This window comes from Streptomyces hoynatensis, from assembly GCF_003626535.1.
Lineage (GTDB): Bacteria > Actinomycetota > Actinomycetes > Streptomycetales > Streptomycetaceae > Streptomyces > Streptomyces hoynatensis.
Genome location: NZ_RBAL01000003.1, coordinates 398,424 through 453,484, shown reverse-complemented (window position 1 = coordinate 453,484; position 55,061 = coordinate 398,424). Strand labels below are relative to the sequence as shown.

Annotated in this window: 54 protein-coding genes and 1 pseudogene (2 of these 55 cut by a window edge); 28 read left to right on the top strand and 27 right to left on the bottom strand. The window is 76.3% G+C overall.

Annotation, left to right across the window (positions count from 1 at the left end; all coding sequences use genetic code 11):
- Positions 1–546: the 3' portion of an MFS transporter gene (locus tag D7294_RS07810; protein WP_120676948.1), read on the top strand. It extends 174 nt beyond the left edge of the window; the window shows 546 of its 720 coding nt (coding positions 175–720); its start codon lies beyond the left edge, outside the window; the stop codon is at positions 544–546.
- 33 nt (positions 547–579) lie between these two features.
- Here D7294_RS07810 and D7294_RS07805 read toward each other — a convergent pair whose 3' ends face one another.
- The 4 genes from D7294_RS07805 to D7294_RS07790 form a co-directional block, all read right to left on the bottom strand.
- Positions 580–906: a hypothetical protein gene (locus D7294_RS07805; protein ID WP_241562176.1), complete on the bottom strand. Its 327-nt coding sequence runs from the start codon at positions 904–906 to the stop codon at positions 580–582.
- A 110-nt stretch (positions 907–1,016) separates the two neighbouring features.
- The gene (gene tpg / locus D7294_RS07800) at positions 1,017–1,583 is read right to left on the bottom strand and encodes a telomere-protecting terminal protein Tpg (RefSeq protein ID WP_120676944.1); all 567 of its coding nucleotides are present in this window, start codon (positions 1,581–1,583) and stop codon (positions 1,017–1,019) included.
- A 156-nt stretch (positions 1,584–1,739) separates the two neighbouring features.
- Positions 1,740–2,150, bottom strand: a complete 411-nt coding sequence (locus D7294_RS07795) for a RidA family protein (RefSeq protein WP_120676942.1) — start codon at positions 2,148–2,150, stop codon at positions 1,740–1,742.
- A 68-nt stretch (positions 2,151–2,218) separates the two neighbouring features.
- Complete coding sequence (locus D7294_RS07790; RefSeq protein WP_120676940.1) at positions 2,219–2,569, bottom strand: Orn/Lys/Arg family decarboxylase; 351 nt, start codon at positions 2,567–2,569, stop codon at positions 2,219–2,221.
- Positions 2,570–2,774: 205 nt separating this feature from the next.
- On the opposite strand from D7294_RS07790, the gene D7294_RS07785 reads away from it, so the two are divergent.
- On the top strand, positions 2,775–4,079 hold the full coding sequence (locus tag D7294_RS07785) for an MFS transporter (RefSeq protein ID WP_120676938.1): 1,305 nt from the start codon (positions 2,775–2,777) through the stop codon (positions 4,077–4,079).
- A 21-nt stretch (positions 4,080–4,100) separates the two neighbouring features.
- Here D7294_RS07785 and D7294_RS07780 read toward each other — a convergent pair whose 3' ends face one another.
- Positions 4,101–4,970, bottom strand: a complete 870-nt coding sequence (locus D7294_RS07780; protein ID WP_338325625.1) for a LysR family transcriptional regulator — start codon at positions 4,968–4,970, stop codon at positions 4,101–4,103.
- Between the two features lie 149 nt (positions 4,971–5,119).
- Between D7294_RS07780 and D7294_RS07775 the strand changes: the two genes are divergently transcribed.
- Positions 5,120–6,079: an NADP-dependent oxidoreductase gene (locus tag D7294_RS07775; RefSeq protein WP_120676936.1), complete on the top strand. Its 960-nt coding sequence runs from the start codon at positions 5,120–5,122 to the stop codon at positions 6,077–6,079.
- Positions 6,080–6,235: 156 nt separating this feature from the next.
- On the opposite strand, the gene D7294_RS07770 is transcribed toward D7294_RS07775, so the two are convergent.
- A complete protein-coding gene (locus D7294_RS07770; RefSeq protein WP_120677147.1) occupies positions 6,236–7,132 on the bottom strand; it encodes an RNA polymerase sigma-70 factor in 897 nt (298 codons plus the stop codon).
- Positions 7,133–7,453: 321 nt separating this feature from the next.
- On the opposite strand from D7294_RS07770, the gene D7294_RS07765 reads away from it, so the two are divergent.
- On the top strand, positions 7,454–7,939 hold the full coding sequence (locus tag D7294_RS07765) for a carboxymuconolactone decarboxylase family protein (protein ID WP_120676934.1): 486 nt from the start codon (positions 7,454–7,456) through the stop codon (positions 7,937–7,939).
- Positions 7,940–8,004: 65 nt separating this feature from the next.
- On the opposite strand, the gene D7294_RS07760 is transcribed toward D7294_RS07765, so the two are convergent.
- Positions 8,005–8,910 (bottom strand): helix-turn-helix transcriptional regulator, encoded by a 906-nt coding sequence (locus D7294_RS07760; RefSeq protein WP_120676932.1) that lies wholly within the window; start codon positions 8,908–8,910, stop codon positions 8,005–8,007.
- Positions 8,911–9,129: 219 nt separating this feature from the next.
- On the opposite strand from D7294_RS07760, the gene D7294_RS07755 reads away from it, so the two are divergent.
- A complete protein-coding gene (locus D7294_RS07755) occupies positions 9,130–10,170 on the top strand; it encodes a zinc-binding dehydrogenase (protein ID WP_120676930.1) in 1,041 nt (346 codons plus the stop codon).
- Positions 10,171–10,334: 164 nt separating this feature from the next.
- Entirely contained in the window at positions 10,335–10,808 is a 474-nt protein-coding gene (locus tag D7294_RS07750; protein WP_120676928.1) for a carboxymuconolactone decarboxylase family protein, read from the top strand.
- A gap of 63 nt (positions 10,809–10,871) precedes the next feature.
- Here D7294_RS07750 and D7294_RS07745 read toward each other — a convergent pair whose 3' ends face one another.
- The 6 genes from D7294_RS07745 to D7294_RS32950 all read right to left on the bottom strand — a co-directional run bounded on the left by D7294_RS07745 (position 10,872) and on the right by D7294_RS32950 (position 15,958).
- Entirely contained in the window at positions 10,872–11,810 is a 939-nt protein-coding gene (locus tag D7294_RS07745) for a hypothetical protein (RefSeq protein WP_120676926.1), read from the bottom strand.
- Between the two features lie 94 nt (positions 11,811–11,904).
- Complete coding sequence (locus D7294_RS07740; RefSeq protein WP_120676925.1) at positions 11,905–12,441, bottom strand: hypothetical protein; 537 nt, start codon at positions 12,439–12,441, stop codon at positions 11,905–11,907.
- Positions 12,441–12,713, bottom strand: coding sequence for a helix-turn-helix transcriptional regulator (locus tag D7294_RS07735; protein ID WP_120676923.1), 273 nt, complete (start codon positions 12,711–12,713; stop codon positions 12,441–12,443). The genes D7294_RS07740 and D7294_RS07735 overlap by 1 nt, the downstream gene beginning before the upstream one ends.
- A 64-nt stretch (positions 12,714–12,777) precedes the next feature.
- Entirely contained in the window at positions 12,778–13,656 is an 879-nt protein-coding gene (locus D7294_RS07730; protein ID WP_120676920.1) for a class I SAM-dependent methyltransferase, read from the bottom strand.
- 24 nt (positions 13,657–13,680) lie between these two features.
- Positions 13,681–15,324 (bottom strand): DUF6297 family protein, encoded by a 1,644-nt coding sequence (locus D7294_RS07725; RefSeq protein WP_120676918.1) that lies wholly within the window; start codon positions 15,322–15,324, stop codon positions 13,681–13,683.
- On the bottom strand, positions 15,311–15,958 hold the full coding sequence (locus D7294_RS32950) for an ABC transporter ATP-binding protein (RefSeq protein ID WP_241562175.1): 648 nt from the start codon (positions 15,956–15,958) through the stop codon (positions 15,311–15,313). The genes D7294_RS07725 and D7294_RS32950 overlap by 14 nt, the downstream gene beginning before the upstream one ends.
- Before the next feature lie 483 nt (positions 15,959–16,441).
- Between D7294_RS32950 and D7294_RS07715 the strand changes: the two genes are divergently transcribed.
- Positions 16,442–17,293, top strand: coding sequence for a DeoR/GlpR family DNA-binding transcription regulator (locus D7294_RS07715; protein WP_120676916.1), 852 nt, complete (start codon positions 16,442–16,444; stop codon positions 17,291–17,293).
- A 96-nt stretch (positions 17,294–17,389) separates the two neighbouring features.
- On the opposite strand, the gene D7294_RS07710 is transcribed toward D7294_RS07715, so the two are convergent.
- The 3 genes from D7294_RS07710 to D7294_RS07700 form a co-directional block, all read right to left on the bottom strand.
- Entirely contained in the window at positions 17,390–18,586 is a 1,197-nt protein-coding gene (locus D7294_RS07710) for a serine hydrolase domain-containing protein (RefSeq protein ID WP_174248288.1), read from the bottom strand.
- Positions 18,587–18,816: 230 nt separating this feature from the next.
- The gene (locus D7294_RS07705) at positions 18,817–19,572 is read right to left on the bottom strand and encodes a maleylpyruvate isomerase family mycothiol-dependent enzyme (RefSeq protein WP_120676912.1); all 756 of its coding nucleotides are present in this window, start codon (positions 19,570–19,572) and stop codon (positions 18,817–18,819) included.
- The gene (locus D7294_RS07700; protein ID WP_120676910.1) at positions 19,563–20,228 is read right to left on the bottom strand and encodes a pyridoxine/pyridoxamine 5'-phosphate oxidase; all 666 of its coding nucleotides are present in this window, start codon (positions 20,226–20,228) and stop codon (positions 19,563–19,565) included. Before D7294_RS07700 ends, D7294_RS07705 begins: the two co-directional genes overlap by 10 nt.
- A 48-nt stretch (positions 20,229–20,276) precedes the next feature.
- Here D7294_RS07700 and D7294_RS07695 point away from each other — a divergent pair, with 48 nt between their 5' ends.
- From D7294_RS07695 to D7294_RS07680, 4 genes and pseudogenes are all read left to right on the top strand, one after another.
- Positions 20,277–20,909, top strand: a complete 633-nt coding sequence (locus tag D7294_RS07695) for a CGNR zinc finger domain-containing protein (RefSeq protein WP_120676908.1) — start codon at positions 20,277–20,279, stop codon at positions 20,907–20,909.
- Positions 20,910–21,074: 165 nt separating this feature from the next.
- Complete coding sequence (locus D7294_RS07690; RefSeq protein ID WP_120677143.1) at positions 21,075–22,169, top strand: LLM class flavin-dependent oxidoreductase; 1,095 nt, start codon at positions 21,075–21,077, stop codon at positions 22,167–22,169.
- Positions 22,166–22,843: pseudogene (locus D7294_RS32945) on the top strand (CE1759 family FMN reductase); the annotation flags it as partial. The gene D7294_RS07690 and the pseudogene D7294_RS32945, both read left to right, overlap by 4 nt.
- Before the next feature lie 428 nt (positions 22,844–23,271).
- Complete coding sequence (locus tag D7294_RS07680) at positions 23,272–24,312, top strand: SGNH/GDSL hydrolase family protein (RefSeq protein ID WP_120676904.1); 1,041 nt, start codon at positions 23,272–23,274, stop codon at positions 24,310–24,312.
- Between the two features lie 259 nt (positions 24,313–24,571).
- Here the strand turns inward: D7294_RS07680 and D7294_RS07675 are convergent, their stop codons facing one another.
- Complete coding sequence (locus tag D7294_RS07675) at positions 24,572–24,949, bottom strand: winged helix-turn-helix transcriptional regulator (protein WP_120676902.1); 378 nt, start codon at positions 24,947–24,949, stop codon at positions 24,572–24,574.
- A 150-nt stretch (positions 24,950–25,099) separates the two neighbouring features.
- On the opposite strand from D7294_RS07675, the gene D7294_RS07670 reads away from it, so the two are divergent.
- On the top strand, positions 25,100–26,068 hold the full coding sequence (locus D7294_RS07670) for an NADP-dependent oxidoreductase (RefSeq protein WP_120676900.1): 969 nt from the start codon (positions 25,100–25,102) through the stop codon (positions 26,066–26,068).
- On the opposite strand, the gene D7294_RS07665 is transcribed toward D7294_RS07670, so the two are convergent.
- Entirely contained in the window at positions 26,058–26,549 is a 492-nt protein-coding gene (locus tag D7294_RS07665) for a MarR family winged helix-turn-helix transcriptional regulator (protein WP_241562174.1), read from the bottom strand. The two genes, D7294_RS07670 and D7294_RS07665, sit on opposite strands and share 11 nt — an antisense overlap.
- Positions 26,550–26,733: 184 nt before the next feature.
- On the opposite strand from D7294_RS07665, the gene D7294_RS07660 reads away from it, so the two are divergent.
- Entirely contained in the window at positions 26,734–27,378 is a 645-nt protein-coding gene (locus D7294_RS07660) for an MBL fold metallo-hydrolase (protein ID WP_120676897.1), read from the top strand.
- A 62-nt stretch (positions 27,379–27,440) separates the two neighbouring features.
- On the opposite strand, the gene D7294_RS07655 is transcribed toward D7294_RS07660, so the two are convergent.
- From D7294_RS07655 to D7294_RS33665, 3 genes are all read right to left on the bottom strand, one after another.
- The gene (locus D7294_RS07655) at positions 27,441–28,067 is read right to left on the bottom strand and encodes a LysE family translocator (protein ID WP_120677139.1); all 627 of its coding nucleotides are present in this window, start codon (positions 28,065–28,067) and stop codon (positions 27,441–27,443) included.
- Between the two features lie 103 nt (positions 28,068–28,170).
- Positions 28,171–29,682, bottom strand: coding sequence for an MFS transporter (locus D7294_RS07650; RefSeq protein WP_241562173.1), 1,512 nt, complete (start codon positions 29,680–29,682; stop codon positions 28,171–28,173).
- A gap of 20 nt (positions 29,683–29,702) precedes the next feature.
- Entirely contained in the window at positions 29,703–29,828 is a 126-nt protein-coding gene (locus D7294_RS33665; protein ID WP_277751073.1) for a hypothetical protein, read from the bottom strand.
- A 165-nt stretch (positions 29,829–29,993) separates the two neighbouring features.
- On the opposite strand from D7294_RS33665, the gene D7294_RS07640 reads away from it, so the two are divergent.
- Both D7294_RS07640 and D7294_RS07635 read left to right on the top strand, forming a co-directional pair.
- Positions 29,994–30,392: a DUF4190 domain-containing protein gene (locus tag D7294_RS07640; protein ID WP_120676894.1), complete on the top strand. Its 399-nt coding sequence runs from the start codon at positions 29,994–29,996 to the stop codon at positions 30,390–30,392.
- A gap of 122 nt (positions 30,393–30,514) precedes the next feature.
- Positions 30,515–31,849, top strand: a complete 1,335-nt coding sequence (locus tag D7294_RS07635; RefSeq protein WP_120676892.1) for a TerD family protein — start codon at positions 30,515–30,517, stop codon at positions 31,847–31,849.
- A gap of 135 nt (positions 31,850–31,984) precedes the next feature.
- Here D7294_RS07635 and D7294_RS07630 read toward each other — a convergent pair whose 3' ends face one another.
- The gene (locus D7294_RS07630; RefSeq protein ID WP_120676890.1) at positions 31,985–32,431 is read right to left on the bottom strand and encodes a MarR family transcriptional regulator; all 447 of its coding nucleotides are present in this window, start codon (positions 32,429–32,431) and stop codon (positions 31,985–31,987) included.
- A gap of 90 nt (positions 32,432–32,521) precedes the next feature.
- On the opposite strand from D7294_RS07630, the gene D7294_RS07625 reads away from it, so the two are divergent.
- Positions 32,522–33,001: a MarR family winged helix-turn-helix transcriptional regulator gene (locus D7294_RS07625; RefSeq protein ID WP_120676888.1), complete on the top strand. Its 480-nt coding sequence runs from the start codon at positions 32,522–32,524 to the stop codon at positions 32,999–33,001.
- Positions 33,002–33,023: 22 nt separating this feature from the next.
- Here D7294_RS07625 and D7294_RS07620 read toward each other — a convergent pair whose 3' ends face one another.
- Entirely contained in the window at positions 33,024–34,241 is a 1,218-nt protein-coding gene (locus D7294_RS07620) for an erythromycin esterase family protein (RefSeq protein WP_120677135.1), read from the bottom strand.
- A gap of 58 nt (positions 34,242–34,299) precedes the next feature.
- Here D7294_RS07620 and D7294_RS07615 point away from each other — a divergent pair, with 58 nt between their 5' ends.
- Together D7294_RS07615 and D7294_RS07610 are read left to right on the top strand one after the other, a co-directional pair.
- A complete protein-coding gene (locus D7294_RS07615; protein ID WP_120676886.1) occupies positions 34,300–35,046 on the top strand; it encodes a TioE family transcriptional regulator in 747 nt (248 codons plus the stop codon).
- A gap of 203 nt (positions 35,047–35,249) precedes the next feature.
- Complete coding sequence (locus tag D7294_RS07610) at positions 35,250–36,839, top strand: phosphodiester glycosidase family protein (RefSeq protein ID WP_158674583.1); 1,590 nt, start codon at positions 35,250–35,252, stop codon at positions 36,837–36,839.
- A 90-nt stretch (positions 36,840–36,929) separates the two neighbouring features.
- On the opposite strand, the gene D7294_RS07605 is transcribed toward D7294_RS07610, so the two are convergent.
- Positions 36,930–37,511, bottom strand: coding sequence for a CGNR zinc finger domain-containing protein (locus D7294_RS07605; protein WP_120676866.1), 582 nt, complete (start codon positions 37,509–37,511; stop codon positions 36,930–36,932).
- Positions 37,512–37,601: 90 nt separating this feature from the next.
- Here D7294_RS07605 and D7294_RS07600 point away from each other — a divergent pair, with 90 nt between their 5' ends.
- Positions 37,602–38,069 (top strand): carboxymuconolactone decarboxylase family protein, encoded by a 468-nt coding sequence (locus D7294_RS07600; protein WP_120676864.1) that lies wholly within the window; start codon positions 37,602–37,604, stop codon positions 38,067–38,069.
- Positions 38,066–39,022 carry a phosphotriesterase family protein gene (locus tag D7294_RS07595; protein WP_120676862.1) on the top strand — a complete coding sequence of 319 codons (957 nt, stop codon included), beginning with the start codon at positions 38,066–38,068 and terminating at the stop codon, positions 39,020–39,022. Before D7294_RS07600 ends, D7294_RS07595 begins: the two co-directional genes overlap by 4 nt.
- 440 nt (positions 39,023–39,462) lie before the next feature.
- Here D7294_RS07595 and D7294_RS07590 read toward each other — a convergent pair whose 3' ends face one another.
- Complete coding sequence (locus D7294_RS07590; protein WP_120676860.1) at positions 39,463–40,113, bottom strand: HXXEE domain-containing protein; 651 nt, start codon at positions 40,111–40,113, stop codon at positions 39,463–39,465.
- Between the two features lie 150 nt (positions 40,114–40,263).
- On the opposite strand from D7294_RS07590, the gene D7294_RS07585 reads away from it, so the two are divergent.
- From D7294_RS07585 to D7294_RS07570, 4 genes are all read left to right on the top strand, one after another.
- A complete protein-coding gene (locus tag D7294_RS07585) occupies positions 40,264–41,343 on the top strand; it encodes a sensor histidine kinase (protein ID WP_120676858.1) in 1,080 nt (359 codons plus the stop codon).
- On the top strand, positions 41,340–42,017 hold the full coding sequence (locus tag D7294_RS07580) for a response regulator (RefSeq protein ID WP_120676856.1): 678 nt from the start codon (positions 41,340–41,342) through the stop codon (positions 42,015–42,017). Before D7294_RS07585 ends, D7294_RS07580 begins: the two co-directional genes overlap by 4 nt.
- 121 nt (positions 42,018–42,138) lie before the next feature.
- Positions 42,139–43,050: an ATP-binding cassette domain-containing protein gene (locus D7294_RS07575; protein ID WP_120676854.1), complete on the top strand. Its 912-nt coding sequence runs from the start codon at positions 42,139–42,141 to the stop codon at positions 43,048–43,050.
- Positions 43,047–43,796: an ABC transporter permease subunit gene (locus tag D7294_RS07570; RefSeq protein ID WP_241562172.1), complete on the top strand. Its 750-nt coding sequence runs from the start codon at positions 43,047–43,049 to the stop codon at positions 43,794–43,796. Before D7294_RS07575 ends, D7294_RS07570 begins: the two co-directional genes overlap by 4 nt.
- Positions 43,797–43,891: 95 nt before the next feature.
- On the opposite strand, the gene D7294_RS07565 is transcribed toward D7294_RS07570, so the two are convergent.
- Positions 43,892–45,400 (bottom strand): alpha-L-fucosidase, encoded by a 1,509-nt coding sequence (locus D7294_RS07565; RefSeq protein WP_120676852.1) that lies wholly within the window; start codon positions 45,398–45,400, stop codon positions 43,892–43,894.
- A 361-nt stretch (positions 45,401–45,761) separates the two neighbouring features.
- Between D7294_RS07565 and D7294_RS07560 the strand changes: the two genes are divergently transcribed.
- The 3 genes from D7294_RS07560 to D7294_RS07550 all read left to right on the top strand — a co-directional run bounded on the left by D7294_RS07560 (position 45,762) and on the right by D7294_RS07550 (position 50,786).
- Positions 45,762–46,715 (top strand): sugar-binding transcriptional regulator, encoded by a 954-nt coding sequence (locus D7294_RS07560; protein ID WP_120676850.1) that lies wholly within the window; start codon positions 45,762–45,764, stop codon positions 46,713–46,715.
- Positions 46,716–47,064: 349 nt separating this feature from the next.
- On the top strand, positions 47,065–49,674 hold the full coding sequence (locus tag D7294_RS07555) for a glycoside hydrolase family 78 protein (RefSeq protein WP_120677131.1): 2,610 nt from the start codon (positions 47,065–47,067) through the stop codon (positions 49,672–49,674).
- 269 nt (positions 49,675–49,943) lie between these two features.
- Positions 49,944–50,786, top strand: a complete 843-nt coding sequence (locus D7294_RS07550; RefSeq protein WP_147450788.1) for an alpha/beta fold hydrolase — start codon at positions 49,944–49,946, stop codon at positions 50,784–50,786.
- A gap of 93 nt (positions 50,787–50,879) precedes the next feature.
- Here the strand turns inward: D7294_RS07550 and D7294_RS07545 are convergent, their stop codons facing one another.
- Positions 50,880–53,774: a glycoside hydrolase family 2 TIM barrel-domain containing protein gene (locus tag D7294_RS07545; protein WP_120676846.1), complete on the bottom strand. Its 2,895-nt coding sequence runs from the start codon at positions 53,772–53,774 to the stop codon at positions 50,880–50,882.
- A gap of 65 nt (positions 53,775–53,839) precedes the next feature.
- On the opposite strand from D7294_RS07545, the gene D7294_RS07540 reads away from it, so the two are divergent.
- Positions 53,840–55,061: the 5' portion of a beta-L-arabinofuranosidase domain-containing protein gene (locus tag D7294_RS07540; protein ID WP_120676844.1), read on the top strand. 635 nt of this gene lie beyond the right edge of the window; 1,222 of the gene's 1,857 nt are visible here — the first part of the coding sequence; it begins with the start codon at positions 53,840–53,842; its stop codon lies beyond the right edge, outside the window.

Below are 55,061 nucleotides of genomic sequence, written 5' to 3'. Positions count from 1 at the left end.
TCCCAGCTCCAGTGGATCGTGGACGGCTACGCCCTGACCTTCGCCGCGATGCAGCCGGCCGGCGGCTCGCTCAGCGACCGGCTCGGCGCGCGGTCCGCCTTCACGCTGGGCCTCGGCCTGTTCGTCCTGGCCTCCCTGGCCTGCGGGCTGGCGCCCTCGCCCGCGCTGCTGATCGCCGCCAGGTTCGTCCAGGGCGCCGGCGCGGCCGTGCAGTTGCCGGCCTCCCTGGCGATGATCCGGCACGCCTACCCCGACGGCGCCGCCCGCAACCGGGCCGTGGGCGTGTGGGCGGCCGCAGGCGGCGGCGCGGTGGTCCCCGCCATGTCGAGCGCGGTGCTCGAGGCGGTGGAGCCGGCGTACGCCGGGGTGGCGTCCGCGGAGCTGAACACGGCACGCCAGGTGGGCGGCGCCGTGGGGGTCGCCCTCTTCGGCACCCTGATCGCCGGAGGCTTCGTGCCCGGCCTGCGGCTTTCCCTGCTGATCGGCGCCGCGGCGCTGCTCTGCGGCTGCGCGGTGGCGGCCCGCTGGGTGCGGGTGCGCGGCTGAGGCGGGGGCGGGCGCCGGCCGCCGCCCCCCGGGTCACTCCGGGGCGACGCGCCGGCGCATCGGCGGCCGGAACAGGATCTCGACGTACACGATGCGCTCGTCGACCACGTCCAGGATCAGCATCCCTTCCGCGGGCGAGAGCGAGACGTTGCGGTGGCCGGAGCCGTACGGCTGCCCCCGGGGTTGGTCCGACGTGCGGATGCTCTGGCAGAAGTCGTCGCGGCAGCCGCACTCCCCCACCAGCCGCAGGTCGTGGACGCTCGCGGCCAGTTCGGGCTCTCCCTCCGCTTCCAGCAGGAAGATCAGCTCGGCGGCCGGCTCGGGGAAGACCTCGCGCACTCGCGGCAAGTCCCGTGCCATCCCGGCATGGTAGCCGCAACGGGTACGTCCCGCCCGGAGACGGGATCCGGGGGGCCGCGGTGGACCGGAGGATGCCGTGCCCCGCGCCGCCGGGGCGCCCCGGCGAGCCCTCAGGCGCCGCCTCCCAGGTCGAGGTCGAGGTAGTCGATGTCGGTGATCTCGACATCCAGCCCCTGGGCGCGGCGGCCGTGGTCGCGGAAGTAGGAGAAGCCCAGGCCCTCGCCCAGGATGCGCCGCAGTTCGCCCTCCTCGGCCCCGCCCTGGTAGGCGGCGAGCAGGTGCCCGGAGGCCGCGGGTTCCAGCAATTCGGTGACGCGTCGCAGCCGCGGGTCGTCCGTGGAGCCGGGGGCCGCCGTGAAGCCGAACCGCGCCCTGGTCTCCACCGTGATGCCCAGCCGGGCGGCCCGGCGGATCGCGCGGGCGCGCAGGCCCGGCTGCCAGCTGCGGCGGGCCTCCCGTTCCAGCGCCGCGGCCACGCGGGGGCCCGGGCGACGGATCTGCCCCGTCAGGTAGCGCTGCACGGTCCGGCGGGAGACCCCGAGCCGCCGGGCAACGGCCCCGGTGTCGCCGCGCTCGGCGCGCAGCAGCACCCGCACCCTGGCCTGGGCCGAGCGCGGCAACGGCCGGGTCTGCGTGGCCTGCAGCGCCTCCTCGATGCCGTCCTGGATCTCCCCCATCGCCCACTTCCTTCCCACGTGCCCGGGGGCGGCCGCCGCGCGGTCGGCGCCCGGCCGGCCGGGCCGGGCGATGCGGGCGCGCCCGCCCCGCCGACCGCCCGGCGCCTCACTGTAGTGGGCCGGGCGGGCTCGCCGCCCAGGAGGCGGGCTCGCCGTTCAGGAGTCGAGGACGGCGGCGACGGCCTCCAGCTCCACCAGCTGGTTCTCGTAGCCGAGGACGGTGACTCCCATCAGGGTGCTGGGAACGTCGTGTGCGCCGAAGGCGTCCCGCACCACCTTCCAGGCGGTGCCCAGGTCCTCCTGCCGGGAGGAGGCGACGAGAACCCGGGTGCTGACGACGTCCTGGAGCGAGGCCCCCGAGGCGGCCAGGGCGATCCGCAGGTTCTCGACGCACTTCGCCGCCTGGCCGGCGAAGTCCCCGACGGCCGCGGTGGTTCCGTCCAGGTTCAGCGGGCAGGCCCCGGCCAGGAAGATCAGCCGCGCCCCGGCGGGTGCCGTGGCCGCGTAGGCGTACTCGGCCACGTCCGACAGGTCCGAGGAGCGGATCAGGGTGACGGCGCGCGTCATGGGCGTTGCCTGCCTTTCCCTTCGCAGATGAGTGGGCAACGCCATGCTGCCGCGAACCGCTGCGGGTCTCACGCCGTTTTCTCCCCGGGGGCCGGCCGCAGGCACTCGATGAGGTGGTCGCCCATGTCCGGGGCGACACGCACGCCGTGGGTCTCGCTGCCGAAGCCGGGGAAGCGCCGGTCGCGCTCCTCCAGCGCGCTCAGGTAGCGCAGCAGCGGGCCGCCGGGGCCGCCGGCGTGCTCGCCCGGCATGAGGACCGGAATCCCGGGCGGCGTCACGGTGATCACGGCGGCGGCCGAACGCGCCACGGTGACCGCCGCGCGCCGCGGGGGTGCCCGGGCAAACCCGGTTGACGTTCCGGTGCGCCTGCGGTTACAACGATGGAACCCCGCGGCCCCGCCGATCTTCGGCGACCCCATGGCCCGCAGCGCCCCGCCCCCGGGGCGGGCGGCGGGAGCGGCAGTCGGTGGGCCCAAGGGCCTCGTCCAGAAGCGGAGGTCGCCTCGTGCGAACCAGTCGCGGCCGGCGGCGCGAAGGCCACGCCCGGGCCGCGGCGGCCCCACGGGCCGGCGCCTCGGCCCCGGCGGAGGGGCGGGCGGCGGCGCACGCCGCGCCCGGCGCGCCGTGAGGCGGGCCCGGGTCCGCGAGAAGGCCGCCTGGGCGATACCGGCGGCGCTGGCCGTCGACGCCCTGGGCACCGGCCTCTATCTCCCGCTGTCCATGGTCTACTTCCTCGCCGTCACCGATCTGACGGAGGCCGGGGTCGGCACGCTGCTGACGGCCGCGACCGCCTGCTCGCTGCTGGTGCCGCTGCCCGCCGGCCGGCTCGCGGACCGGTTCGGGCCGCGGCCGGTGGTGATCGCGGGCCAGTTGCTGCAGGCCGCCGGGTTCTTCCTGTACCTGGGCGTGTCCTCTCCCCTCTCGCTGTTCCTCGCGGCGCTGGTCGAGGCGGTGGGGCTGCGGACGTACTGGTCGACGATCTTCACGTTGATCGCCGAGCAGGCGGAGGGGGCGGACACGGACCAGTGGTTCGCGCGCGCCGGCATGATCCGGGCGGCCGGCACCGGTGCCGGCACGGTGCTCGCCGGCCTGCTGCTCGCGCTCGCCTCGGAGCGGGCCTACCGCGGGATGGTGCTGGCGGACGCGCTCTCCTTCGTCGCCGCCGCGTCGGCCGTCGCCCTCCTGGTGCCGAGGGCGCGGCCGGCGGGCGGCGGGCCGCGGGGGACATCTCCCGCCGGGGTGCGGCAGTTGCTGGGCAACCGGCCGTATCTGACGCTGATCGGCGTGAACGTCCTGTTCAACATCTGCACGGTCTTCCTCGCCGTCGCGGTCCCGGTCTACGTCACCCGCGGGCTGCGCGCGCCGGGCTGGGCGGTCGGCATCTTCCTCACGATCACCACGGTCGTCGTCGCCACGTGCACGGCCGAGGTCACCCGGCGGGCCAGGCGGCGGACCTCCCGGGGCGGCGCGATGGCCTGGGGCGGCCGGCTGTGGGCGGCCTGGTGCGCGGCCGCCGCGCTGGCCGTGCTGCTGCCGCGGGGACCGCTGCTGATCGGCTACCTGACGCTCGCGATGCTGCTGTGGGCGGCGGCGGAGATGACGCACGGCCCGGCCTCGAACGCGCTCGCCGCCCAGGCGGCGCCGGAGGGGATGCAGGGCACCTATCTGGCGGCGTTCCAGTATGCGTTCGCGACGGCGGACATGGTGACGCCCGCCCTCTTCGGCGTCCTGTACGGGGTGGACCGGGTGCTGCCCTGGGCGGCGGTGGGCGGCCTGGCACTGACGGCGAGCCTGGCGATCCGGCCCCTGGAGCGGCGCCTGACGGGCGGCCCGCCGGCGGGCGGCGGGGAGGCGGGCCGGTCCCCGAAGCGGCCGAAGGGCGACGGGAGCCGGGAGGCGCTCGGCCGACCGGGCGCGGGAGGCTCCTGAGAAGCCGTTTTCGGTCCCCTGTCAGCGCGCTGCTTCGGCGGCTGTGCTCATGCCCCGTGACCGGGCGACGGCTGCCGCCGCGCGTACCAGCGCGGCGACGCCGCGGCTGCGGGAGCGCTCCGGCCAGGCGATGACCAGCGTTGCGGGAGGGCAGTCCTCGATGGGGACGTAGGCCACCGCCGGCCGGGGATATCGGGCGGCGACGGATCTCGGGAGCACGGTCGTCGTCGTGCCGAGGCCGACGAGGGCGAGCAGTTGCGCGAGATCGTGGACCCCGTGCGCGTTGATGTCGTGCTCTGCCCGTTCGTCGACTTCTTCGGGGGCGATGCCGAGGTCGGCGAGCAGTACCCGCGAGACGGCCGTGAGGGCGTGGCCCGTGGGCAGTGCTGCGACGCGGGGCTCAAGCGCGACGATGTCCGCGTCGATGCCGTCCGGGTCGTAGGGCTCGAACATGAGCGCGGCGTCGGCCTCGCCGGTGCGCAACAGTCGTGTGTGCTCGCGCCAGCCGCACAGGCGTACGGCGATGGGCTCGGCGCCGGCTTCGGTGGCCGCCGCGGTGAGGAGATCCTCCAGCAGGCCCCCGTCGGCGTCCGCCTTGACGGCGAGGAGCAGGCTGCGGTGCGGTGCCGAGGCCCGCGCGGCGCGGCGGACCGCCGCATCGAGTGCCTCAAGGGCGGGTTGCACCTGGGCCAGCAGTGTCGCGCCGGGCTCGGTCAGCTCCACGACTCGGGTGGAGCGCTCGAAGAGACGCACGCCGATCTCGGCTTCGAGATTGCGGATCGCGCGCGACAGGGCGGGGCCGGCGATGCCGAGCCGGCCTGCGGCCCGTGTGAAGCTGCGTTCCTCCGCCACCGCGACGAAGTACCGCAACGACCGGGACTCCACTGCCATGAGCCGCATACTACGACCCGTTCGGCATCGCCATTGATGCCTTCTTGTTCATAGTCGGTTCCGGATCGGTCATTCTCGCGGAGTGGTCCGTGGCCGCAGCCTGGTGCGGTCGCAGCGCGGACGGCCTGCGGCGGAACGGAGAGGGAACAATGCGAGGAATCGGCATCGAGCGCTTCGGGCAGACCCCGGAGCTCAGGAACCTGCCCGTGCCCGAGCCTGGCCCCGGCCAGGTGCAGGTCGCGATCGAGGCCGCGGCGGTCAACCCGCTCGACACGGCCATCGCCTCCGGTGCCCTGGCGGCGTTCGGGGAGTACCGGTTCCCCTTGACGCTCGGTATGGACGGCGCCGGCACCGTGACCGCACTCGGCGAGGGCGTCACGCGGTTCCGCGTGGGGGAACGCGTCTTCGGGCAGTTCTGGGGCGTGCCGCTGCAGTTCGGTACCTTCGCGGAGGTCTGCGTGGTGCAGGCGGCACCCGCGCTCGGCGCGCTGGCAGCCGTCCCCGACGAGATGCCGAGCCATGTGGCTGCCGCGCTGCCGACCTCGGGCATGACCGCGCTCGGCGCCCTCGACCGCATGCAGGTCGCCGAGGGCGGAACGCTCCTGGTCATCGGCGCGACGGGGGGCGTGGGCACCTTCGCGGTGCAAGCCGCCGCCGCCCGCGGGCTCAGGGTGGTCGCGACGGCGCCCGCCGAGCTCGCCGGGCAGATGCGCGGACTCGGTGCCGGTGAGATCGTCACGCGTGGGGCTGAGCCCCTGGAGCGGGCGCTACGCAGGATCGTTCCCCGGGGAGTCGACGCGATCCTCGACGTCGTCGGCGACCCTTCCCTCACGAGCCGGGTGGCCGGCGCGGTGAGGGACGGCGGGGCCCTGTTCTCCACCGCCTTCGGGCTCGACGGGCGACTCCTCGCCGATGAGCGCATCCGTACCGCGAACTACCGGCTCGATCGCAAGCCCGAGCGGCTCGCCGAACTCACGGAGCTCGTGAGGGCGGGCGCCCTCCGGCCCGTCATCGGCGCGGAGGTCTCCCTTGCACAGACGCCGCGCGCCCTCGCCGGCGGCGTCGGCTCGACAGGGCTGCGTGGCAAGACGGTGCTGCGGACGAGCTGAGCCCGGTTCCGGCAGCAGAGAGCGGGTGCCGCCGGATACTTCTCACGGGTCTCAAGCCCGCTGCGTGTACGTCACCTGCTCACCTCCGGGAGAGTTCCGGCACAGGTCCCGGACGGCGGAGGGGTACTTGGGTCCGCGGGCGGGACTCCCGGTCGGTCAGCGGCGCACCGCGGTCTCCCGCTGCATGCGGGAGAGCTTCTCGGGGTTGCGCACCGCGTAGAGGCCGGTGATCAGGCCCTCGTCGAGGCGCACCGCCACGACGGTGTCGAGCCGGCCTTCGAGCCGGAGGAGCAGCGCCGGGCGGCCGTTGACCTGCGCGGGAAGCAGCGTGGCCGTGTCGGCGATCCTCCCCAGCACCTCGGCGACGCGGCCGGCCCCGACGACGGGGGCCTGTGCGGCCCGCACCACCCCGCCCCCGTCGGTCAGCAGGACGACGTCGGGCGCCAGGAGATCGAGGAGGCCCTGGAGGTCGCCGGTTTCCACCGCCCGCCGGAACGCCTCCAGCGCATCCCGCGTCTCCGCCGCCGACACCGCGCCCCGCGGACGCCGGGCCGCCACGTGCGACCGCGCCCGATGGGCGATCTGCCGCACCGCCGCCTGGCTCTTGCCCACCGCCTCCGCGATCTCCCCGTACTCCAGGCCGAACACGTCCCGCAGCACGAACACCGCCCGCTCCGCAGGACCCAGCGTCTCCAGCACCAGCAACATCGCCATCGACACGCTCTCCGCCAGCTCCACGTCCTCCGCCACATCCGGCGCCGTCAGCAACGGCTCAGGCAACCACGGACCCACATACGACTCCCGGCGGCGGCGGAGCGTGCGCAGCCGGTTGAGCGCCTGGCGGGTGGTCATCCGCACCAGGTACGCGCGCGGGTCCCGCACCACGGCCAGATCCACCCCCACCCACCGCAACCACGTCTCCTGCAGCACGTCCTCCGCATCCGCCGCCGAACCCAGCAACTCGTACGCCACCGTGAACAGCAGGCTCCGGTGCGCGAGGAACGCCTCGGTGGCCTCGTCCGGGCGGCCGGCGGGCGTGGGGAGACCGGCGATGTCCCGCGCGCCCTCTCCGCCCTCGCCGCGCGCCCCTGCCGCGCCGTGCGTCCCTGCCGCGCCGTCCCCGTGGCGCTCGCCGTCCCCGTGGCGCTCGTCGCGCTCGCCGTGCTCGTTCACGGTGGCTCCCGTCTGCTCGTTCTCGGCTGTGCCCCGCGCACAAGGCACCGCGCGAGCCGCCTCCTGTGACACCCGTGGCCAGTGGCGTACGTCACAGGGCCGCGGCTGTCACGGCGAGGCCGCCGCCGGTTTCTCCATGAGCGCCAGGCCGCCGGGCGCACGATCCGCGCGGCGGCACGCACCACGAGTGAGGACAACACGATGGAACCCCGTATGGAACTTTTCGGCACGGAAATCGGCACCAAGATCGCCAAGCGGATCTATGCCGTCAGCCTGGTGATTCAGGAATCGTCGCTGCCCAAGGCCGTTCAGGAACTGGTGCAGCTGCGCGTCAGCCAGATCAACGGCTGCGGCTTCTGCGCGGACATCCACGCCAAGGACGCCGCGGGCGCGGGCGAGAGCCAGGTCCGGCTGAACCTGGTCGCCGCCTGGCGCCACTCCACCGTGTTCACCGAGGCCGAGCGGGCCGCCCTGGCCCTCGCCGAGGAGGGCACCAGGACCGCCGACGCCCACCAGGGCGTCTCGGACGAGACCTGGGCCCAGGCCAGGAAGCACTACGACGAGGATCAGCTCACCGCCCTGGTCTCCCTCATCGCGATGATCAACGCCACCAACCGGCTCGGCGTGATCCTGAACAACCGGGGCGGTTCCTACGAGCCCGGCGGCCTCGCCGGACTCGCGAGCTGAGGCACGCGCCCGCGGCCCCACCGCCGGGCCCGGCCGGTGGGGCGGGCGCGTGCCCGGCAGGCCGTTCAGCCGACCCGGTCGGTGGGTTCCGCCGGCCGGGAGGAGGTGGCGGCCAGGCTGGTGAGGATCTTGAGGCGGTCCTCCGAGGTGCTGCCGGGTTCTGCGGTGTAGAGGGTCAGGTCGTGGACGGCCTGGGAGGACAGGGGCAGGTCCAGGGACTGGTAGGTCAGCTCCAGTTCCCCGACGTCGGGGTGCCGGAGCCGCTTGACGCCGGCGTGCCGGATGCGGACGTCATGGGCGGCCCACTGGCTGCGGAACTCGGGGCTGAGAGTGGACAGTTCGCCGATCAGCTCGCGCAGGGCCCGGTCGTGGGGTTCGCGGCCGGCCTCCGCCCGCAGCAGGGCGGCGGTGACGGCGGTCGCGGCGTCCCAGTCGACGAAGAAGTCCCGGGCCGTGGGGTCGAGGAAGATGTAGCGGGCCAAGTTGGGCCGGCCCCGCTCGTCGGTGGTGGGGCTGTCGTACATCGGCTGGTACAGGGCCCGGGCCAGCGCGTTGTGGGCGATGAAGTCCTGCCGGCCGTTGCGCACGAACGCGGAGGACATGGTCATGGAGTCGAGCAGCCACTGGATGCGGGGCGGGACCTCGACGTCCCTGCGGCGCGAGGGCGAACGGCGGTCGGTCCTGGCCGCGCGGGCCAGGTCGAACAGGTAGGTGCGTTCGTCCTCGTCCAGCCGCAGGGCATCCGCCACCGCGGCGAGCACCTCCTCGGACACTCCGCCGATGTGGCCCTTCTCCAGCCGGGTGTACCACTCGGTGCTCACGCCGGCGAGGACGGCGACCTCCTCGCGCCGCAGGCCCGGGACCCGGCGCCGGCCACTGGTGGGCAGCCCCGCCTGCCGCGGGGTGATCCTGGCCCGGCGGCTGCCGAGGAAGTCCCGGATCTCCGCCCGGTGATCGTGTGGGTCGTCCATGCGTTCCACGGTAGCCAGGGAGACGCCGCCGAGGGAGGTCGCACGTGTCCCCCCTATAAACGCGACCTTCTCCGCCTGTGCGGATGCCGGTCTCCTGGGAGGCGCACCGCGAACGCGACTCCGCGGAGCGCACCGGCGAGCACGCGAGGGGGAATCCTCCGCGCCCCCGCCGACCTGCTCCTTTCCCGAATTCACCACTACCGCACCGGAGAACACCTGATGCGCGCGACCCTCATGTACGGCGCCGGCGACGTCCGCGTCGAGAACGTTCCCGACCCCGTCGTCTCGCTGCCCACCGACGCGCTGGTCCGCATCGCCGCCTCCTGCATCTGCGGCAGCGACCTGTGGCCCTACGGCTCGATGCAGCCCCAGGACCGGCCGGTCCGCATGGGCCACGAGTTCATCGGCATCGTCGAGGACATCGGCTCCGAGGTGACCACCCTCAGGCGCGGCGACCTCGTCGTCGCCCCGTTCGCCGTCTCCGACAACGCCTGCCCGTTCTGCCGGGAAGGGCTGCACACCTCCTGCGCCCACCCGCGGGCCGGCTTCTGGGGCGGAACGGGGGAAGGCGGGCAGGCGGAGGCGATCCGCGTCCCGCTCGCCGACGGCACCCTCGTCAAGCTCCCCGTCGCCCCGGACTCCGCGCTGCTGCCCTCCCTGCTGACCCTCTCGGACGTCCTCGGCACCGGCCACCACGCGGCCGTCACAGGGGGCGTCGACGAGCGCACCCGCGTCACCGTGATCGGCGACGGCGCCGTCGGCCTGCTGGCCGTGCTCGCCGCCAGGCGGCTGGGGGCGGAACGGATCGTCCTCATGGGCCGCCACCGGGCACGCACCGACCTCGGCCGCGCGTTCGGCGCCACCGACGTCGTCCCGGCCCGCGGCGGGGAAGGGATCGAGCAGGTGCGTGAGCTCACCGGCGGCGAGGGTACGCACGTGGTCCTCGAATGCGTCGGCACCAGGTCCGCCTACGAGCAGGCCCTCGGCATCGTCCGCCGCGGGGGCGTGGTCAGCCGCGTCGGCATCCCCCAGTACGAGGACGCCCCCGTCGGCTTCGGCAGCCTCTTCCGCCACAACATCCGCCTCGCCGGGGGCCCCGCCCCGGTGCGCGCCTACATCGAGGAACTGATGCCCGACATCCTCGACGGCACCATCGAGCCCGGGAGGGTCTTCGACGCCGCCACCCCCCTCGACGGCATCCCGGCCGGCTACCGGGACATGGCCGACCGCAAGAGCCTCAAGGTGCTCATCAGGCCCTGAGCCCTCCCCGGCCGCGGCACGGGGAGAACGGGGCGGGCCCGACTCCGACGGGCGACGGCGCGGGACCACGCGCCAAGTGACGCAGGTCACATAGCCTTGCGGTCACATCGCCCCGGGACGATCGGTCAATGCGGTGAAGGAACCGAAAAGGCAAGGAGATCATCATGGACGCCCGCTTCCCCTACTACCGCAACCCGGTCGGAGCCTCGTTCATGAAGGCCATCCAGTCCGCGGGCAAGGCGGTGGAGAACTCGGGACTGCCTGCCGCGACGAAGGAGCTGGTGAAGATCCGGGTCAGCCAGATCAACGGCTGTGCGGTGTGCACGGACATGCACACCAAGGACGCCGCGCACGCCGGGGAGAGCGCGGTGCGGCTGCACCTGATCGCCACCTGGCGGGAGGCCACGGTCTTCACCGAGGCCGAACGGGCCGCCCTGGAACTGGCCGAGGAGGGCACCAGGATCGCCGACGCCGCGGGCGGCGTCAGCGACGAGGTATGGGCGAACGCCGCCAAGCACTTCGACGAGGACCAGCTCGCCGCCCTCGTCTCGCTCGTCGCGATCATGAACACCTGGAACCGGCTGAACGTCATCACCCGGCAGCCCGCGGGCGACTACCGGCCCGGCCAGTGGGGCTGACCCGGCGGCCCGCGCCCCGGGACCGTGCCGGGTACCGGGGGGCGGGGGGCCGGAGGCGCGGGCTCAGAGCCAGACGCCGCAGCGGTGGCGCCACTGCCGGTAGCCGCGGACGGGGCCGGCGTTGAGGTAGCTCCAGGGGGAGGCGGAGATCCGGCCGCCCAGCAGGCGGAACATGTCGCGGGCGGCCTCCCGTTCGCCGGCGAGGGCGAAGGCCATCGCGAAGACGTTGTGCTGCCAGATCCAGCCGGCGGTCCTGCGGTAGGCGGGGTGGCGCACGGAACGCTCGGCGGCCTCGTGCAGGTCACGCCGGACGGCGGGGCGGCGCAGGTACGCCAGGGCGCCGCCCTTCCGCGCGACCATCGACTCCAGGTGGGCCTGCGCGATCAGCACCCCGAGCGGGCTCCCCGGCGGCGCCCCGGCCGTCACGGCGTGGGCGAAGTGGTGCGCCGCCTCCTCCGAGCCGCCCCACTTGGGCGTCAGCTGCTGCAGGTACTGGGCGTGTGCGCCCAGGTGTCCCGGGACCAGGCGGACGGCCGTCTCGAACCGCTCCCGGGCGGCGTCCGGTCCCACGTGGAGCCCGCGGGCGGTGAACAGCAGCTGGTGCCACGGCTCGGCCCAGGTGGGCTCCCGCTCGATGGCCTCGTGCAGGTGGGCCTCGGCGATCCGCAGCCGCTCCTGGAACTCCGGGCACCGCCGATGGTCGATGTCCCGCCCGGCCGCCTTGGCGGCGGCGGTGTAGGCATCCCAGGCCCACACGATGTGGCAGGAGCCAGAGGCGAGGAGGGCGAGCGCCGGCTCGGGTTCGGTCGCGATCAGCCCGGCCAGCCAGGGGCGGACGTCCGCCACCCCGCGCAGGCCGCTCAGCGGCATCGCCCAGTCCTCCTGGGGGGCCGCGAGGATCTGCCGGCGGACCTCGGGCCAGTCACGCCGCCGTGCGGCACGCCGCACTTCCTCCCCGTGCCGCACGATGCGGGGCCACAGCCTCAGGCCCGCTTGCGTCACCGGTCCACCCCCGTACCTTCCTCGTTCATCCGCAGGTCATGTGGATATCACACGGGGAGGAGGGGGCCGGCGGCCGGGGCGCCCGCGGGGCGGGTCAGCCGGCCTGGGGGGCCCGGGCGGCGACCGGGTCGTCCTCGGGTTCGTCGGCCGTGCGCAGGACCGCGATCCACAGCGGAAGCAGCCAGTGGGTGAGGAGGAGGGCGAAGAGCGCGGCGAGCAGAGTGCCGGTGCCGACGCCCGAGTCGGTGAGCCGCTCGGCGAGCAGGAGCGCGCCGAGCACCGCCACCAGGCAGGCGAGTTGCACCCGGTGTGCCGTCGTGTGGGCGCGCCCGCGCTCGGCCAGCTGCCGCTCGTCCAGCACCCGGGCGCGCAGTTCGAGCAGGCCGCGCGTGGATGCGTTGAGCACGCCGGTGCACACGCACCAGGCCAGGAGGAGCGGCACGAGAAGCGCGAGCAGCAGCACGCCGTTGTCCCCGGACAGGGGGAAGACGGCCGGGGTGGCCGCGGTGAGGAGGACGTGCGCCGCCGTCCAGGCCGCGCGGCGGCCCCGGGTGGCGTGCCAGCGCGCGCCCTCCTCTCTGTTCATCACGCGGAGCATCGTGGCGTCGTAGGTCGTCGGCCGGCTGTCCATCAGGCATTCCTCCGTGTCGATCCCGGGCTTCCGGGGGCGCCGTACACCTCGTCCGTGAGCGGCCGGAACGGCTGGAGCGAGAACAGCGCCTCCACCGGCAGCGCGAAGAACTCGGCTATGCGCAACGCCAGATCAAGGCTCGGGTTGTACTGCCCACGCTCGATGTGCCCGATCGTCTGGTAATGCGCGCCGACGGCCTCGGCCAGCGCCCGCCGCGTGACGTTCCGTTCCGCACGCACGACCGACAATCTGTTGTAGACCTTATCGCTCACGTATAAGTTCTACTACATGCAGGAGCGTGCGGGCTACCTCGGCGTGCACAGTTCCGCGGGCCTTCTACCGCCCGGCGCCCGGGGCTTCCTGACCCTCGCCGCCCCGCGGTCCCGGCCGCCACACGAAGAACTCGGTGCCCGGCCCGCGCTCGGAGAACCGGCCCGAGGCGGAGGCGCCGGCCAGCAGCCGGCGAAGCTCCGACTCGAAGGCGTCCCGGCGGTCCCCGAACAGGTGCGGGGCCGAGGAGGACAGGGAGTACACCCAGGCGACGACGTCGTCGACGGTGCGCTCCAGCGCCTGCCCGCCGGGCACGACGTGACGCTCGGGGCCGAGAAAGCCCGCCCGGGCGAGAATCCCGGCCTCGCCGCCCGGCGTTCCCTCCGGCAGCAGGCCACGGCCGGCCCGCCGGACGGGGCCCAGGTACCGCCCGACCAGCGCCCGCACCTCTGCGTAGGGCACCGCCGGGTGCGCAAGTCCCCCCGGGGCGGGGGTTTCCGTCTTCAGGTCGGAGACGTGGACCAGCGCCCCGCCGGGCAGCAGCATGCCCCGCACCCGCGCCGCCACCAGGTCGCGGTCCATCCAGTGGAAGGACTGGGCGAAGACCGCCACGGTGAACCGGCCCAGGCCCGGCGGGAGTTCCTCGGCCCGGGCCCGAACCCAGCGGGCCTTCGCGGCCACTCCCGCCTCCGCCGCCCGGCGGCGGGCCTCGCCGATCATCCCCTCGTCGGCGTCGACGCCGACGACCTCGGCGAAGTGGGGCGCCAGCGGCACCGTGAGGATGCCGGGCCCGCACCCCACGTCCAGCAGGCGCCCGCGGCCGTCGAGGCCCAGGGCGGCGGCGAGCGCCTCCGCCAGCCCCGGGGCGTAGGGGAGCCGTCCGCGCGCGTAGTAGGGGGCGGAGCCCAGATACAAGGTGTCGTCCCACTCCCAGCCCGCCGCCATGTCCGCCGCCGCCCTTCCCGAAGATCACTCCGCCGTCGGGCCCGAGCGTCCCATGCCGTGGCGCCGCGATGCGAGCGGATACCTGCCGCCGGGCCACGCGCCCCGCCGCGCCCCGGTTCGGCCCGCGGGTCCCGACCGCAGGCGGTACGCGGTCCGCTGGGCCCACCAGGCCGCGGCCGCGCCCACCGCCGGCGCGAGCGCCCAGGCCGCCGGGGGCGTTGCGCCGCGGGAGGCGGTGGCCACCAGGGCCGGGCCCAGCGCGGCCGAGACGGCAAGCGGGCCGCGGAAGGCCCACAGCAGCACCTGCACGGGTCCGGTGTTGCCCAGCGGCGTCTCGGAGCCGATGAGCAGGCGGGTGGGCACGGCGCCGCGATAGGACTGCACCAGGGCCGCGCACACCAGCGCGGGCACGCCCGCGAGCAGCAGCGGCGCCCCGCCGCCGAGGACCACCGCGGCGGGCAGGCCGGTGAGCAGCAGCAGCGCGCCCGGCAGCAGCCCATGGCGCAGCGCCAGGGACCCCGGCGGCCAGGGCAGCGCGGCGGAGCGCCGCATGTCGTCGCCCTCGAGCCGCGCCGGCTCCGCCAGTTGGGAGGCTCCCGCGCACCCGGCCACCAGCGCCGCGAGGGCCGCGGCCGGATGGGGCAGGGAGGCGCAGGCCAGGGCCGCCGCCCACCACAGCGCCGCCCACAGCAGCCGGGAGGGCTCCCGCAGCAGGCCGGTGGCGTCCCGCCACGGCACCAGCAGCAGCGCCGCCGGCCGCCCGCGGCGCGGAGGCGGCGGCCCGCGCCTGGCGACCGGGGCCCGGCCGCGGGCGGCGCGCACCGTCGCCGCGGCCAGGCGCAGGTCGAGCGCGTACCCGGCGGCGGCGAGCCGGACCGCGGCCGCGGCCTGCTCGCGCAGCACCCGGGCCGGTATGGCCGGCGCCGCCCGGCGGGCCGCGGTCAGGGCCGCCGCGGCCCCGGCCGTGGCGAGGGCCGCCGCCGCGGCACCCGCCCAGGCCGGCGCCCCGCCCGCCGCCGCCACCAGGGGCAGCGCGGCCACCGCGGCGAGCGGCGGCGCCCAGGGCAGGGTCCGCGGCACACCGCCGTGCCGCTGCGTCACCACGCCGGCGGCCGTCGCCAGGCAGCCCGCCGCCCCGCCGCCGCAGGCCCCCGCGAGCAGGGCCGCCCACCACGGTCCCGGGCGCAGGGCGTGCAGCACCAGACCCGCCGCCGCACCGGCCGCGGCTCCCGCCCCTCCCCACAGCGCCGCCGCGCGGCGGAAGGAGGGCAGCAACAGGGCGCGGCGCGCCACGGGGTGCGGCAACAGCCAGGCGGCGGTGGGCGGATCGACCCGCACGGGACCGCGCCAGCGCGCCCGCCGCGCCGCCGCGAGCGGCAGCAGGGCGCACAGCACGGGGCCCGCCACGGGCAGCAGGTGCAGGACGCGGTCGGCGGCGGGCCCCTGCCAGCTGCCGTCCTGCGCGGCCCGCAGGGCGGCGGCCAGGTAGGGCACGCCCCACACGGCCGTGACGAGCAGCACGCAGTAGAGGGTGTAGGCGGTGTTCCCGCGGCCGGCGCGGCGCCCTGGTGCCCGGCGTTCCCGCAGGTAGGCCAGGGCGCCGGCGGAGGCGGCCGCGGCGGGCTCCGGGGTGGGCGGCGCCTGCCGGGGGGCCTCAGCCGAGGTCATGCGGGTGCAGGCGGCCGTCGTCGAGGGTGACGGCGCGGTCGGCCGCCCCGGCGGCGAGGGCCGGGTCGTGGGTGGCCATCAGGACGGCGGTCCCCGCTTCGGCGGCGGACCGCAGCCGGCGGGCCAGGTCCGCCCTCGCCCCGGCGTCGAGGCGCTGCTCAGGCTCGTCGAGGATCAGCAGTTCGCGGGGCCGCACCCAGGCCGCGGCCAGGGCGAGCAGCTGGGTCTGTCCCGAGGAAAGACCGGCGGGCAGGCCGTGGGCCCGGGCGGACAGGCGATGTTCGGCGAGCGCCGCGTCCACCGTGCCGTCCGCCGCGGCGCCGAGTCCGTGGGCCAGCGCCACCAGCATCAGGTGCTCGCGGACGGTCAGATCCGGATAGCAGGCGCCGAAGTCGAGGACGGTGGCGACCGCGGCCCGGAACCGCGGGTCGTTCTCGTCGGCGGCAGCGCCGTGCAGCCTGGCCTCGCCCCCGGCCGGCCGCTCCCGCCCGGCGGCGAGGCGCAGCAGCGTGGACTTGCCGGCGCCGTTGCCGCCGAGGATCGCCACGCACTCGCCGGCCGCCACGTCGAGGCTCACCCCGTCGAGGACCCGGTGGGTCCCGTAGTGGTGGCTGAGGGAGCTCAGCCGCAGCACCGGCGCGGCGCCGCCCCCTCCGCCGGCGACCGGCGCGGGGGCCGCACCGGGCCCCCGGCCCGGGTGAGCGCCGCCTGCGCCTCTGCCGCCACGCACCCGCGTCCCCTCCTCTCGTCCCCGTGCGGTCGCCCGGCCCCGCGCCGTCGTGCGGCCCGGGGAGGTGGCCGCCCCGCCGCGTCCCCCGGCAAGATCCGCGTCCCGACCGCCGAGGATACGTCGCCCCGCCCCGGCGCCCGTCGCGGCGCCGGCCCTCCCCCGCGCCGCGGCCGTCGGCCTTGCGCACGCTTTCGCTTCCCGGTCTCCCCCTTGCCAACGGAAAGGGGGGCCGGCGCCGAGGAGGCCCGCGCCACCGGCCGCGGTGGCCGCGTCTGCCCTGCGTGAACCCGGCCCGGCGCCACCGGCGCCCGGGATTGCGGGGGTGTCCGAAGGGAAGATCGGGCCGCACCCGCCCCTCGTTGACAGGGAATGGACGGGCTGGGAAGGATGCCCCTCGTGGTGGTCGACCTTGAGGGCGTGCCCGCGGAGGAGCGCCGGCAGCGCATCGCGGGCATGGTGGAGGAACGCGGCTTCGTGCATGTCGGCGACCTGGCGGCGGCCTTCGGCATCTCCCGCGTCACCGTGCGCTCCGACCTGGACGGCCTGGAGAAGCAGGGGCGGCTGCGCCGGGTGCGTGGCGGGGCGCTGGCGAGGCACCGGGCCGGCGGGATGCCCGCGAGCCGGGCGGGCGGCGCGATCGAGTCCTCTTTCGAGGAGGCGAGGGGTGCCGCGGCAGCGGAGAAGGCGGCGATCGGCCGCCTCGCCGCCCGGCTGATCAGCCCCGGCGAGAGCGTCATCCTCGACGCGGGCACCACGGCGACCGCCGTGGCGCGGGCCCTGGTCGAGCGGGCGGACCTGCACGACGTCGTGCTGCTCACCAACGGCCTGTCCGTCGCCAGGGAGCTGGAATCCGCCATCCCGCGCTACACCGTCATCGTCACCGGCGGCACCCTGCGGCCGCTCCAGCACTCCCTGGTCAGCCCGCTGGGCACCGGAATCCTGGAGCAGGTCAACGCCGACACCGTCTTCCTCGGCTGCAACGGCGTGCACCCGCGCCGTGGCTTCACCAACCTCAACCTCCCCGAGGCCGAGCTGAAGCAGGCCATGATCCGCTCCGCGGCGCGCTGCGTCGTCGTCGCCGACGGCTCGAAGGTGGGGAGGGTGGAACTGGCCCCCATTTGCCCGATCGGCCAGGCGGACCTGCTGATCACCGGGGCCTCGGCCGACGCGCAGACGCTCCAGGACTGCCGCGACGCCGGCCTGGACGTCGACGTGGCCACGGCGCCCGAGGGCCACTGACGCGCCCCGGCCCGGCCGGGGGCGGCTCCGGCCGCCTGACCCGGCGGTGCGGGTGCCGTCCCCGGCGGCGTCCGGCCGGTGGGCCGCCGAAAGGGCTCAGTCTCCGGGAGCGGTGCCGCACAGCTCCTCGTCCACGAGCGTCCGCATGGCCTGCTGCGTGTCCTGGCCGCCGTCGCTGGTGACGTAGACGACGGCGGTCCTGCTGCCGTCGGCGGTGACGCCGCCCCACATGTGGTAGCCGAGCAGTTCCCCGGGGTGGCCGAAGTAGCTGCCGCCGCAGGACAACGGGAGCTCGCCGAGGCCGAGTCCGTAGTCCGCCCCGATCTCGGGCGCGGGCACGGTGGCCGTCATCTCCGCGAGTTGTTCCGGGGCCAGCAGGCGGCCGCCGAGCAGCGCGCGGTAGAACCGGTTCAGGTCGCCGGCGGTGCTGATGATCGAGCCGGAGCCGACGGCCATGCTCGCGTTGAGCTCCGTCACGTCGATGCCGGTGCCGGTGCCGGTGCCGAACGTGGCGTAGGCGTGGGCGTGCGGGCCGGGGATGGAGGGGAGGGTGCCGGGCGTTTCGGTGCCGGTCAGGCCCAGCGGGCGGATGATCCGGTCGGTCACCTCCTGGGCCCAGCTCCGGCCGGTGACCTCCTGGACGATCATCGCGGCGAGGAGGTAATTGGTGTTGGAGTAGGACCAGTCGGTGCCCGGGCAGGGCTGGGAGGGGTGCTCGGGGCAGGGCGCCGGCGGGTGCTGCATGGCGAGCCCCACCACCTCCTCGGGGGTGTAGCTGCGCAGCCGCTCGGCCCGATAGCCGTCCGCGCTGGTCAACGCGGGGATGTCCGGCAGGACCTCGGGGATGCCCGAGGTGTGCTGCAGCAGTTGCCGCACGGTGATGCGGCTCCCGTCGTTGCCGTTGCCCCTCACCACGCCGGGCAGCCACTGCTCGACGGTGTCCTCAAGCGACAGGCGGCCCTCGCCGGCGAGTTGCAGCACGACCGTGGCGGTGCAGGTCTTGGTGGCGCTGCCGATCCGGAACCTGCCGTTCCACGGCATCGGCGCCGCGGTGCCCCGCTCGGCCGTCCCGGCGCGCGCGCCGTGCCGGGTGCCCGGTGTGGTGACCTCGGCGAACACGCCGACGGCGCCGGTGTCGTGGATCGCCTCCACCTGCTGCCGGAGCGGGTCGTCCGGCCGTGGACCGGCCTGCCGGGGCCCGGCCGCCGCCGGTCCGGTCGATGCGGCCAGCAGAACCGCGGCCAGGCCCGTCAGGACCAGCCGGGCCGGCCGGCGCCTTTCCCCCACGTGCACGGTGCATCCCTCTTCCGCTCGGATGGCCCGGTCATCCGGGGACCGCTCGGGCGGTGGCCCGCGGCGGTTCCGTCCCCGGAGCCGGTGATCGAGAGCCATCCCACCAGGGCGGAGGGGCCCGGCCCACCCGGCTGGCCCCCGGCCCGCCCCCGCGCTGTCCCCAGGGCGGGGGCGGGGGTTACCCCCCGCAGGGGGTGGGGAGCTGAGGGAGGCGGTGCGGGGACGGGGCCTCAGGGCCAGGGGCGGAGTGCGGGGAGGCGCGCCGGGGTGAGGGTGCCGGTGGGGGCGCGGCCGGCGAGCCAGGCCGTCAGGTCCGCCAAGGTGCCGCGCACGGTGAGGAGTTCACCCCTGCGCCCGGATTCCCCGCTCGGCTCCTCCCCGGGCGTCCCGGGCTCCTCCCCGAACGTGCGGCGTTCCCCGCCGTCCGTGGCCACCAGTTCCAGGCGCAGGCCCAGGGGCGCCCGCGGTGCCAGGAAGTCCAGGGCGTGGCCGCAGAACTCCCTGGTCCAGTCGGCCGGCGTCGGCCCGAGCAGCAGGTCGGCCGTGTGGATCTCCACCTCGCGCCACCAGGCGAGCAGCGCGGCCCGCAGGTCCGCGTCGCGGTAGCGGACCCGGCGCGTCCAATCCCCTGGGCCCACCCGGCGCCACTGCCGCTCGGCAGCCGTCAGCGCGGCGGCCACCGCCTCCCGCAGGGCGCCGGCGTCGCGGCGCGCGCCGGCCTCGATCGCCGCGTCGCGGGCCGGCCTGCCGCCGTCGTACACCTCGGCCAGCCGGTCCTCCAGCGCCGCCCTGGCCTGCCCGGCCAGGGCCAGGCAGACGCCTTCGAGGTGGGAGAGGACGTGTGCCCTGCGCCATCCCGGCAGCGCGCTCGGCTCCCGCACGAGGGGGGTGGTCAGGCCGGGCAGCAGCGCGCGCAGCCGCTCGTGGGCCGCGAAGACGGCCTCGCGCACGCGGGTGCAGGACAGGGGCGCGGGCGTCAGGGCCACAGTCGTTCCTTGCTCCAGGAGCCGTCCTGGGCGCGGCGGTAGCGCAGCCGGATGTGGTCGCGATCCGGGGCGCCCTGGAAGAACTCGGCCTCCTCGGCGCGGAGCGTGTACAGGGTCCAGCCGGGGGCGACGAGGTCCGGCTCGCGTGCGACGCGTTCCCTGGCCCCGGCCAGGGCCGCCGCCCGCTCGGCCGGGTCGTGCAGCGGCCGGCTCTGGCGCCCGAGCAGCGCCTCGGCGCGGGCGCCGGGGCCGCGGTCCAGGAAGTCGGCGGCCCCCGCCTCGGCGCTCTCGGCGGCCACGGGCCCGCGCAGCCTGACCTGCCGGCCCAGGTCGGGCCAGTAGAAGGTGGCGGCGGCGTAGGGGCGTTCGGCCAGCGCCGCGCCCTTGGGGCTGGTGCGCTCGGCCGCGAACCGCCAGCCCGCGTCCGGGTCGGGGAGCACGTCCTTGACGATCAGCACCCGGGCCGCGGGGTTGCCGTCCCGCCCCGCGGTGGCCAGGGACATGGCGTGCGGCTCGGGCACCTTCGCCTCGACGGCCTCCAGCAGCCATGCGGTGAACAGTGCGGCGGGTCCCGCGGGGGCGGCGGCGGCGTCGAACTCCGGCAACTCGCCCGTGAACACCTCAAGTCGGCGCAGCAGCGCCCGTAGCTCGGACATGACCTCATCCCTCCCGTTAATGGTTTAGCGCATGTATACCATTAGCTCATGTCCTCCGCAGCCTCCCCCCACCGCCTGGCCCTGGAACTCGCGCTCACCATCCGGCACGACGGCCACGGCGGCGTCGCCGACGATCTGGCCACGGCCGGCGGGCTGGCCGCCTGGCTGCAGGAGCGCGCCGCGCCGCTGGCCGAGGCGGGCGCCCGCGTCCGGCCCGGCTCCCCGCCGGACCGGGCCACCCTCGACGCGGTGCGGGAGCTGCGCGCCGCGGTGCGGGCGCTGTTCGCGCGGGCGGTGCGCCCGGGGCCGCCCAGCCGGGCGGACGCGCACCGGCTGATGTCCCCCGCGCAGGCGCTGGAGCGGCTCAACGCGGCGGTCGCGCGGGTGCCGGTCGTGACCCGCCTCGACTGGCCGGAGGGGGGCGACCCGGTCCTGGGCACCGCCCCGGCCTCCCCCGGCGTGCCGACGGCGGCCGAGTCGCTGACCGCGGCCCTGGCCCGGGACGCGATCGCCTTCCTGGCCGGGCCGGAGCGGGCCCGGCTGCGGGCCTGCCCGGCCCCGCGGTGCGTGCGCTACTTCGTGCAGGACCACCCCCGGCAGGAGTGGTGCAAGCCCTCGTGCGGCAATCGCGCCCGGGTGGCCCGCCACCAGCGGCGCCGCCGGGAGGCCGCCGAGGGGTAGGCCGTGCCGTGCGGATCCCCGTGGCGCCGCGCCGCCCGGGGCACGCCCACGGACCGGTCGGTCCGCGCGGGCGGGGCGGGCAGGGAATAGTGGGAGGTGGCGTCCCGTTGTGGCGGCATAGTTTATTGTTCAACTAACTGGGAGAGTGGGAGTCCGATGACCGGGATGCAGTTCGGGATCTTCACCGTCGGCGACGTCACGCCGGACCCGACCAACGGCACCACCCCGAGCGAGCACGACCGGATCAAGGCGATGGTCGCCCTCGCGCAGAAGGCCGAGGAGGTGGGTCTCGACGTCTTCGCGACCGGCGAGCACCACAATCCGCCGTTCGTCCCCTCCTCCCCCACCACCATGCTCGGCTGGATCGCCGCCCGCACCGAACGGCTGCTGCTGTCCACGGCCACGACGCTCATCACCACCAACGACCCGGTGAAGATCGCCGAGGACTTCGCGGTGCTCCAGCACCTGTCCGACGGGCGGGTCGACCTGATGCTCGGCCGCGGCAACACCGGCCCGGTCTACCCGTGGTTCGGCCAGGACATCAGGGAGGGCATGAACCTCGCCATCGAGAACTACGCGCTGCTGCACCGGCTGTGGCGCGAGGAGGTCGTCGACTGGCAGGGCCGGTTCCGCAGCCCGCTCCAGGGCTTCACCGCCGCGCCGCGCCCGCTGGACGGCGTGCCGCCGTTCGTCTGGCACGGCTCGATCCGCTCCCCCGAGATCGCCGAGCAGGCCGCGTTCTACGGCAACGGCTTCTTCTCGAACCACATCTTCTGGCCCAGGGAGCACACCCGGCGGATGGTCGAGCTGTACCGGACGCGGTTCGCGCACTACGGGCACGGCACGCCGGAGCAGGCGATCGTCGGCCTCGGCGGGCAGGTGTTCATGCGGCGCAACTCCCAGGACGCCGTACGGGAGTTCCGCCCGTACTTCGACAACGCCCCCGTCTACGGCCACGGCCCGTCGCTGGAGGAGTTCGCCGCGCAGACCCCGCTGACGGTCGGCAGCCCGCAGGAGGTCGTGGAGAAGACGCTGAGCTTCCGCGAGTACGTGGGCGACTACCAGCGGCAGTTGTTCCTCGTCGACCACGCGGGACTGCCGCTGAAGACCGTGCTGGAGCAGATCGACATGCTGGGCGAGGAGGTCGTGCCGGTGCTGCGCGAGGAGTTCGCCAGGAACCGCCCGGCCACCGTGCCCGACGCCCCCACCCACGCCTCGCTGCTCGCGGCGCGGCGCGCGGCCGAGGTGAGCGCGCCGTGAGGATCGCCGTCGTCTCGGCGGGGCTGAGCGTTCCCTCCGCCACCCGGCTGCTCGCCGAGCGCCTCGCCGCCGCCACCGTGGAACGCACCGGCGCCGAGCCGCGGTTCGTCGAGCTCAGGGAGCTGGCCGTCGCCATCGCCCACCACCTGACCAGCGGCTTCCCCGGCCCGCGGCTGGCCGAGGCGATCGAGGAGGTCACGGGAGCGGACGGGCTGATCGCGGTCACGCCGGTGTTCTCGGCCTCCTACAGCGGGCTCTTCAAGTCCTTCTTCGACCTCCTGGAACCCGAGGCGCTGGCCGGCAAGCCGGTGCTGATCGCGGCGACCGGCGGCACGCCCCGCCACTCCCTGGTGATCGACCACGCCCTGCGGCCGCTGTTCGCGTACGCGCGGGCGATCGTGCCGCCGACCGGGGTGTACGCGGCCTCCCAGGACTGGGGTGCCTCCCGGGCCGCGGCGGCGGACGAACTCGCCGCGCGGATCGAACGCGCGGCGGGGGAGCTGGCCGGCCTGCTCCGCCCCGGGTCCCCGGCCCCGCGCCGCCCCGAGGGGGAACGGGCCGGGGCGGACGGGGCCGGAGCCGTGGTGGACGGGGCCGGGGCCGGGGAGCGCCCGCCTCAGGCGCCGGAACCGGACGGGGAGTTTGTCCCGTTCGCCGAGCGGCTGGCCGCCCTCGGCATCGACGCGCCTCCCGCCCCGGGGGACGCGGCCCGCGGCCCGGGGAGCACCCCCGAGGCGGGCGCCCCCACCGCGGGAGGAACGCGGCCGGAGGCGCCGGGCGGCGGCCGGCCGGGACGCTGAGCCGGCGCGGGGCAGCGGAAGGGGGCAGCGGAAGAAGGAGGCGGCGGCGCCCCGGCCGGGACAGCGGCGCTGCGGTGGGCCCGTCCTTCGGGCCGGTCCGGCCGCCGGGCCCCGTCCGCCCGGAGTGCTCCGGGGACCTGCGCGCCGGGGCCTGAGCGTCCGCGTCCTGGCCCGGCCGCGTCACCCCGGGGGTGCCGCGCTCATCATTTCGGGCCATTGGGGCGCGGTTCTCGCGTGCGGGCCCGTGGCGTGCGGAACGGTGCGGTGCGGAAGCTTCCCTTCTTCTCCGTGGGAGACATGTGATGCACCGCGTGAAGTGGTCCAGGGCTGTGGTGGTGGGGGTGTCGGCGCTCGCCGCGGCGCTGCTCCCCGCGGCCCCTCCGGCGGCGGCCGACGATGGCTACGCGTGGGCGGCGCTCGGCGATTCCTACACCGCCGGCCTGTTCGCCGGCGATCCGCAACCTGCCCTGGGCGATGCCGGGCGGGACGGCTGCGACCGCACGGACGGCGCCTACCCCTCCCTGGTGAACCGGGAACTGGACGAGTTCCCGCCCGGCCGGCCGGTGACCTTGACGAACGTCAGCTGCGCGAGCGCCACCGTTCCCCAGATCGCGCGGGAGTCGCAGCGGCCCGCAAGTCCCGTGCAGCCGCCGCGGGGCGATCCGGCGAACTGGCCGCAGGTGCCCGCGCAGGCGGAGCGCGCCGGCCTGGGCGAGGACACCGACGTGATCACCATCGGCGCCGGGGCCGGCAGCCTGCCCCTCGACGAGCTGCTGAGCACCTGCGCCTCCCTGGGCGCCGAAGGGCGTTCCTGCCGGGAGCACTACGAGAATCCGCCCGAGGGCCAGGAGTCCCTCGACGACAGGTTCGCCCGGCTCCAAGGCGAGTACATCGAGATGCTGGCCGAGGTGCACGGGAAGGCCGCACACGCGAGGGTGATCACCGTCGGATACCCGGCGATCTTCCCGCAGGACGCGTCCGGCTGCGCCTTCGGGGACCTCACCCGGTTCGGCACGATCCGCGCCGACGACATCACCTGGCTGCGCGAGGTCCTGGAGCGGACCAACACCACCCTCAGGACGGTCACCGACTTCTTCGGCGACCGCTACGCCGACGCCTACGCCGTCAGCGACGGCCACGACGCCTGCCGGAGCCAGGACGAGCGGTGGATCGAAGGCTTCTGCGGCACCGCCGCCGACTCCTGGCCCACCGCCCTGCCCGGCCTGCCCGCGACCTGCCCGGCCGGCACCCGCGCGACCCTCGCGCACCCCAACACCGCCGGCCACGAGGCCACCGCACAGGTCGTCGAACGCGCCATCCGCATCGCGCTCCTCTCCTCCTGAGGCGCCCGCACACCCGGGTAGCGCGGTGGGGCCGGCCCGGCACCGGCCGGGCCGGTCCTCCGCGTCGCGGGCGGCGATCAGCGAGGACGGCAGGTCCTCGCCCGGCTCCGCCCCGGGGGCGGCACCCGCAGGCCGGCGCGCAGCCCGCCGGGCCCGGTCTCGCGCCCCGGCAGTGCCCGCGCCCGGCAGCTCCTTCCCCCAGGAGCTGCCGGCATCCACGCGTGGTGACGCCCGCTCCGGCGGGCGCCGGGCCACCCGGCTACGGCGCGACCGGCTCCGAGCGGAGGGCCTGGTCGATGTTCTCCTCGGCCCACGAGCGGAGCGCGTTGAGCGGGATGGCGGCGCTGCGCCCCAGCGGGGTGAGGGCGTACTCGACATGCAGGGGAACCGCGGGGTAGACGGTGCGGTCGAGGAGACCGAAGTCCTCCAGGCGGCGGAGCGTCCGGGTCAGCACCTTGGGGCTGACGCCCTGGAGCCGGCGCTGGAGTTCCCCGAAGCGCCGGGGCCCGTCCTCGAGGGCCCCGATGGCCAGAGCGGACCACTTGTTGGCGAGCAGGTCGAGCAGGGGCCGGCAGGGGCACTGGCCGGCGTAGACGTCGTGGTGCGCGTGACGGCCGCTGGGGCAGGTGGTCGTCATGCTCCCTCTCCTCACCCTTCCTCACCAGGTCACTTCCCAAGGGGAAGTACGTGGCCTTGAAGGTAACCATATCCCCGGGGCTAGCGTCGTCGGCGTCAGGGGAAGGGCCGTGAAGGGCCGTTCCACGGGATTCCTTACCGGAGATGACGCATGTCCGCAGACACGATGCGCGCGGTGGTCCAAGACGGTTTCGGCGGCCCGGAGGTGCTGCGGGTCCGGCAGGTGCCGCGCCCGGCGCCGCTGCCCACCGAGGTGCTGGTGCGGGTGCAGGCGGCCGGGGTCAACCCGGTGGACTGGAAGACCCGCTCCGGCACCGGCATGGCCGGGGTGCTGGGCGAGCCGCCGTTCACCCTCGGCTGGGACGTGTCCGGAGTGGTGGAGGAGGTCGGCTTCGGCGTGACCACGCTGAAGGCCGGTGACGAGGTGTACGGCATGCCGTGGTTCCCGCGCGCCGCGAGCGCCTACGCGGAGTATGTGACCGCCCCGGCCCGGCAGTTCGCCCGCAAGCCCGCCACCCTGGACCACGTGCACGCCGCCGCGGTGCCGCTGGCGGCGCTGACCGCCTGGCAGGCCCTGGTCGACACCGCCCACGTCCGGGCCGGCCGGCGCGTCCTGATCACCGCCGCCGCGGGCGGGGTCGGCCACTTCGCGGTCCAGTTCGCCCGGCACCTGGGCGCGCAGGTGATCGCCACCGCAAGCGCGGCCCGGCACGCCTGGCTGAAGGGGCTCGGGGCCGAGGAGACCGTCGACTACACCACCACCCGCTTCGAGGAGGTCACCGCGGCCGTCGACGTCGTCATCGACCTGGTGGGCGATGCCCACGACCGGACCGGCACCCGCGCGGTGCAGGTCCTGCGCCCCGGCGGCCTGCTGGTCGCGGTCCCGGCCGGGGTGTCCCCGGAACTCGCCCGGGCCGCCGAGGCGGCCGGCGTCCGGGTCAGCCCCTTCCTGGTCGAGCCCGACGGTGCCGCGCTGACGACGATCGCCGGCCTGATCGACGCCGGCCAGGTCGCCGTCGAGGTGGCGGAGACCTTCCCGCTCGAACGGGCCGCCGCGGCCCACGTCCGCGGCGAGGCCGGCCGCACCCGGGGCAAGCTGGTGCTCTCCGTCACCGCCTGACCGCGGTGTCGGAATCCCGCGGGGGCCGGGCCTCCCCGGCCTGCAAGCGTGCGGTCAGGCGTGCCAGCAGGGGCAGCGCCGCCGCGAGCGCCTCGCGCTCCCCGGAGTCGAGGACCTCGTCGACGGCCGCGCCGAGCCAGGCCGCACGCCTTCGGCGCTCCTCGGCCAGACGGCTGCTTCCCGCCGGCGTGAGGTGGAGCAGGAGCTTGCGCCCGTCGTCGGGGTGAGCCTCGGCGCGCACCAGGCCCTGACCGACGAGCACCTTGACCGCCTTGGCGGCCGACTGGTGGCTGACCCCCCGCCGGTGCGCGATGTCGGCGGTGGTCAGCGGGCCGCCGCGGTCCAGGTAGCCAAGGACGGCGGCCTCGCCTGGCGGCATCGTGTCGGCCGCGCGCACCGCGCGTACGAGATGCCCGATGGTCAGGCGGAGTTCCTCGGCGAGCCGGTCGCCGTCCGCCGCCCCGCCCCTGCCCACGTCCACGACCGGACTGTACACCGGGGCCGGCAACCGCCGAACGGAGAAGGGAGACGCGACGGTGCGCCCGGGGCCGAGGGGCGCCACGGTGCGCCCCGGCCCGGCGGCCGACGGCGACCAGGTCCGCCCATATCTACAACCAAGGTGTACAGTCTCTCTGTAGATATTCCCCGGGTCGGAGAGGTCCGCCATGAAGCTCACCAAGCATGCCCACGCCTGCGTCACGCTTGAGAAGGACGGCACCCGCCTGGTCATCGACCCCGGCACCTTCACCCCCGAGGCAGCGGAAGCCGTCGCCCGGGCGCAGGCGGTCCTGATCACGCACGAACACGTCGACCACTTCGACGAGGGACTCGTCGCCGAAGCTCTCGAAGCCCGGCCCCGGCTGCGGGTCTATGCGACCGCCGCGGTCGCGGACACCCTCGGCGGCCACGGTGGCCGCGTGCAGGCCGTCGCCGCGGGCGATGCCTTCGGCGTCGGTTCGTTCGCCGTCACCGTCCACGGCCATCGCCACGCGCCGATCCACGCCGACATCCCCTGCCCCGGCAATGTCGGCTACCTCTTCGACGACGGAGCCGTCTACCACCCGGGCGACGCCTACTTCGCGCCGGGCGTCCCCGTGCGCACCCTCCTGCTGCCGACCAGCGGGCCCTGGACGAAGCTCGGTGAGGCCGCCGACTACGTCCGCGCGGTCGGGCCCGAGCGCGTCATCCAGATCCACGAGCTGATGCTCAGCGAGCTCGGCCGGCAGTCCACCGCCCGATTCCTCGGCGAACAGGGCCTGACCGGCATTCCGGTCGAGCTCCTGGCGCCCGGCACCACCGTCCGGCTGTAGAAGGGCTGCGCGGCGGCAGGGGCCCGAGGCCGGGTCCGGGCCGAAGGGGCCTTCGGCGCGGCCTACTTGGGCGTGGCCGCCAGCCGCAGGGCCAGCCCCGCGAACACCGTCCCGCTGAAGAGGTCGAGCGCCCGCGCCACCCGGCGGCTGTGGCGCAGCAGCCCGGCGAGCCTCCCGGCGAGCAGGCCGACCGTCCCGTCGACGCAGAAGCCCATGACGACGATCGTGACGCCGAGGAGCAGGAACTGGCCCGGCACGTGGCCGAGTCCCGGGTCCACGAACTGCGGCAGGAAGGCCACGTTGAACACGATCACCTTCGGGTTGAGCAGGTTGACCAGCGCGCCCCGCAGAAAGGCGCGCCGGCCGCCGGGGCCGGACTCCCCGTCCGCCCCGCCCGGCAGCGAACGGTCGCGGAACGCCCGGAAGGCCAGGTACAGCAGATAGGCCGCGCCGGCCCAGCGCAGCACGTGGTAGAGGGCCGGCAGCGCCGTGAAGAGGGCCGAGAGCCCCAGTGCCGCGGCCACCGCGTGGACGAGCATGGCGCAGGCCACGCCGAACGCGGCCATCACCCCGGCCGAGGGGCCGCCGCGGCCGCCCATCGCCACGATGAACATCATGTCGGGGCCCGGGGTGACGCACAGGACGAAGGCGGCGAGGAGGAACGCCGCGTACAGGGAAGGATCCACCATGGGCACATGCTCGGCGGCGAAGGCCCGGTGCATCCAGTGGGTTTCGGCGGGCGGGACGCGCCCGCGGCGCGCCCCGGCGGCGACGGCGGCGGAACGCCCCGGCTCACCGCGGAACGCCGTCGCGGAGTTCGTCCCCGGCCGCGGGCGCCGCGCTCCCGGCCCGGCCGCCGGGTTTCCCGCGCAGGCCGAAGGCGCCGCCGGGTTTCCCGCGCGGGCCGAAGGCGCCGCCGGGTTTCCCGCGCAGGCCGAAGGCGGAGACGGCCGCTCCCAGGAGCACCATGGCCACCGGGACGAGGAGCGCGGTGCGGTAGGCGTGGAGCACCGCGTCCGGTGAGCCGTCGGTGCCGGCCTCGGCGATCCCGTACACGGCGGTCGCCGCGGAGATCCCGATCGCCGAGCCGAACTGGGTGAACGTGTACAGCAGCCCGCCGGCCAGGCCCTGTTCCGCCTCGGCCACGCTGCCGGTCGCCGCGATGGTGAGCGGACCGTAGGCGAGGGCGAAGGCGGCGCCCGCGAGGAACAGGGCCGGGAACATCGCCGCGTAGGGCCAGTCCTTCCCGACCGGCAGGAAGAGCCCGTAGGCCGCGACGGCCAGCAGGAAGCCGCCGAGGATCACCCGGGCGTTGCCGTGGCGGCGGACCAGGCGCGGGGTGAGGGCCGGCGCCAGCACGGCGTCGCAGCCCATGACGACCAGCGCGAGCGCGGTCCGCAGCGAGGACCAGCCGCGCAGCTCCTGCAGGTAGAGCGTGACGATGAACTGGAAGCCGAAGAACGCGCCCAGGAAGAGCAGCGCGCCGAGGCCGGCCCGCATCATCGTGGCGTTGCGCAGGACTCCCGGCCGGACGAGCGGCGCCGTGGCGCGCCGCTCGATCAGGAGGAACGCCGCGGCCAGCGCGGGCCCGGCGGCGAGCGCGCCGAGCGTGAGGCCCAGGCCCTCGCCGCGGTGTTCGAGCCGGACGATGCCGTAGGCGAACAGCAGCATCGCCGCGGCGGCGCAGCAGGCGCCGGCCAGGTCGTAGCCGCCGGGCACGGGCTCGGGGCGGGCCTCGGCAGGCAGCAGCCTGAGCGCCGCGAGGAGCAGGGCCCCGGCCAGGACGGCCGGGGCGAAGAACACGCAGCGCCAGCCGAGTTCGGTCAGCAGCCCGCCGAGGACGAGGCCGAGCGAGAAGCCGGCGGCGCCGACCCCCGCGAAGACCAGCAGGGCCTTGTCGCGCCGCGGCCCCTCCGGGTGGGAGGTGGTGATGAGGGACATGGCGGCGGGGGTCATGAAGGCCGCCGCCACGCCGGTGGCGAACCGCGCCACCACCAGCATCCAGCCCTCGGTCGCGAGGCCGCCCAGCAGGGAGAAGACCAGGAAGACCGCCAGCCAGGAGACGAACATCCGCCGCCTGCCCAGCAGATCGGCCGCCCGGCCGCCGATCAGGGTGAACCCGGCGTAGCCGAGCACGTAGCCGCTCAGCAGCCACGCCGCGGCGCCGGTGCCGAGTCGGAGGTCGGCGCGGATGGTGGGGAGGGCAACGGCCAGCAGGGCGATGTCGCTGCCCTCGAGGAAGACGGCCCCGCACAGGACGAGCAGCAGCGCCCAGGCCGGTCCGCCGGAGCGGGCCGCGGACACGGCGGACCCGGCATCGCCCCTCACCGGCTGCGGCGCCCGGCGGCGCCCGGCCGGCCGGCGGGGAAGGCCGGCCGCCGCACGTGCGCGGCCGCCTCTCCCCCGCCCGCACACCGCACCGTCGCCTCCCCGGCCTGCGCACTCGCCATGGCCGCGACCGTACTGAGCCGGGGGCGGCCCGGCCAGAGGTTTTCCGCGCCCGGCCGCCGCACCCGCCGCCGCACGGGCCGCCCCGGGCCGCCGCCGGCTTCGGGACCCCTCCCGGCGGCGGCGTGGAAACCTGCGGCCAGGTTGTCCGCTGCCGAGGAGGTCTCATGTCCGTGCCGCCCGCCCCGGGTTCGCCCCCCGGAGACGAGGAAGGCGTTCCCGGCTCCCACGCGCCGGTGCCGCCGGCCGCCGGCCCGCCCCCCGCGCCCGGGGCCGTTCCGCAGCCGCCGATGTACGCGGCGCCCGGCCGGCCGGTCTACTACTACGCGCCGCCGCCGCGGACCAACGGGATGGCCATCGCCTCCATGGTGCTGGGCATCGTGTGGATCTACTGGGTGGGCAGCATCCTCGCGCTGATCTTCGGCTACGTGGCGCGCAGGCAGATCCAGGAGCGCCACGAGGGGGGCGGCGGCATGGCCACCGCGGGGATCGTGCTCGGGTGGGTCGGCGTCGGGGTGCTGGCGCTCGTCCTGGTCGTCGCCCTGGCCGCCTACGGCGCCTCCTGAACGGGAGTTCCCCGGCCGCCGCCGGGCCGGGCGGCGGGCCGCCCGCCGTCCCGGGCGCCGCGGGCCTCACCGTTTGTCCACAGGGTGACCGCACTGTCCGCCACCCGTGCGAAGATCTCCACATGAGTGAACTGCCCAAGGGGGCCAATGCGCCTGTTCCCGGCGGCCCGTTGCACGTGGCCGTCGACTGGCAGGCCGGCCCCGGCGTGCCGGACGTGGACGTGTCCGCGCTGCTGCTCGGCGCCTCGGGACGGGTGCGCGGCGACGCGGACTTCGTCTTCTTCAACCAGCGCGAGCACCCCTCGGGCGCCGTGCGCCACCTCGGGAAGTCCGGCGGGGAGGCGGGCGCGCCGACCTCGGACTGGCTGTGGGCCGACCTCGCCGGGGTGGAGGCCGCGGTGGACCGGATCGTCGTCGCCGCCTCGGCCGACGGGGGAACCTTCGGGCAGATACCCGGCCTCGCGGTCCGGGTCGGCACCGTGGACGGCGTCCAGGTCGCCCGGTTCGCGATCGGCGACGCGACGACGGAGACGGCGTTCCTCTTCGGCGAGTTCTACCGCAGGGGCGGCGGCTGGAAGTTCCGGGCGATCGGCCAGGGGTACGACTCGGGACTCGCGGGCCTGGCGCGGGACTTCGGCGTCGCGGTCGACGAGCCGGCTCCCGGGCCCACGGCGCCGGCCGCCCCTCCCCGGCCCGCCGGCCCGGGCCCTGCGGCGCCCTACCCGCCTCCGCCCGCCGCCCCGCCCGCCTTCCCGCAGCCGGGGCCGCACCCGCAGGGCGCGCCCTGGGCGCCCGCGGTTCCGGGGGCCGCGCCGGGTCTCCCGCCGCAGGCACCGGCCTGGCCCGCACCGGCCCCGGTTCCGGTTTCCGCCCTCGCCCCGGGCCTGGAGGATCTCGCGGCCGGCTTCGCGCCCCACGTCCACCAGGGCCGGGGGAACCAGCGCTTCACCTGCCCGCCCGGCCTTCCGCCCGGCCACTGGGTGATGGTCGAGGTCGCCTGCCGCGGCAGCATCTCGGTGGCCGTGCACACCTGCGACGCGTACGGCCGCACCGATGAGGAGGTGCTGGTGACGTACGCCGACGAGGTGCACGCCAGCGGCCTGGCCACCGTCCCGGCCGACCGGCCGCTGAGCCTGCGCGTGGAGGCCGACACCCCGTGGACGGCGCGGGTGCTGCCCGTGGGCCGGGCCCGGCGGCTGACGCACGCGCTCGACGGCGCCGGGCCCGAGTTGCTGGTGTACGAGGGACCCGGCGGGGTGCTGTCCTTCCAGCACCGCGGCGAGTCGAACGTGACGCTCCACCACATCGTGAAGTCCACGGACCCGGACTGGCCGCACGACGAGCAGGAGCTGCTGGTCAACGAGATCGGGCACCTGGACGTCCTCGCCCCGGTGCCCGGGCCCGGGCTGCTGCGCGTGGAGACCGACGGGCCCTGGCGCCTGTCCGTGGGCGGGTAGGCCGCGGCGCTCCCCTGGCCGGGGTGCGCCCCGGCTCCCGCGCGCCCCGCGGGGCGGGCGCGGGCGGGCGGTCACGGGCGGCGGGCCGCCGCCGGGGCGGGCGCGGCGTCGCGCCCGGCGCCCGCCGGGAGGCGGTCACGGGCCGGCGAGTTCCTTATTCGCGCGGGCGAGCACGGTGTTGAGCAGCGCGCCCGCGGCGGCCAGTTCCGCCTCGGGGCGGTCGCCCCACAGGCGGGCGGTCAGCTCCTCGACCCGGGCCGCGACGCGCCGCCGGAAGTCCAGGCCCGCCGCCGTCGGCACGACCGGGCCGCCGTCCGCGAGGACGGTCAGCAGGCCGTGCTCCTCCAGCTCGCGGAGGCGGGCGCGCGCGTCCTCCCCGGTGACCTTGCGCACCTGGGCCAGCCGGCCGGCGAGTGCCCCCTCGTCCAGGGCTCCGCCCGCGGCGATGGCCACGTTGAGCGTGACCCACTGGGGCTCGCCGACCCCGGAGCCGGCGAGCAGCCGCCGCAGTATCGCATTGAGCGCCTTCTCGGTCTCCCCGATCAGCCTGGTGCCGAAGGGGAGTTCGGTCGCGGAAGCCATGACACTCCTCGGAATGATTGACACAACCAACATTGGCCGCGCCAACGATACCTTTCGTTGGGCGTGCCCACAATCCCTACACTGGTGACCATGCCGACGGAGTCCACGAACAAAGAAGCCATGCCCGCACGCGTGCGCGATCTGCCGACGTGGCTGCTCGGCCGGGCGGCCGCGCACTCGCACCGGCTGCTGGCCGCCGGCTTCGCGGAGGCCGGTGCGCACGGCTACCACTACCGGCTGCTCGCGGCCCTGGAGGAGTTCGGCCCGGCCAGCCAGGCCGCGCTCGGGCGGCACGCGGGCATCGACCGCAGCGACGTGGTGGCCGCCCTCAACGAGCTGGCCGGCCTCGGCCACATCCGGCGCACCCCCGACCCCACCGACCGGCGCCGCAACATCGTGTCGATCACGCCGGCCGGCCTGCGGCAGCTGTCCCGGCTCGACGGGGTCCTCGCCCGCGTCCAGGAACGGGTCCTCGCCCCGCTGCCCGAGGCCGACCGCGGTCCGTTCCTGGCGGCGCTGTCCCGCCTGGCCGCGGGTCAGGAGCCGCCGGGCGCCCCCGGGGCGCCCTGAGGGGCCACCCCCCGGCGCGCCGTCAGGGCGCCTGCCCGGCCCGCCCGGCGTCCTTGACGAACACGAGCCCGTCGGTTTCGGCCAGGTGGGCCGGGTCGAGGGGGGCATAGCCGAACCAGGGGGAGACGCGGGCGGCGGGCGGCGCGGCCGCGAGGGCGGCGGCCAGCCGGGGCGCGTCGACGAGGCAGCGCTCCCCGGGCAGCGCGTACAGGAGCCCTTCCACGGTGCCGGGGGGCGGGGTGTCCACGCCCCGGTGCCGGAGCGTGCCGAGGGCCGTGGTCAGGAGGGCGTACCGCGGCCCGAGTTCGGCGCTCACCAGGGCCCCGGCGCTCCACCACTCCACCGGTCCCTCCCAGGTTCCCATCGCGCTCTTCGCCCGCTGGAGATGGGAGTTGTGGGCGTGCACGAGCACCGGGCCCCGGGCGGCGAGGGCGAGGAGGTTGCGGGCCATCATCGCGTCCCGCAGCGCGCACAGCCGCCCCATGCGGGCCGGTGAGGGGTCGGCCATCGCGTGGTGGTAGCGCAGCAGGCCGGTGGCGGTGCGCGCGTACAGGCGGGCCCGTTCCCACTCCTCCCGCGAGCCGGCCGCGATCAGGTGCGGGGTCTGCTCGGCGAGCAGCTCGGCCAGGTCGTCGGCGAGCAGCCGCAGCCGCCCGGCCTCGGCCGAGCGCCCCACGGAGCGCGCCGGGTCCCGCATCGCGGCGGGATCGGTCCACCGGTCGTCGGGGCCGAGCAGGCGGTCGAGCGTCCGCGCGGTGCAGGGCAGCAGGCCGGGGTCTCCCCACGCCGAGAGGTAGCCGTGGAGCGCGGTGAGGGCCTGCCGGGGGCTCTCGGCGCTCTCGATCTCCAGCGGGCCGGCGAAGCCGGCGAAGCGGAGCCGCGCGGACGCGGGGCGGCCCTCGTTGTGGGCGCGCATCCAGCGCACCAGCTCCCGGTTGGCCGGGTGGACGTTGCACCAGGCGTGGCTGAAGCCGCGCTCCATGACCTCGTCGAGGGTGCCCTGGCCCGAGGTGACGTAGTCGTCGACGAGCAGGCCCCGCAGGCAGTCGCTCTCCATTGCGATCGTCAGGAAGCCCTCCTGCTCGGCGAGTTGCCGGAACAGCTCGTTGCGCAGGCCGAGCAGCGCGTCCTCGCCGTGGACGGGCTCGCCGAGGGCCAGGAGACGGGGGCGGGCCGGAAGCAGCCCCAGGACGGCGGAAGCCTCGAAGGCGCGGAGGGTGCCGGTGATGCCGATAGCCATGACCTCCACCGTATCGTTGAAGCCCCAGTGGAAACTTTTCCGCGATATCGTCCGTGACGTGGGACGAAACCTTCAAAGTGGGGGGCGGCTCAGGCCGGTTGACCTGGCGCGCGCGCACGGCCTGTCCACGCAGGCGGTCAGGAACTACGAGGAGGCCGGCATCCTTCCTCCCGCCGCCCGCACCTCCCACGGCTACCGCGTCTACACCCCGCTGCACGCGCGGGCCCTGCGCGCGTTCCTCGCCCTGGTGCCCGGGCACGGCCACCGGACGGCGGCGGCGATCATGCGGGAGGTGAACGCGGGCGCGGTCGAGGAGGCGTTGCGCCTTCTCGACGAGAGCCACGCCCAGCTCCTCGACGACCGGCGCACCCTCCAGGCCGTGGCGGGCGCCCTTCGCGACCTGGCGCCCGGCCCCGCGCCCGCTCCCGACGCGGGGAGGGGGCAGGACGCGGCGCCCGGGCCCGGCCTCTTCATCGGGCCGCTGGCGAGGCGGCTCGGCCTCCGGCCCGCGACGCTGCGCGCCTGGGAGCGGGCCGGGCTGGTGCGCCCGCGCCGGGACCCGCGGACCGGGTACCGGGTGTTCGACGAGGCCGCCGTGCGGGACGCCCGGCTGACCCACCAGCTGCGGCGCGGCGGCTACCCCCTGGAGCAGATCGGCCCGCTGATCGCGCGGGTGCGGACGGCCGGCGGCCTCGAACCGCTGGGGGCCGCGCTGGCCGACTGGCGCGCCCGGCTCTCCGCCCGCGGCCGGGCGATGCTGGCCGGGGCCGCGGAGCTGGAGGGGTATCTCCGCGCGCGCGGCTGAGCGGCGTGGCCGCCGGCCGCGAACGGCCCCCGGGTACCCGGCGGCCGGGGCGGGGCGGCGGCACGGGGTTCCCCTTTCCCTTCCCGGGAGAGGTGGCGGCGTTCACCCGAAGGCGGGGAAAGCTCCACACGGTCAACGCGTGGCGGCCATGCACGGGCCGTTGAATCCCCGGGTCCTCACACCTCATGGAGGGAGCACCGCACATGATCGGCAGACTCCGCCGGGCCGCGCTCGCCGTGGCCGCCCTGACCGCCGTGACGATCGCGACGCCGGCCGCCGCGGCAGGCGAAGTCCCCCAGGGCGACGGCGCCTCGTTCTTCGGCGGCTCGCTGCCGCTGAGCGCCGCCCCGGAAACCACCCGGCTCGCGCCGGGCGTCACCCTCACCTCGCTCCGGCTCGGCGAGCGGAACGCCGACGACCACTGGACCGTGCACGTCTACCTGCCCGCGGAGCCGGACGGCCCCTTCGGGACCGCGAACACCGGACTCGGGCCCCGCGCCACCGCGGACCGGGTGGCCGGCGCGCTGCGCGACGCCGGCTTCGACCCGCGCGTCGAGCAGGTGACCAGCCCGCAGTGGGCCGACCGCCCGGCCGGCACGCTGGGCTGGATCGTGCGCATCGGCAGCTGGTCCGACCAGGCCGAGGCGACGGCGATGCTCAACCGCGTCAAGGCGGCCGGGTTCACCGGCCAGGCCCGCTGGACCGCGCAGGACGGCACCGACCCGCAGGCGCCGCAGCAGGTGCACGTGGTGCGGGTGGACTTCCGGCAGTTCACCGGCACGGTCGGCACCGACTACGGGCCCACCGTGAACGGGACCGAGCCGCTGACCGAGCTGGCCACGGCGGCCGGTGCGCTGGCCGGCATCAACGCCCAGTGGTTCTACAACGGCGCGCCCGCCGGGCTGTTCGTCCAGGACGGGAAGATCCTCGGCTCCGCGACGCAGGGCCGTGGCGGCATCCGGATCACCGGCGGCGGCCGGCACGTCGACGTGGACACCTACACCGCGCACCTGACGCTGCGGGCCGGGGGTGCCACCGCGGAGATCGACGGCGTCAACCGGATTCCCGGCGTCGTCCCCAACTGCGGCGGCGTCGGCGGCGACCAGCCGACCGAGCGGCCCCAGCACGACCTGACCTGCACCGACAGCAGCGAACTCGTCGAGTTCACCCCCGAGTACGGCACCGTGCCCGGCGGCGCGGGCGCCGAGGTGGTGCTCGACCGTCACGGCAGGGTGACCGCGGTGCACGCCGAGCGCGGGGCGCGTGTGCCCGAGGGCGGCACCACCGTGCAGGCCATCGGCGAGAGCGCGGACTGGCTGCTCGCGCACGCGCGGGTCGGCGCCCGGCTGGGCATCGAGCGGCGCGTGGAGGACGGCCGCGGCCACCGGGTGCCGCTCACCCCGGACACCACGATCCTCCAGGTCGGGCCCACCCTGGTGCGGGACGGCAGGATCTCGGTCGACGCGGTGGCGGACGGCCTCGTCCACGAGGGCACGGACCTGACGTTCACCTACAACTGGGCGGTGCGGAGCAACCCGCGCTCGATGATCGGCGTCGACGGCCGGGGCCGGCTGCTGCTGGTGGCCCTGGACGGCAGGCAGGCAGGGTACAGCGAGGGGCTCGGCGTCTCGGAGGCCGCCGAGCTGATGCAGCTGCTTGGCGCCCGGGAGGCGCTCAACCTCGACGGCGGCGGCTCCACCGTGATGACCGCGGCCGGGCTCGGCATCGTGAACCGGCCCTCGGACGCGACCGGCGAGCGCAGCCTGGGCAACGTCCTGCTGGTGCGCCCCTGAGCCGTCCGCCCGGGTGGGGGCCCGGCGGCAGTCCGCGGGGAGGCGCCGCCGGGCCCGGGTCCGCCCGGGGCGGCGGTCCCCGGAGGCGGGTCAGCCGGTGGGGGCGGGCGGCGGGGTGGCGCCGCGGCGGGCGCGGTGGGCCCGCACCCGGCCGCGGCTGGCGCAGGCGGGCGAGGGGCACCAGCGGCGCCGGCCGCCCGCGTCGGTGAACAGGCCGCGGCAGTCGGACTCGGGGCAGATCTTGAGCGCGTGCCGCTCGGGTCCCGTGAGGTGTTCCGCGGCCTGGCGGGCGATCCGGCCCAGGGCCGCGGCGGCGGTGGCCGGGCCCTCGCGCACCAGGCGGTCCCCCAGGCGCAGCCGCAGGGGCTCCTCGCGCCGGGCGAGGTAGGCGCTCAGCTCGGCCACGGCCTCGGCGGGCGGGGTCTGGCCGGCCGCGGTGGGCAGGGCCACGGAGCGCAGCAACTCCCGCAGCCGCCACGCCTCTTCGAGGTCCGCCTGCGCCGGGGCCGTGCGGGGGGCGAGTTCGCTTCTGTCGAGCCACTCGGCGAGGAGGGCGGGGGTGGCGAGCCGTTCCGCGGGGTGGGCGCCGAAGGCGCTGCCGCGGGTCGCCAGCAGGTTCAGCCAGGTCGCGCCGCAGTCGAAGCGGAAGGCGAGGGAGGGGTGTGCAGCCACCCCCCGAGTGTAACGGCTTTGACGTTACACGTGCTAGGCTCCCCCCGTCGTAACGGGCCAGCCGTTACATCAGGGGAAGGAACCACGGAGATGGCGGAGACCGAGGACTGGAGGGCGGGGCTGCGGCCCGCACGACTGGACCGGGAGGCGGGGTACGCGCTGCTGGACGTCCTCCAGGACGAGGACACGCAGCGGGCCGCGCTGCCGGGGGCCGAGGCCCTGGCGCCGGGCTTCGCGGACTGGATCGTGACCGCGCTCTTCGGCGGCACCTACCAGCGCCCCGGCCTGTCGCCGCGCGACCGGCAGGTGGCCAACCTGGCCGCGCTCACCGCGCTCGGCGGCGTCGAGCCGCAGCTGTCGGGGCACGTGAAGACCGGCCTGCGGGTGGGCATGACGCCCGAGGAGATCACCGAGGTGTTCGTGCACCTGGCCCCCTACGTCGGCGTGCCGCGGGCGCTCGCCGGGCTGCGGGCCGCCGCGGCGGCCCTCGCCGGGAGGGACCGGACGGAGGAGGGGCAGGCCGGGCGGCCGGCTCGGGACGCGGGGCGGCGCCCGTGAACGCGCCACGGCCCGCCGTCCGCACGGTCCTGGGCGACATCGCCCCCGGCCGCCTCGGGCTGTGCGACGCCCACGACCACCTGTTCCTGCGCAGCCCGCTGCTGCCGGGGCAGGAACTCGACGACGAGGCCGCGGCCGAGGCCGAGCTGCGGGCCTTCGCGGCGGTGGGCGGGGGCGCGGTCGCCCAGTGGACGCCGCTGGGGCTCGGCCGGCGCATGGACCTGCTCCCGCGGCTGTCCGCGGCCACCGGCGTGCACCTGATCGCGGCCACCGGGCTGCACCAGGCCGCGCACTACGCCCCCGGCCGCCTGCGCCGGCTGCTGCCCGGCCTCGCCGAACGCTTCGTGGCCGACCTCACCGGGGGCGCGGCGGGCGCAGGCGAGGCGGGCCCGGCGGGCGGCGCGCCTCCCGTGCGGGCCGGGATGATCAAGGTGGCCGGCTCCTTCCACGTCCTCGACGCGCACGCCAGGTTCGTCTTCTCCGCCGCCGCCGAGGCCCACCACGCCACGGGCGCGCCGATCGGGGTCCACCTGGAGGGCGGCACCGCGGCCCTGGCGGTGCTGGACGCGCTCTGCGGCGGCCACGGCGTTCCGCCCGGCTCCGTCATCCTGGGGCACCTGAACCGGGCGCCGGATTCGGCGACCCACAGGCGGGCCGCCGAGGCGGGGGCCTACCTGGCCTTCGACGGGCCCTCGCGGGCCCACCACGCCACCGACTGGCGGCTGCCCGAGTGCCTGCGGGCCCTCGTCGAGGCGGGATGCGCCGAGCGGGTGCTGATCGGCGGGGACACCACGACCGCGGCGGCGCGCGCGGCCACCGGGGGCGGCCCCGGCATGCCCCACCTGCCGGCCGGGCTGCGCGAGGGCATCGAGCGCGAACTGGGCGCGGAGGCGGTCGAGTTGTTCTACCGGCGCAACCCGGCCAGGGCCTTCGCCGCGAGCTGGCGGGCCTGAGCTGCGGCACCCGGGCCGCGCGCGGGGCTCCCGCGGCCTTCGGCGGCCGGCGCACGGCCCCGCCCGGCGGCGGGTGCCCGCCGGGCCGCCGGCCGGGGCGGGCCCGGCCGCCTCACCGTGGCGGTCCGGCGGCCCCGGGCCGGGAGTCCCAGTGACGCATGTGCCGCGGCAGCAGGCCCCGCCCCCGGTGCCACAGTGCCGCGTCCGCTCGCGGATCGAGCCCCTCGGGGCGCACACCGCCCCGGCGAAGGCGTCCGCGTCGCCCGGCGGCTCGCGCTCCAGCCTGCGGGACTCCACCGGCGGCAGGCAGAAGCCGAGGTCGACACACAACTCGCGGAGCAGACGGCGCACTTCGGTGCCCGGTTCCCGGGAGGCCAGGGGGAGAGCACGACCGGCGGCCGGGGCCGCCGTCACCCCCGGGTGCGGCCCGGGGCCCGGACTCAGCCCCCGGTGTAGGGGCCGAGCTGCCGGTCGGTGAAGCGGTAGGGGCTGTCCGGGTCGCGCAGCAGGGCCTGGGGCGCGGCCGTCGCCGCCGCGAAGGCGGCGGCGTAGAGCACGCCCCTGGCCCAGTCGGCGCGGTCGATGCTCCCGTCCTCCTCGGCGATCGCCGCCAGGTAGCGCACGCCGAGCGGGACGTGCAGCAGGCCGGCGGCGAGGAAGCCGGGGCTGTAGCGGGCGCCGGCCTTGAGCGGGAAGAGCAGGCCGTGGCTGACGGCCTGCGCCATGCCGAGCAGGGCGGGCGCGATCCCCAGCCACCTCCGGCCGGGCAGCAGGACGGGCAGGGCGTAGAACGGATAGGCCAGGGCGGTGTTGGTCCACAGCGCGGCGCGGGCGTTCAGCGGGTAGGCCCCCGGCCGGTCGCTGCCGAACAGGCCGCGGTTGAACTGCCCGGGGAAGTACCCCGGGTCCTCGTACTCCTCGAACTGGTGCACCAGCAGGGCGCCCCAGTTGAGCGCGGCGTACAGCTGGGGCCGGGACAGCCTTCCCGAGGCCAGGGCGAGCGCGCCGCCCAGGCCCATCGCGAGCACGCCGGCCGCCCTGGGCCAGCGGCGGTCGACGGCGCCGGGCGACCTACCGCGCGGTTCCTCCATGCCGGCCCTCTCTCCGCCGTGCGCCTCTTCCCCTCCCCAGGCTGGGCCGCGGACGGCGCGGGGGCCACCCGCGAGGGGGCCGTTCCGGTGGCGGCCGGCTACTCCCGGCGGTGTACCTTCCGGGCGGGCACCGCTCGTACGGTGTGCGGTATGCGAACGGCGCTCATCACCGTGGGGGTCGGCTGCCTGCCCGCGGCCGACCTCCTGCGCACCGTGCCGGGCTCCCGGGAGGCCACCTGGGTCAGCTGGCTGATCCTCGCCTTCTCGCTGGCGGGGCTGCTCCTGCACCGGCGGCTGCCGCCGGTCTCGGTGGCGGTCACCCAGGGCGGCTGCCTCGCGTGGACCCTGTACGGGCACGTCGGCGAGCTGCTGAACCTGCCGGCGATGCTCTCGCTCTACTCGGTCGCGGTGACCGGCAGCAGGCGCCGCACCCTGCGCATCGCCGCGGTCACCTCCCTGCTCGCGGTGACCGCGGCCGTCCTCTCGGGACGGCAGGAGGGCCGCCCGGTGCCCTCTCCCCTGCTGGAGATGGCCGTTCCGCTCGCGCCGCTCCTGCTCGGCGAGGTGATCAGGGGCCGCCGGGAACTGGCCGCGGCCCAGGCGGCCCGCCGGCTGCGCGAGGAACGCATCCTGCTGGCAAGGGAGTTGCACGACGTGCTGGCCCACACGGTCTCGGCGATGACGGTGCAGGCCTCGGTGGCGCTGGAGGCGCTGGACCGCAGGCCCGAGCTCGCCCGCGAGGCCCTGGGGCAGGTCGGCGCCTCGGGCCGGGAGGCGATGCGGGAACTGCGCGCCACCGTCGCCCTGTTGCGGGAGAACCCGGCCGCGCCGCCGACGGTGCCCGCCCCGCGGCTGGCCGACCTGCCCGGGCTGCTCGCCCACCTGCCCGGCACCCTGCGCATCACGCTGGAGAACGCCGCGGGACCGCCGCTGCCGCAGGCCGTGGAACTGGCCGCCTACCGCATCGTCCAGGAGGCCCTGACCAACGTGGTGAAGCACTCGGCCGCCCGCCACGCCACCGTGCGGCTCGCCGCCGTGGACGGCGACCTCGCCGTCACCGTCGACGACGAGGGCCCGGCGGCCGCGGCGCCAGGGCCCGCCGGCTTCGGGCTGCTCGGCATGCGCGAACGCGCCACGGCGCTCGGCGGGACGCTGTCCTACGGCCCGCTTCCCTCGGGCGGCTTCCGGGTCAGCGCGCGGCTGCCCGCGTACGAGGGGGGCGCCGCGTGATCCGCGTGCTCCTCGCCGACGACCAGACCGTGGTGCGCGCCGGGTTCCGCGCCCTGCTCGACCTGACGGACGACCTGGTGGTCGTGGCCGAGGCGGCCGACGGCGAGCGGGCCGTCTCCTGCGCCAGGCAGACCCGCCCCGACGTGGTGCTGATGGACATCAGGATGCCGGGGCTCGACGGGCTGGCCGCGACGCGCCGGATCGCCGCCGACCCGGCGCTTGACGCGGTGCGGGTGCTGATCCTGACGACGTTCGACGCCGACGAGTACGTCTTCGAGGCCCTGCGGGCGGGGGCGGCCGGGTTCCTGCTGAAGGACGTGGAGCCCGCCGGGCTGCGGTCGGCGATCCGCACGGTGGCCGCCGGGCACAGCCTGCTGGCGCCCGCGGTGACCCGCCGGGTGATCGAGGAGTTCGCCAGGTTGCAGACCCCGCTGACCGAGGCGGCCGCCCGCCTGGCCCCCCTCACCGGCCGCGAGCGCGAGGTGCTGACGCTGGTCGGCGCCGGCCTGTCCAACCAGGAGATAGGCCGCCGGCTGCTGATGTCCCCGCTGACCGCGAAGACCCATGTGAGCCGCGCGATGACCAAGCTCGGCGCCCGCGACCGGGCCCAGCTGGTCGTCCTGGCCTACGAGACGGGCCTGGTGCGGCCGAGCGGCGAGCTCTGGGGCCCCTGAGGGAACGCGGGGAGGCGCCGGCCCGGGCGCGGGCGCCCCCGGCGGCGTACTCCCGGCGTCGTAGGCGCCGACTCCGCTCGCCGGATGTCCGGCGCCCGGGGCGCGCCTAGCGTGCACGGACATGATCGAAGTGCATCGGCTGACCAAGAGATTCGGCACGGCGACGGTCGTGGACGGCCTGTCGTTCACCGTGCGGCCCGGGCGGGTGACCGGCTTCCTCGGCCCGAACGGCGCCGGGAAGAGCACCACCCTGCGGATGATCCTCGGCCTGGACCGGCCGACCTCGGGCAGGGCCCTGATCGGCGGCCGCCCCTACCGCGAACTGACCGCGCCGCTGCGGACGGTGGGCGCGCTGCTCGACGCGCGAGCGGTGCACGGCGGCAGGTCCGCGTACCACCACCTGGCCGGGCTGGCCGCGGCCGGCGGCATCCCGCGGCGGCGGGTGGCCGAGGTGCTGCGGCTGACCGGCCTCGGGCCGCAGACGGCGGCGCGGCGGGCGAAGGGCTTCTCGCTGGGGATGTCCCAGCGGCTGGGCCTGGCCGCCGCCCTGCTCGGCGACCCGGAGGTCCTCATCCTCGACGAGCCGGTCAACGGCCTGGACACCGACGGCATCCGCCTGGTCAGGGAGCTGCTCAGGGAACGGGCGGCACGGGGCGGGACCGTGTTCCTCTCCAGCCACCTGATGAGCGAGATGGAGCTGACGGCCGATCACCTCGTCGTCCTCGGCAACGGCCGGCTGCTGGCCGACGCGCCGCTGGCCGAGGTCATCGCCCGCAACTCGCGGACCGTGACGCTGGTGCGGGCGCCCGAGGCGGAGCGGCTGCGCGAGGTGCTGGCCGCGGCCGGGGGCCGGGTGAGCGCCGGGGACGGCGGCTGGCTGGTGGAGGGCCTGGACGCGCCCACGGTGGGGGAACTGGCCGCGGCCCACGGGCTGACGGTCCACGAGCTGACCCCGCGCCCCTCCTCCCTGGAGGAGGTGTACACGGCCATGGCGCAGCCGGTGGCCGGGCAGCGGGCGGGGGCGGCGTCGTGAGCGCCCGCGTCTTCGGGTGGGCGCTGGCCCACGAGTGGCTGAAGTTCCGCTCCGTGCGCTCGACCGTGTGGACGTGGGCGGTGATGGCGGTGCTGCCGGTGCCGGGGGCCGCGTTCGTCGCGGCGACCGGCAGCCTGCAGCCGGAGGACACGGTGCTCGGCGGCGCCCTGACCCTGGCCGTGCCGGCGCTCGCGCTGGCCGCGGTGACCGGGGTCCTGGTGATCTCGGGCGAGTACGGCAGCGGCACCATCGCCACGACGCTGACCGCCGTGCCGCGCCGGGGCACGGTGCTCGCGGCCAAGGTGGCGCTGGTCGCGGGGGTGCTGTTCCTCGCGGCGCTCGCCTCGGCGACGTGCGCCTACCTGGTGGGGGACGCGATGCTCGCGGAGGACCGCCCGCAGGGCGAGCCCTGGCCGGCGCTGCTCGGCGTCGCCGCGCTGTTCCCGGTCGCCGGGCTGCTCGGGCTCGCGGTGGGGACGCTGCTGCGGCACGCCGCGGGCGCCCTCACCACGGTCGTCGCGCTGCTGCTGCTCCCCTCGATGCTGGGGCCGCTGTTCGGTCCCGCGGAACGCTGGGTGGCGGGCGCCTCGCCGACCGCGGCGCTCGAAAAGCTGACGCAGTCGGCGGACGCCGACGCGCAGGCGGTCGGCTCGCTCGGGGCCTGGCCCTCGCTGGCGCTGGTGGCCGGCTACACGCTGCTCGCCCTGGGCGGCGCCGCCACGGCGCTGCGCAGGCGGGACGTGTGACGCCCGCGCCCCGGCGGCGGCCGGCGGCGGCCTCCTCCGCGGGCCGCCGCCGGGCGCACGGCCGGGCGCGTTCCCCCGCGGCCGGGGGGCGGGCCTCACTCGATGCGCAGGACCTGGGCGTGGGCGGTGGGCGGGGAGCCGGGGAGGTCGACGCGGAGCGCACCGGCCGACTGCTCGAAGGACAACGGCCTTCCGTCGCCGAGGAGTTCCACCCGGCGGGGCGGGCGCCCGAGGTGGCCGGCTGCGGTGCCGAGGCTGGTGAGGTGGGCCTGGGCCCGCCCGGCGGGCCAGGCCATGAGGAACGCGTACACCGTCTCGTCGCGGCAGGTGTAGCGGATGTCCAGGTCGGTGTAGGGGAGGGCCTGCTCGCGTGCCTTCTCGCCCGCCACCCCGGTGGGGCCCTCGCCGTGGACGCGCCAGGGGCGGGTGCCGAAGAGCGCGGCGCCACAGACGTCGATCCAGGCGCCGATGCCGTCCAGGACGGCCTCGGTGTCCTCGTCGATGCTGCCGTCGGGCAGCTGGGGGACGTTCAGCAGCAGGCAGCCGTTCTTGCTGACCGTGTCGACGAGCAGGTGCACGAGTTCGCCCGCGGTCTTGTAGCGCTCGCCGATGCTGTAGAACCAGTCCCCGATGCTGGTGTCGTACTGCCACGGGTGCGGGTCGGGGGCGCCCAGCTGCTGCCGTTCGACGTCGAGCAGCACCGCCTGCCGGTCCTCTTCGGGGATGGTCTTGATGCTCACCACTCCCTCGGGGACGGCGTTGTAGTAGCGGGCCAGGAACTCCAGGCCGCGGGGGCTCGGCGGCTCGGGGGCGCAGACGCTGCCCTCGTCGAAGGGCAGGCGGGAGTCGTCGAGGTAGACCAGCTCGGGCGCGTACCGGTCGGTGACGTCCCGCAGGCGGGCGTAGAAGTTGTCGATGAACTCCGGCGTGGGCGGGTCGCCGGGGCGGCGGGGCGGGCCGTAGAGGTCGCGCGGGTCCAGGCCCTCCCACCAGGTGCCGCGCCCGTCCTCGGCGGTGAGGTGCCCGTCGTAGGGCACGCCGGCCCTGGGCCCCTCGGCGTCGGCGGCGAAGGCGGCGTCCAGCCAGCGCCAGGTCCAGGAGCCGGCGTGCATGCTGACGCCGAAGCGGAGCCCGGCGCCGCGGGCCGCGGCGGCCCACCGGCCGACGATGTCGCTGCGGGGGCCGAGGGTGACGGAGTTCCACGGCTGGTGGAGGGAGTCCCACAGGTCGACGTTGTCGCAGTGGGCGGCCATGGAGACGAAGTAGCGCGCCCCGGTGCGCCGGAAGCGGTCCATCAGCGCCTCGGGGTCGAACTTCTCGCCGCGCCACAGGCGGACCAGGTCCTTGTAGCCGAACGCCGAGGGGTGGCCGTAGCGGTCGCGGTGCCTGGCCGCCTGCCGCCGGGAGCGCTTCTGCTCGAAGTCCTCGGTGCCCGCGTAGGGGCCGTAGAGGTGGCGGGCGTACCAGTCGCCCGCCATCGCCACCGACTGCGGCCCCCAGTGGGACCAGATCCCGAACTTGGCGTCGGCGAACCAGGACGGGAGGCGACGGCGGCGCAGGGAGGGCCAGTTCGCCTGGTAGGGGCCGTTGCGGCTGCCGGTCATCGTGGTGTCCCTCGCTGCTCGGGTGCGGGCCTGGCGGTGGCGCTTTTCCGGTGGCGGGCTCGTGGGAAGGGGCGCGCGGCGGCGGGCTCGGCGGCCGGCGCGCGGCGGCCCCGGACGAGGCACGGGGAGGCACCGGGCGCGGGCGCCGCGGCGCGTTCGGGAGGAGTCGCCCTCGCCACCGGTGCGAATATTTATTCAGCAGTGAATGTTGATGCAACGTAAGCTAACCTTCCCCCTCGGGGCCGTCAAGGCGCCAGGCCCCTGCCCACGAGGCGGAGAACGGACGGCGAGCGGCACCAACGGGAAAGCAGCGAGGGGAACTTCGGCACGAGGACCGCGAGGAAGGGGCGGAGGAGAGGCGATGGCGTCCCCGGAGGAACTGCGCATCATGACGCGCGTGGCCCGCATGTACCACACGGAGGGCGTGCGGCAGCCGCAGATCGCGCAGCGCCTCGGGCTCTCCCAGGCCCGGGTGTCGCGCCTGCTGCACAAGGCGGAACGGCACGGCATCGTCCGGATCACCGTCTCCGCCCCGGCCGGCACGCACCCCGACCTCGAAGGCGCCCTCCAGGAGCGCTACGGCCTCAAACTCGCCCTCGTCGTCGAGGCCGCCGAGGACGAGGAGCAGCACCTCCTGCCGGAACTCGGCGCCGCCGCGGCCTACTACCTGGAGGCCACGCTGCGTTCCGGCGACGTCATCGGCATCTCCTCGTGGAGCGCCTCCCTGCTCGCGCTGGTGGACCACCTCCAGCCGGTTCCCGGGCTGAGCGGGGTGCGGGTGGTGCAGGTGCTGGGCGGGGTGGGCGACCCCGCCGCGGCCGAGCACGCGAACCGGCTGACCGACCGGATGGCGCGGGTGCTGCACGGCAGCCCGGTCCACCTGCCCTCCCCCGGGGTCGCCGGCTCGGCGGCGAGCGCGCGGGCGCTGCGGGAGGACCCGTTCGTGGCGGCCGGAATCGGCCTGTTCGACAGCATCACCGTGGCCCTCGTCGGCATCGGTTCCCTGGAGCCCTCCCGGGTCCTGGCGAGCAGCGGCAACGTGTTCTCCGCCGCGGAACTCGCCGGGCTGCGGGCCGCCGGCGCCGTCGGCGACGTCTGCCTCAGGTTCTTCGACGCCCACGGCGCGCCGGTGGACGCCGGGACCGCCGACCGGGTCATCGGGATCTCGCCCGGGCGGCTGCGGGCCGTCCCGCGCAGCGTCGCCGTGGCCGGCGGGCGGCGCAAGACCGAGGCCGTTCGCGGGGCCCTGCGCGGGGGCCTGGTCAACGTCCTGATCACCGACCGCTTCACCGCGGGACGCCTGCTCACCCCCTGAGGGCGGCGGCGCCCGGCCGCCCCCTCCCCCGCCCCCCGCCATCTCCCGCCCCCCTCCGCCACCTCCCGCCACCGATCACCCGATTCTCTCCGCCGCCCCGCGCCCTCCCCACACGCCGATCCCCGAGCCCTGTCCCCCAGCCAGAGCCGCCGCGTTCGACCACCGCGTCCGGTTTCCCCGCCCCGCAGCCGGCAGGCGAGCGGCCGGCGGCCCGGCGCGACCCGCACCCCGACGAGCGAGGAGCCACACCGTGCCCTCTTCCGACCCCGCCGCCCCCACCCCGGTCCCGTCCGGCCCCGCCGGCGCCGCCTCCCCCGCCGCCTCCGGCCCCGCCGCCCCGCCGGTCCGGGTGGCGCCTCCCGTGGCCGAGCACCACAGGACGGCCCTCGGCATCGGCGAGCCGCGCCCCCGCCTCTCCTGGACCACGCAGACGGCCATCCCCGGCTGGCGGCAGACCGCCTACGAGATCGAGGCGCGCGCGCCGGGCGGCGCGGCCCGGCGCACCGGCCGCGTCGAGGGCGCCGAGTCCGTGCTGGTGCCGTGGCCCGCGCAGCTGCCCCCGCTGTCCTCCCGCGAGCGGCGCGAGGTGCGGGTGCGGGTGTGGGGCGAGGGGAGTTCCCCCGCCGGCGGGGCGGGCTCCCCCTCCGGCTGGAGCCCGCCGCTGGCCGTGGAGGCCGGGCTGCTGAACCCGGGGGACTTCGCCGCCGCGATGATCGCGCCCAGCCTGCCCGGCGGCGCGGACGACCCGGAGCGGCCGGTGCTGCTGCGCGGCGAGTTCCGCCTGCCCGCCGCCCCCGTCTCGGCCCGGCTCTACGCCACGGCGCACGGCCTGTACGAGCTCGAACTCAACGGCACCCGCGTCGGCGACCAGGCCCTCGCGCCCGGCTGGAGCAGTTACGCGCACCGGCTGCGCTACGCCACATACGACGTCACCGGCCTGCTGCGGGAGGGGGACAACGCGCTGGGCGCCTGGCTCGCCGAGGGCTGGTACCGCGGCCGGATCGGCTTCCAGGGCGGCGTGCGCGCGTTCTACGGAACCGAACTCGGGCTGCTCGCCCAGCTGGAGGTCCGCTGCGCGGACGGCAGCGAGGCGCGGTTCCTCACCGGCGAGGAGGGGTGGCGCTGCGCGCACGGGCCGGCGCTCGCGGCCGGCATCTACGACGGCGAGCGCCACGACGCCCGCCTGGAACTCCCCTTCTCCACGCCCGGGTTCGACGACTCCGGCTGGCATCCGGTGCACCGGGCCGAGCGGGACCCGGCGACGCTGGCCGCCCCCGTGGGGCCGCCGGTGCGGGTCACCGGGGAACGCCCGCCGGTCCGGGTCCACACCTCGCCCACGGGCCGCACGATCCTCGACTTCGGCCAGAACCTGGTCGGCCGGCTGCGGATCAGGCCACGCGGCCCGGCCGGGACGACGGTCACCCTGCGGCACGCCGAGGTGCTGGAGGACGGCGAGCTGTGCACCAGGCCGCTGCGGGAGGCCGAGGCCACCGACCGGTACACGCTGCGCGGCGGCGAAGGCGAGGAGTGGGAGCCCAGGTTCACCTTCCACGGCTTCCGGTACGCCGAGGTCACCGGCTGGCCGGGCGAGCTGCGGCCGGGGGACGTCACCGCGCGGGTGCTGCACACCGACATGCGCCGCACCGGCTGGTTCGCCTGCTCGGAGCCGCTGCTCAACCGGCTGCACGAGAACGTCGTGTGGAGCATGCGCGGCAACTTCCTCGACCTGCCGACCGACTGCCCGCAGCGCGACGAGCGCCTGGGCTGGACCGGGGACCTGCAGGTCTTCGCGCCCACCGCCTGCTTCCTCTACGACTGCGCGGGGATGCTGGCCTCCTGGCTCGCGGACCTGGCGGCCGAGCAGTACCCGGATGGCACCGTGCCCCTCTTCGTGCCCACCCTGGAGGCCGAGGCCTGGCGGCCGGACTGGGCGCCGTCCTGGCCGGCCGCCGTCTGGGGGGACGTGGCGGTGCTCACCCCGTGGACGCTGTACGAACGCTTCGGCGACGCCGGGGTGTTGCGGGCGCAGTACCCGAGCGCGCGGGCCTGGGTGGAGCTGGTCCACTCGCGGCTGGACGAGGCGGGTCTGTGGCGCGGCCACCGGCAGCTCGGGGACTGGCTCGACCCGGCCGCGCCGCCCGAGGACCCCGGGCGCGCCATGACCGATCCCGGGCTCGTGGCCTCCGCCTACTTCGCCCACTCGGCCCGGCGGCTGGCCGACACGGCGCGGGTGCTCGGCGAGGAGGAGGACGCGCGGCGGTACGGGGCGATGGCCGCGGCGGCCGCGCGGGCGTTCACCGGGGCGTATCTGACCCCGAAGGGGCGCCTGACCTCCGACACGCAGACCGCCTACGCGCTGGCGCTGCGCTTCGCGCTGCTGCCCGAGGGCGCGCGGCGCGGGGCGGCCGGCCGGCTGGCCGAGCTGGTCGCCGGGGCCGGGCACCGCATCGCCACCGGCTTCGCCGGCACCCCCGTGGTGTGCGACGCGCTGGCCGGGGGCGGCGAACTCGACACCGCCTACCGGCTGTTGCTGCAACGCGCGTGCCCCTCCTGGCTGTACCCGGTGACGCAGGGGGCGACCACGGTCTGGGAGCGCTGGGACAGCCTGCTGCCCGACGGCCGGGTGAACCCCGGCGAGATGACCTCCTTCAACCACTACGCCCTGGGCGCGGTGGCGGACTGGCTGCACCGGACGGTGGCCGGGCTGGCGCCCGCGGCGCCCGGCTACCGGCGCATCCGCGTGGCGCCGCGCCCCGGCGGCGGCCTCACCTACGCGGGCGCGCGCCACCTCACCCCCTACGGCCCCGCCCGGGCCGGGTGGCGGATCGAGGGCGGCCGGCTGGTCGTGGAGGCGGTGGTGCCGCCCGGGGCGACGGCCGAGATCGAGCTGCCCGGCGGCGAGCGGCGGGAGGTGGGCGCCGGCACCCACCACGTGACCGCCGCCTGGCCGGCGGGCTGAGCGGGGCGGCCCGGCCGGGGGCGGCGGGCCCGCGCAGGGGGCGGCGGCCGGGCAGGCGGGGCGGGCGGCGGAGCAGGGGGGGCCGCTCCGCCGCCGGGGCCGGCCCGGGCGCCGCCGGAACCTCCCCCGTGGGGACGGCCGTTGGGGCACCGGGCGGGCGGGGTGCCCGCCCCGGGAAGGGGGCGGCGCCCTCCCGCGCGTCGGCGCGGGGCGGCATGATGGCGGTCGTGCGCCCCACGACGGGGCGGTCCAGCACGGGAGGTGGCCTCATGCGCTCGGTTCCGGCGGCCGGCGGGACGGTGTCCTACCGGAAGAGCGGCGCGGGCCCCGGCCTGCTCCTGCTGCACGGCACGCAGGGCGACGGCGGCCCGGCCTTCGGCGCCCTCGCCGGCCGGTTCGGCGATCGCCGCACGGTCCTCCTGCCCGCCGCCGGTGCCCCGGGTGTGTCCGCCGCTCCCCCCGGGCCGCCGCCGCTCGGCCTGCTCGTCGAGCAGGCCGCCGCGGTGGTGGCCGATCACGGCGCGGGCCCGGTGGACCTGCTGGGCGTCTCGCTGGGCGCGGTCGCCGCCGCCGCGACCGCCGCCCGCCACCCGGGGCTCGTGCGCCGCCTCGTCCTGGTGGCGCCCCTGCCGGAGGGCCGGGAGGCCGGGCAGCGGACGGTGTCCGAGACCTGGCGGGCGCTGGAGGAGGCCGACTCCGCCCTCGCCAGGCGCTTCGGCCTGTCGCTCGCGCTCAGCCCCGCGTTCCTCGCCACGCTCGGCGCCCCGCGGGTGCGGGAGCCGGGCCCCGCTCGGCCCGGGGCGGCCGGCCGGGGCGCCGGGACCGGCGGGCACCCCGGCGCCGGCGGGCTGCTGCCGCGCGTCCTCGCGCCGACGCTGGTCGTCGGGCTGACCCGCGACCACCTGTCCCCGCCGCACCACGCCCGGGCGGTGCACGCGGCCATCCCCGGCAGCAGGTACGCGGAGCTGGACAGCGGGCACGCGGTGCAGGCGGAACGGCCCGCCGAGCTGGCCCGGCTGGCCCGCGGCTTCCTGCTCGCGGGCGAGGGCGGCGGCGGCCGGGTGCCGGAGGCGGGCCCGCGGCGGGAGGCGGCGGGCGCCGCCGGCTCCTGAACGCGCCCTCCCCCGCGGCCTTCCCCGGCTCGGCCCCGGACACGGCCCCCGGGACTCGGCCCCCGGGACACAGCCCGCGGACTCAGCCCCGGCTCACCCCGCGGACTCGGCCGGGAGGGCGCGGAAGAGGAGGGCGAAACGGGTCTCGGCCGGCTCCAGGCGGTGTTCCGGCAGGGGGCCGGGGCCGCAGGAGGCGCTGCCGAGCCCGTGCTGGGCGTGGTCCAGGTTGACGAAGAGCCGGTCGCGCTCCACCAGGTCCGTGGGGTGGGCGGCGGCGTCCAGGTCGGCGGCGGTCCAGCGGCGCGCGGTGAAGCCGAAGTGCCCCTCGCCCTCGACGCGCAGGCGGCAGGGCCCGCGGAACTCCGCCCAGCGGACCTCCGCGCGGTGGCCGTTCTCCTGCGGCACGACGTAGGGCGTCTGGAGACCGGCGACGGACGAGTCGAACAGGCCCACCCTGGCGGCCTTGCTGCTGTCCGGATACGCCTCGCCCGGGCCCCTGCCGAACCAGCGGACGTGGCCGAACTCCGCGGGCAGTTCGAGTCCGACCCCGAGGCGCGGCAGCGGCAGCTCCTCCCAGGGCCCCTCGGGCAGGACGTGGACGGCCAGCCGCAGCGCGTCCCCGTGCGCGCTCCAGGAGTAGCGCACGCGCAGCGCCCGTTCGAAGCCCGCCGCGGCGACCCTGGTGTGCACGCGCAGTCCGCCGGGCCCCGGCTCGACGGCCTCGGTGCGGTGTTCCATCCGGTCCAGGCCGGCGCGGCGCCAGTCCCGCGCCACCGAGTGGGGGCCCATGCCGCGGTCGTTGTCGGTGGGGGCCCGCCAGACGTCCAGGCGGGGACCGCGAAGCCGCAGCGGCCCGAGGGCCCGCAGCAGGCCGGTGCGGGCGTCGAAGACGGCGCCGCCCAGCAGGACCTCCCCGCCCCGCCGCCTCGCCCCGGCGGACGGCGGGGCAGGGGCCGCGGCCGGGGCCGGGGAGACGGGGAACTGTTCCCAGGCCACCTCGTGCCCGGCCGGGGCCCAGGGCTGATCGGCGGCCAGCTCGGCCCTGACGGTCAGCAGGCCCTCCCCCGCCGTCGCCGGGAGCCGCGGCATCGGCACCTCGGCCGCCTGCCCCGGGGGCACGGCCGGGGCGGGCAGCCCGCCGCCCGCCACCGGCACCCCCTCGTCCTCCAGGGTCCAGCTCAGCCGCAGGTGCGACAGGTCGGCGAAGGCGTGCCGGTTGGTCAGGCGCAGCCGGTCGCCGGAGAGTTCCATCGCCAGGGGCTGGAAGACCTTCTTCAGCTCGGTCAGGCCGGGGGACGGCGTGCGGTCGGGGAAGACCAGGCCGTCGATGCAGAAGTTCCCGCCGTGGGGGTGGTCGCCGAAGTCGCCGCCGTAGGCGAAGTACTCGCGGCCGTCCGCGGTGCGGCGGCGGAAGCCGTGGTCGATCCACTCCCAGACGAAGCCGCCCTGCAGCCGCGGGTGGGCCTCGAAGGCCCGCTGGTAGGCGGCCAGCGAGCCGGGGCCGTTGCCCATCGCGTGGGCGTACTCGCACAGCAGGAAGGGCAGGGCGCGCCGCCGCTCCTCCAGGGCCGGGTCGCCCGCGGTCTCGGGCGGGGCCTCCTCCTCGCGCCGCCCGATGCGCTCCACCTCCGCGACGGGCGCGTACATGAGGCTGTAGAAGTCGGAGTGGCGGTAGCTGCGGTCGCGTTCGTAGTGCAGCGGCCTGCCGGGGTCGCGGGCGCGGGTCCACTCGGCGAGCACCCCGAAGTTGCGCCCGTGGTGGCTCTCGTTGCCCAGGGACCAGACGATGACGCTGGGGTGGTTCTTGTCCCGCTCCACCATCCGCCGCATCCGGTCGAGCAGCATCGGCTCCCAGGCGGGGTCGTCCGCCGGATTGCCGCGCCAGCCGGCGTGGATGAAGCCGTGGGTCTCGATGTCGCACTCGTCGACGACCCACATGCCCAGTTCGTCGCACAGGTCGAGGAAGGCGGGGTGCGGCGGGTAGTGGGAGGTGCGGACGGCGTTGACGTTGTGCCGCTTCATCAGCAGCAGGTCCTCGCGCATGGTGGCCGGCGAGAGGGCCCTGCCGTGGTCCGGGTCGTGTTCGTGGCGGTTGACGCCGCGCAGCAGCAGGGGCGTGCCGTTGACCCGGAGGAGCCCGCCCTCGATCGAGACGGTGCGGAAGCCCAGGTGCAGCGTGACGCACTCGGCCGGCGTGGCGAGACGGGCCTCGTAGCGGCGTGGGGTCTCCGCCGTCCAGGGCTCGACGGCCGGCAGGACCAGCTCCCGCCCGGGGGGCAGGTCCGCGACGCCGAGTTCGGGGACGGTGAGCAGGGCGGGGGCGTCGGTGTCGACGCGCAGGGTGCCGCGGCCCGTGGTGGGGTCGAAGCCGGCGTGGACGAAGAAGTCGCCGATGCCGCCCTCGGGCCGCTCCAGCAGGGTGACCTCGCGGAAGATGCCGGGCAGCCACCACATGTCCTGGTCCTCCAGGTAGCTGCCCGAGGACCAGCGGTGCACCCGGACGGCGAGCACGTTGGCGCCCGGGCGCAGCGCCGCTCCCGCGTCGAACTCCGCGGGCAGCCTGCTGCCCTTGGAGGTGCCCAGGCTCCGGCCGTTGAGCCAGACGCGGAAGCAGGAGTCGACGCCCTCGAAGCGCAGCACGCTGCCGGGGCCGCGCCAGCCCGCGGGGAGGTGGAAGACCAGCCGGTGGTCGCCCGTGGGGTTCTCGTCGGGGACGTGCGGCGGGTCGATCGGGAAGGGGTAGGCGGTGTTGGTGTAGCGGGGGGTGCCGTGGCCGTGCAGCACCCAGTGGGAGGGCACGGGGAGTTCGGTGAATCCGGGGCCCGGGTCCCCGGGCCCGAGGAAGTCGAGCGGGGCCCCCTCCGCGGTGGGCGAGAGGCGGAAGAGCCAGGTGCCGCTCAGGTCGAGCCGCCCGGCGTCGGAGGCGAAGGCCGCGCGCGGGGGGCGGCGTCCCGTGCCGGGGCTGAGGTCCTCGTAGTAGGGCGGCATCACGTCTCCTCACGGATGGGGCACGGGTGTTGACAGACGGGGGGAACGGGGGACTCACTGAAGCGATGCAAGCGCTTGCACACTTTCCGGCCGACCGGGTGCGCCTCCTGCCCGGGCTCGGCCGCGTCGACTACACCGAGCTGCCCAACCCCTTCCAGCGGCGCCTCGGCCTGGTGCGCGGGTACCTGATGAGCCTGGAGCCGGGCCAGTTGCTGCGCAGCTTCGTCCACGAGGCGGGGGTCTTCACGCCGGGGGAACCGCCGGAGCCCGGCACCGGTTTCGGCGGCTGGGAGGCGCTCGGCTCGCAGCTGCGCGGGCACTTCCTCGGCCACTGGCTCTCGGCCGCGGCCAGGATCGTCGCCGGCACCGGCGACGCGGAACTGCGCGCCAGGGCCGAGGGGATCGTGGAGCGGCTGGCCGCGCTGCAGCGGGAGAACGGCGGCGAGTGGGTGTTCTCGATCCCGGAGAAGTACCTGCACCGCCTCGCCGCGGGAAGGCCGGTGTGGGCCCCGCACTACACCGTGCACAAGACGCTGATGGGGCTGCTCGACGCCCACCGGTACCTGGGCAGCGACCTCGCCCTGGAGACGGCGGCGCGGGCGGCGCGCTGGTTCCACCGCTGGACGTCCGGCTTCACCAGGGAACAGCTCGACGGCATCCTCGACGTGGAGACCGGCGGGATGCTGGAGGCGTGGGCCGACCTGTACGGGCTCACCGGCGAGGCGGACCACCTGGAGCTGATGCGCCGTTACGACCGGCCCCGGCTGTTCGGCCCGCTGCTCGCGGGCGGGGACCCGCTGACCAACCGGCACGCCAACACCACCATCCCCGAGGCCCTGGGCGCGGCGCGCGCCTTCGAGGTGACCGGCGAGGAGCGGTGGCGGCGCGTCGTGGAGGCGTACTGGCGGTGCGCGGTGACCGACCGGGGGTACTTCGCCACGGGCGGGCAGAGCAGCGAGGAGGTGTGGACCCCGCCGCACGAGTTCGCCGCCCGCCTGGGGCTCAAGACGCAGGAGCACTGCACCGTCTACCACATGATGCGGCTCGCGGACGTCCTGCTGCGCTGGAGCGGCGATCCGGCCTACGCGGACTACATGGAGCTGAACCTCTACAACGGCGTGCTCGCCCAGCAGCATCCGCGCACCGGGATGCCGGCCTACTACCTGCCGCTGCGGCCGGGGGCGCGCAAGCGGTGGGGCACCGCGCGGGACAGCTTCTGGTGCTGCCACGGCACGATGGTGCAGGCCCACACGCTGCACGCCGCCTACGCGTTCTACGCAGGCGAGC

Coding starts and splice junctions, on each gene's coding strand:
- D7294_RS07795 (WP_120676942.1), bottom strand. CDS start 2,150: ATGACGCGCGCCGTCACCCTGATCCGCTCCTCGGACCTGTCGGACGTG.
- D7294_RS07565 (WP_120676852.1), bottom strand. CDS start 45,400: ATGACCGGCAGCCGCAACGGCCCCTACCAGGCGAACTGGCCCTCCCTG.
- D7294_RS07670 (WP_120676900.1), top strand. CDS start 25,100: ATGTCCGCAGACACGATGCGCGCGGTGGTCCAAGACGGTTTCGGCGGC.
- D7294_RS07730 (WP_120676920.1), bottom strand. CDS start 13,656: ATGGCGGCGGGCTGGGAGTGGGACGACACCTTGTATCTGGGCTCCGCC.
- D7294_RS07585 (WP_120676858.1), top strand. CDS start 40,264: ATGCGAACGGCGCTCATCACCGTGGGGGTCGGCTGCCTGCCCGCGGCC.
- D7294_RS07630 (WP_120676890.1), bottom strand. CDS start 32,431: ATGGCTTCCGCGACCGAACTCCCCTTCGGCACCAGGCTGATCGGGGAG.
- D7294_RS07680 (WP_120676904.1), top strand. CDS start 23,272: ATGCACCGCGTGAAGTGGTCCAGGGCTGTGGTGGTGGGGGTGTCGGCG.
- D7294_RS07620 (WP_120677135.1), bottom strand. CDS start 34,241: ATGGCTATCGGCATCACCGGCACCCTCCGCGCCTTCGAGGCTTCCGCC.
- D7294_RS07600 (WP_120676864.1), top strand. CDS start 37,602: ATGGCGGAGACCGAGGACTGGAGGGCGGGGCTGCGGCCCGCACGACTG.
- D7294_RS07750 (WP_120676928.1), top strand. CDS start 10,335: ATGGACGCCCGCTTCCCCTACTACCGCAACCCGGTCGGAGCCTCGTTC.
- D7294_RS07765 (WP_120676934.1), top strand. CDS start 7,454: ATGGAACCCCGTATGGAACTTTTCGGCACGGAAATCGGCACCAAGATC.
- D7294_RS07545 (WP_120676846.1), bottom strand. CDS start 53,774: ATGCCGCCCTACTACGAGGACCTCAGCCCCGGCACGGGACGCCGCCCC.
- D7294_RS07775 (WP_120676936.1), top strand. CDS start 5,120: ATGCGAGGAATCGGCATCGAGCGCTTCGGGCAGACCCCGGAGCTCAGG.
- D7294_RS07640 (WP_120676894.1), top strand. CDS start 29,994: ATGTCCGTGCCGCCCGCCCCGGGTTCGCCCCCCGGAGACGAGGAAGGC.
- D7294_RS07575 (WP_120676854.1), top strand. CDS start 42,139: ATGATCGAAGTGCATCGGCTGACCAAGAGATTCGGCACGGCGACGGTC.
- D7294_RS07675 (WP_120676902.1), bottom strand. CDS start 24,949: ATGACGACCACCTGCCCCAGCGGCCGTCACGCGCACCACGACGTCTAC.
- D7294_RS07700 (WP_120676910.1), bottom strand. CDS start 20,228: ATGTCCGAGCTACGGGCGCTGCTGCGCCGACTTGAGGTGTTCACGGGC.
- D7294_RS07625 (WP_120676888.1), top strand. CDS start 32,522: ATGCCGACGGAGTCCACGAACAAAGAAGCCATGCCCGCACGCGTGCGC.
- D7294_RS07790 (WP_120676940.1), bottom strand. CDS start 2,569: ATGGGGTCGCCGAAGATCGGCGGGGCCGCGGGGTTCCATCGTTGTAAC.
- D7294_RS07740 (WP_120676925.1), bottom strand. CDS start 12,441: ATGGACAGCCGGCCGACGACCTACGACGCCACGATGCTCCGCGTGATG.
- tpg (WP_120676944.1), bottom strand. CDS start 1,583: ATGGGGGAGATCCAGGACGGCATCGAGGAGGCGCTGCAGGCCACGCAG.
- D7294_RS07610 (WP_158674583.1), top strand. CDS start 35,250: ATGATCGGCAGACTCCGCCGGGCCGCGCTCGCCGTGGCCGCCCTGACC.
- D7294_RS07805 (WP_241562176.1), bottom strand. CDS start 906: ATGGCACGGGACTTGCCGCGAGTGCGCGAGGTCTTCCCCGAGCCGGCC.
- D7294_RS07635 (WP_120676892.1), top strand. CDS start 30,515: ATGAGTGAACTGCCCAAGGGGGCCAATGCGCCTGTTCCCGGCGGCCCG.
- D7294_RS33665 (WP_277751073.1), bottom strand. CDS start 29,828: ATGGCGAGTGCGCAGGCCGGGGAGGCGACGGTGCGGTGTGCGGGCGGG.
- D7294_RS07755 (WP_120676930.1), top strand. CDS start 9,130: ATGCGCGCGACCCTCATGTACGGCGCCGGCGACGTCCGCGTCGAGAAC.
- D7294_RS07550 (WP_147450788.1), top strand. CDS start 49,944: ATGCGCTCGGTTCCGGCGGCCGGCGGGACGGTGTCCTACCGGAAGAGC.
- D7294_RS07780 (WP_338325625.1), bottom strand. CDS start 4,970: ATGGCAGTGGAGTCCCGGTCGTTGCGGTACTTCGTCGCGGTGGCGGAG.
- D7294_RS07760 (WP_120676932.1), bottom strand. CDS start 8,910: ATGGACGACCCACACGATCACCGGGCGGAGATCCGGGACTTCCTCGGC.
- D7294_RS07660 (WP_120676897.1), top strand. CDS start 26,734: ATGAAGCTCACCAAGCATGCCCACGCCTGCGTCACGCTTGAGAAGGAC.
- D7294_RS07725 (WP_120676918.1), bottom strand. CDS start 15,324: ATGACCTCGGCTGAGGCCCCCCGGCAGGCGCCGCCCACCCCGGAGCCC.
- D7294_RS07715 (WP_120676916.1), top strand. CDS start 16,442: ATGCCCCTCGTGGTGGTCGACCTTGAGGGCGTGCCCGCGGAGGAGCGC.
- D7294_RS07695 (WP_120676908.1), top strand. CDS start 20,277: ATGTCCTCCGCAGCCTCCCCCCACCGCCTGGCCCTGGAACTCGCGCTC.
- D7294_RS07560 (WP_120676850.1), top strand. CDS start 45,762: ATGGCGTCCCCGGAGGAACTGCGCATCATGACGCGCGTGGCCCGCATG.
- D7294_RS07590 (WP_120676860.1), bottom strand. CDS start 40,113: ATGGAGGAACCGCGCGGTAGGTCGCCCGGCGCCGTCGACCGCCGCTGG.
- D7294_RS07690 (WP_120677143.1), top strand. CDS start 21,075: ATGCAGTTCGGGATCTTCACCGTCGGCGACGTCACGCCGGACCCGACC.
- D7294_RS07655 (WP_120677139.1), bottom strand. CDS start 28,067: ATGGTGGATCCTTCCCTGTACGCGGCGTTCCTCCTCGCCGCCTTCGTC.